The sequence below is a fragment of the Leeuwenhoekiella polynyae genome, assembly GCF_004104075.1.
Taxonomy (GTDB): domain Bacteria; phylum Bacteroidota; class Bacteroidia; order Flavobacteriales; family Flavobacteriaceae; genus Leeuwenhoekiella; species Leeuwenhoekiella polynyae.
In genome coordinates, this window is record NZ_QOVK01000026.1 from 1 (window position 1) to 49,829 (window position 49,829).

A 49,829-nucleotide genomic window follows, 5' to 3' on the forward strand; every position below is an offset into this window, starting at 1 on the left:
AGAGTCTCTAAGAAAAGGAGCTTTAAAGAACGAGTAACATTAATTTTATATATAATTGCAGTATCTTTTAAAGTGGCACTGTTTGACCGAAACAGCTGGCACCATTACTCCGAAATAGCCAATCGAGATTTAAATGCTCCGAGACTTGTCTCATTCTAAAAAGATACTGTTCCGTTTAATGCATCGCAAGCTTACCCCGAAGTAGTCTACGCGCTAAATAAGACTTAAGTTCCTTTCCTTTGAAGGGAGGATCCGGATGCTGTGTTGTCGAATCGCTTTATAAATTATTCCACCGTTAAAGTGCTCTTAATCCAACTCCTGCTTTAGCCCGAGCTTGCTAACTTTAAAGAAATTTAGTTTACAACTATCATGATCAAATCCATAAATCCATACAATCAGCAGGTTGTATTTGAAACCAAGGAACTCACTAAAAAAGAAACCGAGGCTGCTATTGATGCTGCTCACCAGCGTTTTTTATCCTGGCGGAAAACTTCGTATTCAGAACGCAGTAAACTGATGCAGGCAGCAGCAGCTGAACTCAAAAAGAACAAGCAAGAATATGCAGAGACGATGACTTTAGAAATGGGGAAACCCATTGCACAGTCCATCGCAGAGATCGAAAAATGTGCCTGGGTTTGTGAATATTATGCAGCGCATGCTGAAAGTCATCTGGCAGATGAAACTATCAAAACCGATGCGGCAGCAAGTTATGTGAGCTACGAACCCCTAGGTGTTGTACTTGCTGTAATGCCCTGGAATTACCCTTTTTGGCAGGTTTTTCGCTTTGCGGCACCAGCATTGATGGCGGGAAACATCGGTATTTTAAAGCACGCCAGTAATGTGATGCAGAGTGCGATTAATATTCAAAAAGTGTTTGAACGTGCAGGTTTTCCTAAAGCTTGTTTTACCAATTTGCCACTGAGCAGTTCTAAGATCGAAGCGATCATCAAAAACCCTAAAGTAAAGGCTGTTACGCTTACCGGTAGCAAACCAGCAGGTAGTGCTGTGGCTTCAACTGCCGGAAGTGAAATCAAGAAATCAGTTTTAGAATTAGGCGGAAGCAACGCACTTGTGGTATTTGAAGATTGTAATCTGGAAGAGACCCTTAAAACTGCTGTGCAGGCACGTTTTCAGAATACCGGGCAAAGTTGTATTGCAGGTAAGCGTTTGATTTTACATAAAAATATAGCGGAAGCATTTACAGAGAACTATGTAAAAGCTGTTCGGGAACTCAAGAGCGGTGATCCTATGGATGAAAACACGTATATAGGTGTGATGGCGCGTCCTGATCTTGCTGAAGAATTAGAAGAACAATTAAAGAACAGTGTAAAAGCGGGTGCCCAAGTTTTAATAGGAGGAAAGCGGAACAACGCTTATTTTGAGCCAACAGTAGTGACGGGTGTAACTCCGGAAATGTCTTTATTTAAAGAAGAAACGTTTGGTCCTGTAATAGGTATTACCACTTTTGAAACCGAAGAAGAAGCGGTTGATCTGGTTAATAAGTCTGATTTTGGTTTAGGGGTTTCCATTTTTACGGAAGATATGGAACGCGCTAAGAAGTTGGTGCCATTATTTGATGACGGGGCGGTTTTTGTAAATGAATTGGTGAAGAGTGACCCAAGATTGCCTTTTGGAGGGACTAAGATTTCGGGATATGGTCGCGAACTTTCAGCAGACGGTATTCAGGAATTTGTAAACCGAAAAACTGTTTACTTTAATAAATACTAATCGTATCAGGTGTCATCGAGAACTGTAAAATTTGAATTTTGACGCTTGAGTTTTAAATAACTCACTATTTTTAAAAAATAACGAACAATCCATTCTATGCCCGAAATTAATATACGTCGTGTCACTAAGGAAGATACCGACTTTATTTTAAGCTTATTGCCCAGTCTTACCGATCCTGAATTACCCCATTGGAGAGATCCAGATGTAATGCTGGATATTGATCAGCGGATCTTGAAATCTGAAATTCAGGATGGGAGTGAAGACAATGCTATTTTTATAGCAGAAGATAGCGAGACACAAAAACAACTCGGTTTTATTTTTCTTGAAATAGGTACTGACTATTATCATAGAGAGCCTCACGGTCATATCGCAGATATTATTGTTGCTCCAGCTGCTCGCGGCCGCGGAATAGGTAAACTGCTTATGAATAAAGCAGAAGCGTGGACAAAGGAGTGTGGCTATAAACTGCTGACACTAAATGTTTTTGATGACAATAAAAAAGCCCGCAAGCTCTACCAGTCTTTAGGTTTTACGCCAGACTTAACAAAGTATGGTAAAATATTATAGGTCAATTAAAAAATCCCGTCTGCAATACAGGCGGGATTTTTTAATTAAGCTGCTCTTAGCAGTCTTGTGACTATAAAATCACCATTTTTGATGAATCTGAGCTTTTAAATGTTTGTCATAAATCGCATTCATTTTTTCAATTTGATCTTTAGAGAGACTCGGTTTCTCTCCTGCTGATAAATTAGATAATAAATGTTCTTCCTTAGAAGCGCCCGGAATAATTGTACTTACCGTTTTATGAGATAAAATCCATTGCAGAGCGATAGGAGCAAGATTTTCCGCATCTGGAAATAATTGCTTAAGTTCATTCACAGCTTCAAGACCGGTATCATAGTTAACTCCAGAGAAGGTTTCTCCTTTGTCAAAAGCTTCCCCGTCTCGATTGAAGTTGCGGTGGTCTTCTTTATCAAAAGCGGTGTTTTTATCAAATTTTCCGGTAAGCAATCCGCTGGCCAGAGGGACACGAACAATTACTCCGATATCATTTTTTTCCGCTTCGCGAAAGAATAGTTCAGCAGGTCGTTGTCTAAACAGATTGAAGATGATTTGCACGGTGGTTACATTATCGTACTGCATCGCCTTGATGCCTTCTTCCACTTTTTCTACACTTACGCCCAGATTAGCGATTTTACCTTCTTTTTTCAAATCTTCAAAAAGTCCAAAAATCTCGGGTCTGTAATAGGTGTCGGTAGGAGGGCAATGCAGTTGAATAAGATCCAGGCGTTCTAGACCGGTATTCTTTAAACTAGCTTCTACAAATTTACGCAGCGCTTTAGGCGTATAGCCTTCATCCACGTGGGGATTAATTTGTCTACCGCATTTTGTAGCTATATAAACTTCTTCAGATCGGCTACGCAACACACGACCTACAGCAGCTTCGCTCAGGCCGCTTTCATAAACATCAGCAGTGTCAATAAAATTTATGCCTTTATCTATTGCGGTGTTGATGATTTTTTCGGCAGTGGGATCGTCAAAACCAGAGCCCCATTTGCCACCAACTTGCCATGTGCCCAGTGAGATTTCTGATATATTGAGATTGGTTTTACCTAATTTTCGGTAATTCATTATAAATGTGTTTGAGAATTTTCACTAAAAATACAAAACCACTTATTTTCTGCTAACAAAAAGTTTACAAAGCGGTCTTAAAATAGTGTATTTTGAAAAATTGAGGTTTAGTTAAAATTTTCTATAAATGTGTAATGCTGCCCGACATATTATAAATATTTTTACTGTATATGAGAAAGCAACTGATTAGTGTTCGTTCAATTATTGTCATCAAACTGTTTTGATGCGGAACGCTATATATTATAAATAGACCTTCCGTTAAACTGGAAGGTTTTTTTTTGGAGTTGATTTTTCAATTTGAGAAGGTTTTTTTGACGGATTGAACATAGTAGTATTTTGTATTTAAAAAACTGAAAAACAGATGATTGAAATGTTTTTAATATTTTTTGGTATATCTAAAGAATTTTAAGAGAATAATTGATAAAAAGAAGGAATAGCTAATTTCGATATAGATTTATAACAATGGAATTAAATAAATACAGTAAAACTGTAACTCAAGACCCAACATTGCCGGCAGCTCAAGCCATGTTACATGCAATTGGTCTAACAGATGACGACTTAAAAAAACCGCTAATTGGTATTGCGAGTACTGGTTATGAGGGTAATCCGTGTAATATGCACCTTAATGATCTGGCTACTCACGTAAAAAAGGGAGCGGCTAATGCAGATCTGGTTGGACTTATTTTTAACACGATAGGTGTTAGTGATGGTATTTCTAACGGAACACCGGGAATGCGGTTCTCTCTGCCTTCGCGTGATATTATTGCGGACTCTATGGAGACCGTGGTGCAGGCAATGAGTTATGACGGACTCGTAACTGTAGTGGGTTGCGATAAAAATATGCCGGGAGCTTTAATGGCGCAATTGCGCTTAAACAGACCTTCTATTTTAGTTTATGGAGGTACAATTGCTTCAGGATGCCATAACGGTAAAAAATTAGATATTATTTCTGCTTTTGAAGCGTATGGGCAAAAAGTTGCCGGTACGATAGATGAATCAGAATTTAAAGAAGTTGTGCATAAGGCGTGTCCGGGAGCAGGAGCTTGTGGAGGTATGTATACCGCAAATACGATGGCTTCAGCAATTGAAGCTTTAGGGATGTCGTTGCCTTTTAACTCTTCAAACCCGGCGGTTACAGATTCTAATATTAAAGAAGCAGAATGTGTAAAAGCAGGCGAAGCGTTGAGATACTTGTTAGAGCACGATATTAAACCTTCTGATATTGTAACTAAAGAATCCTTAGAAAATGCATTCCGATTAGTAACGGTTTTAGGAGGGTCAACCAATGCGGTATTACACTTTTTGGCGATTGCTAAATCGGCTCAGCTAGAATTTACATTGAAAGATTTTCAAAAAATCAGTGATAATACGCCATTACTAGCCGATTTAAAACCTAGTGGTAAATACTCTATGGAAGATCTACACGGAGTAGGTGGTATTCCAGGAGTATTGAAATATATGCTGGATAACGATATGCTGCATGGAGCTTGCTTAACGGTAACCGGTAAAACGCTGGCTGAAAACTTAAAAGATGTACCGAATCTAATAGACGGTCAGGATATCGTAAGAACCCTTGATAAGCCTATTAAAGACAGTGGTCATATCAGAATCTTATTTGGAAACTTAGCTACGGAAGGTGCTGTGGCAAAAATCACCGGTAAAGAAGGTTTAGAATTTAGAGGTACGGCAAACGTATTTGATAGTGAAGCCGCTGTAAACGAAGGTATCAAAACCGGAAAAGTGAAAAAAGGTGATGTGGTGATCATTCGCTATGAAGGTCCGAAAGGAGGACCGGGAATGCCAGAAATGCTTAAGCCTACTTCTTCGATTATGGGAGCTGGTTTGGGTAAAGATGTGGCATTGATTACCGATGGGCGTTTCTCAGGAGGGTCTCACGGTTTTGTAGTGGGGCACGTTTCGCCAGAGGCTCAAGTAGGTGGTAACATCGCACTTGTAGAGAATGGAGATGTCATCGCAATTGACGCGGTGAAGAATACGATCAATATTGAAATATCTGATGAAGAGTTAGATAAAAGAAGAGAAAAATGGACCGCTCCTGCGCTTAGATTTCAGCGTGGAGCACTTTATAAATATGCTAAAACCGTCTCGTCAGCATCAAAAGGTTGTGTGACAGACGAAATGTAAAAGGCTATGGATACTATTCAAACAATCAAATTGCAAGACACTGCTGTAGAAGCTACGCAGCGTTTAACGGGTAAAGAAGCGATAATCAAATGCTTGCTTGCAGAAGGTGTAGATACACTTTATGGTTATCCGGGAGGGGCTATTATGCCTGTTTATGATGAGTTGTATAAATATCAAGACAAATTGCATCACGTCTTAACCCGTCACGAGCAAGGTGCAACGCACGCTGCTCAGGGGTATGCACGTGTGAGTGGCAGAGTAGGAGTTGCCATTGCAACATCGGGACCTGGAGCAACTAACCTTATAACGGGTATTGCTGATGCGCAAATAGACTCAACTCCTATGGTCTGTATTACCGGTCAGGTAGCATCTCATTTGTTAGGGAGTGACGCCTTTCAAGAAACGGATATCATAGGTATCTCTACTCCGGTAACCAAATGGAATTACCAGATCACTAAAGCTTCAGAGATTCCTGAAGTACTGGCAAAGGCATTTTATATCGCAAAAAGTGGGCGTCCGGGCCCAGTCTTGATTGATATCACAAAAGATGCGCAGTTTGAGGAGTTTGATTTTGTGTATAAAAAATGCAAAGCTGTTCGTAGTTACAAACCTGAGCCTAAATTAAATCCAGATTCAGTTAAGGCTGCAGCAGATTTAATTAATAATGCTAAAAAGCCCATGATTGTTTGGGGGCAAGGCGTTATTCTAGGTAAGGCTGAAGAAGAATTTAAAGCAGTTGTAGAAAAGTCGGGAGTTCCTGCAGCGTGGACCATCCTGGGTGTTTCTGCCATCCCTACAGATCATCCCTTAAATGTGGGAATGGTAGGAATGCATGGTAATTATGGTCCGAATGTATTGACTAATGAATGTGATGTTTTAATCGCAATCGGGATGCGTTTTGATGACCGTGTTACGGGTAATTTAGAGACCTATGCGAAACAGGCTAAAGTGATTCATTTTGAGATTGATCCAGCAGAAGTAAATAAAAATGTAGAAGCAGATATTGCGGTTTTAGGTAACAGTAAAGAAACGCTTGCAGCATTACTTCCGCTTTTAGAAGAAAAGCAACACACCGATTGGCACAATCGTTTTAAAGAATTGTATCAGATTGAATATGATAAAATCATAAAAGACGATATAACTCCGGAGAAAGAAGGCCTGACCATGGGTGAGGTTCTTGAAGGAATCAATAAAGTTTCTAAAGGAGACGCAGTTATTGTATCAGACGTAGGACAGCATCAAATGATTGCATGTCGTTATGCTAAATTCAATAAATCAAAAAGTAATGTAACTTCAGGAGGATTAGGAACGATGGGCTTTGCGCTTCCGGCAGCAATAGGTGCTAAAATGGGAGCTCCAGACAGGCCTGTAGTGGCAATTATTGGTGACGGTGGTTACCAGATGACGATTCAAGAATTAGGAACAATTTTTCAAACGAAAGTTCCCGTGAAAATCGTTGTGTTGAACAATGATTTCTTAGGGATGGTACGCCAATGGCAACAGCTGTTCTTTGACCGTCGTTACGCTTCAACAGAAATGGTGAATCCAGATTTTGTAGCGATTGCAAAAGGATACTTTATAGATGCACAACGTGTTTCAAAACGAGAAGATCTTGCAGGAGCTATAGCAGAAATGCTTACGGCTGAAGGCCCTTATTTCTTAGAAGTGAAAGTAGAGAAAGAAGATAATGTATTCCCCATGATTCCAACAGGAGCCTCTGTTTCAGATATTAGATTAGAATAGTTATGAGCGAGACAAAAACATATACCGTATCCATTTATACCGAAAATAATGTAGGCTTATTGAACCGCATTTCGGCAATATTTCAACGTAGAAAAATAAATATTGAAAGCCTGAACACTTCGATTTCTGAAATAGAAGGGGTTTCAAAATTTACGATCGTGATCAATCTTACTGAAGATCGCGTGAAGAAAGTGATCGGTCAGTTAGAGAAACAGGTTGAGGTGATTAAAGCCTATTACCATACTGACGAAGAGACGATCTTTTTAGAAACCTGTCTGTTTAAAATAAAATCAGATTTGCTTTTTGAAGAGCGTCAGATTCAAAATATTATTAAAGAAAGCAGTGCACGCATTGTGACGGTAAATAAAGAATTCTTTGTTCTTGAAAAAGCCGGGCGTCGTAGTGAGATAGACTTATTATACCGGGAGCTGAGCGCTTTTGGGATTATGCAGTTTACCCGTTCGGGACGTATTTCGGTTTCTAAAGAAGAAATGAAAATCTCATCCATGCTTGCAGAATTTGCAGAATAAAACAAACTAATCAACATCAATAAAAATTAATACAATGTCAAATTACTTTAATACGCTATCTCTAAGAGAACAATTGGCACAATTAGCCAAATGTCGCTTTATGGAATCTGAAGAATTTTCAAACGGGATAGAAGCATTACGCGGAAAAAAAGTAGTCATCGTAGGTTGCGGTGCACAAGGTTTAAATCAAGGTTTAAATATGCGTGACAGCGGCTTAGATATCTCTTATGCTCTGCGTGAAGGCGCGATTAAAGAAAAAAGAGCTTCTTATAAAAATGCTGTAGATAATGGCTTTACTGTAGGTACTTATGAAGAGTTGATACCCACTGCAGACCTCGTGTGTAACCTTACTCCAGATAAGCAGCATACTTCAGTAGTTAACACGGTTATGCCTTTGATGAAAAAAGGTGCAACGTTGGCCTATAGCCATGGATTTAATATCGTAGAAGAAGGCATGCAAATACGTGAAGACCTAACGGTTATTATGTGTGCACCTAAATGTCCGGGTTCTGAAGTACGTGAAGAATACAAGCGTGGTTTTGGTGTTCCTACTTTGATTGCTGTTCACCCTGAGAACGATCCTGAAGGAAAAGGTTTAGATCAGGCAAAAGCGTATGCTGTTGGAACCGGGGGTCACCGAGCAGGTGTGTTAGAATCTTCTTTTGTTGCCGAAGTAAAAAGTGATTTAATGGGTGAGCAAACCATTCTTTGTGGGATGCTTCAAACAGGATCTATTCTTTGCTTTGATAAAATGATCGAAAAAGGAATCGATGCAGGATACGCTTCTAAATTGATTCAATACGGTTGGGAAACCATTACCGAAGCCTTAAAGCACGGTGGTATTACCAATATGATGGATCGTTTGAATAATCCTTCAAAAATAAAAGCCTTTGAACTCGCTGAAGAAATTAAAGACATTACGCGTCCGTTATTCCATAAGCATATGGATGATATCATCTCCGGTCATTTCTCAAAAACAATGATGGAAGACTGGGCTAATGATGATGTTAACTTATTAAAATGGCGTGCTGCAACCGGAGAAACTGCTTTCGAAAAAACTCCGGCAGGAAGTATGGAAATCAGCGAGCAGGAATTTTTTGATCACGGGGTGTTGATGGTTGCTATGGTAAAAGCCGGGGTAGAGCTTGCATTTGAAACGATGACCGAAGCCGGTATCATCGAAGAGTCGGCTTACTACGAGTCGTTACACGAAACGCCACTTATCGCTAACACCATTGCACGTAAGAAATTATTTGAAATGAATCGTGTGATTTCTGACACGGCAGAGTACGGTTGTTATTTATTTGACCATGCGTGTAAGCCTATGCTAACCGATTTTATGAAGAGTATAGATACTGATGTAATCGGTAAAGCGTATGCTACAGATAATGCTGTAGATAACAAGACACTGATTGCTGTAAATGATGCGATACGTGCTCACGAAGTTGAAGCAGTAGGAGCTTGGTTGCGTGAGTCTATGACCGCGATGAAAGAAATTAAAACAGTTGCTTCAGAAGAAGCAGTGACTGCTTAAATTAGTATAAGTTCTCTTGAGGAAACCTCAGAGTATTTTAATCTCATATGTTGAGTTAACTGAATACACTAAATGTGCATCAAAACTTTGATGCACATTTAGTCAATCAAAATATTTAAATTTTGAGCGACTTAAAAACAACATTTTTTCCGGACTTAGAAAATGTAAAAAAGGCTGCAAAAACCTTAGAGGGAGTTGCAGCCTTAACTCCTTTATTGCCAAGTTTGAATTATTCACGCAAGTTTGAAGCTAATATAATGCTGAAGCGTGAAGATCTACAACAGGTGCGGTCTTACAAAATACGCGGAGCCTTTAATAAAATAAATTCGTTAACAGAAGCGGAACGTGCTAAGGGTATTGTTTGCGCCAGTGCAGGAAATCATGCACAGGGCGTGGCATTTGCATGTGCAAAATTGAAAATTAACGGAACTATTTTTATGCCGGCTCCCACACCTAAGCAGAAGATAGAACAGGTTGAGATGTTTGGAGGAGATTTTGTAACTATTCAACTTACAGGGGATACCTTTGATGATGCCTATAAAGCTTCTAAAATAGAATGTGATGCGCTAGGTAAAATCTTTGTACACCCTTTTGATGATGAAAAAATAATTGAAGGTCAGGCGACTGTAGGGCTTGAGATTATAGAGCAATCGACATCGGATATTGACTATGTCTTTGTTCCGGTAGGCGGGGGCGGACTCGCATCAGGCTTGAGCACGGTTTTTCATTTATTATCGCCCAATACCAAGGTTATTGGTGTAGAACCCGAAGGAGCGCCTTCGATGAGCACTTCTATATTTAATAAAGAGAATACGACCTTATCTCTTATTGAAAAGTTTGTAGATGGAGCAGCAGTTCAACGTGTAGGAGAACGCACTTTTGCTATTTGTAAAGAGTATCTTGAGCAAATGGTAACCGTTCCTGAGGGAAAAGTGTGTCAAACCATTTTGGATTTGTATAATAAAGAAGCGATTGTAGTAGAACCTGCCGGTGCTTTGACCTTATCGGTTTTAGATCAGTTTGCAGAGGAGATTAAGGGAAAAAATGTAGTTTGTATCGTGAGCGGCAGCAATAACGATATTACCCGTACTGCAGAAATCAAAGAGCGTGCGTTACTGTATCACGGTTTAAAACACTATTTCATTATAAGATTCCCACAGCGTGCTGGTGCTTTGCGTGAATTTTTAAATGAGATATTAGGACCTGAAGATGACATTACTTTTTTTGAATACAAAAAGAAAACGTCTCGAGAGGATGGTCCTGCAGTGGTAGGAATCGAACTTAAAGATCGTTCTGATCTTAAGCCTTTAATAGCACGTATGAAGAGTCGTAAATTCTTTGGAGAATATCTGAACGATAAGCCAGACTTGTTCGAATTCCTGATTTAATAATCTCTTAATCTGAAATTTGATAAATTAGAGGATATGTTTTTACAAATTCTTAATTAATGTGTAAAGTTAACCAACCAAATGAAACAATTAACTTCAGAAATACCAAACGAGTTTAGCGTAGAACCTATTGAACAGCGTAATTATCTAATTAACGGAAAGCTGTTTAGCTGGAAGGGGGAAACGGCAGATGTTTTTTCAAGCATTCATACCGATGTTGATGGCGAGCGCAAACCCACCCGTTTGGGGTCTATTCCCAGCTTAGGTGAGGAAGAAGCTGTCGCTGCGGTAGATGCTGCGCATCAGGCGTATGACCGCGGTCAAGGACTTTGGCCAACTATGAAAGTAGCGGATCGCATCAAGTGTATGCAGACTTTTGTCGCCAAAATGAAAGAAAAGCGGGAGCTTATTGTAAAACTCCTGATGTGGGAAATAGGAAAGAATCATCCTGATTCTCAGAAAGAATTTGACCGAACAGTAGAGTATATTCTCGATACCATTGAAGACTATAAAGAGATGGATCGGGATAGTGCGAAGTTTCACAAACAAGCCGGAATTCACGCGCACATACGCAGAGGGCCATTAGGTGTTGTTTTATGTTTAGGACCTTACAACTACCCACTAAACGAAACATTCTGTTTATTGATTCCTGCTTTAATTATGGGAAACACAGCCGTTTTTAAACCGGCCAAACATGGTGTTTTATTAATAACGCCTTTGCTCGAAGCATTTCAGGAAAGTTTTCCTGCAGGAGTTGTAAATATTTTATTCGGTCGCGGTAGAGCAGTAGCTACACCTATTATGAAAACCGGTAAAGTAGATGTATTAGCCTTAATCGGTCACAGTTCGTCTGCAAATGCACTGCAGGCGTTGCACCCTAAACAAAATCGTCTGCGCCTCGTTTTAGGGTTGGAAGCCAAAAATCCGGCGATTATTCTTCCGGATGCCGATTTAGATTTAGCAGTAGCTGAATGTATTGCCGGAACACTTTCGTTTAACGGGCAGCGTTGTACTGCGCTTAAAGTGATCTACGTACACGAAAACATTGCCGAAACCTTCAACCGTAAATTTGCTGAAGCAGTTGATGCTCTAAAATTTGGATTACCCTGGGAAGAAGGTGTAACTCTTACTCCATTGCCTGAGCCTTCAAAACCCGAATACATACAGGGATTGATAGATGATGCAAAGGCTAAAGGAGCCGAAATTCTTAATGAAAAGGGTGGAGAGCATTCAGAGAATTTTATCTGGCCGGCAGTCTTGTTTCCGGTAAGTAAGGATATGGAAGTATACAAAGAGGAGCAATTCGGGCCTGTTATTCCAGTGCTTACTTTTAAACATATCGATGAGCCGCTTGATGATATGGCAGCGTCTAATTACGGACAGCAGGTGAGTCTTTTTGGTAAAGATGTAAAAGCTTTGGCTCCGCTTATTGATACCTTAGTGAATCTGGTATGTCGTGTGAATTTAAACAGTTCGTGTCAGCGTGGTCCTGATGTGTATCCGTTCACCGGTCGAAAAGATTCAGCCGTGGGAACATTAAGTGTTCATGATGCCTTGCGTTCCTTTTCAATACGAACGTTTTTAGCTTCTAAAGACAATGCATACAACAATGCAATACTCAATGAGCTGCTAGATACTAAAAAGTCCAACTTTGTAAGCACCGATTACTTATTGTAATCGTTCAGAATTGATATTTTGATTAAATAATAATCAGTGATCACCGTAATTTGGACAGAAATCTAAAGAAATCATAAAAAAGTAGATTTAGGTGACATTTCCCTGTAAAATGGGACGGTCATTTAAATCTACTTTGTATTTTAGCTGCACCAATGAAGGGAATTATAAAACATATCATACAATTGAAAGACGCAGCTGAGGCTGGTATTTCATTTTTGTATCCTGAAACTTCCAGGACTCCAATGATATTAATTCCTGTACGTCGCCATGAGCGCCGCCGCCCCTAGTGGGTGCAGTTTTCTTGGGAACTTAGGTGAGTCCGGTTCCGTCTTCAATTCAAATTATTATTTCACTTTTTTTCTAACTTCCAATTCAACAGAATATGGAAATTGTTATTGCTAACAAATCCCATGCGGGATATGCACAATATATTTGCGACACGATCGCAGAATCAGCTAAAGTACGCGGTACAGGAATCGCCAAGCGTACTCCGGAATACGTCATCACAAAAATGGAAAACGGAAACGCCGTTATTGCTTTAGACGGTGAGAAGTTCGCCGGTTTTTGCTACATCGAGGCCTGGGGCCACGGTAAATTTGTGGCTAACAGCGGACTTATCGTACATCCTGATTATAGAGGTAGCGGACTGGCCAGACAGATCAAGGAAGCCATTTTTAAACATTCTCGTGAGAAATATCCTGATGCTAAAGTTTTTGGTATCACCACAGGTCTTGCCGTAATGAAGATCAATTCAGATCTGGGCTACAGACCGGTAACCTTCTCAGAACTTACCGATGACCCTACCTTCTGGAAAGGCTGTCAAACCTGTCGTAATTATGATATCCTACAGCGTACCGAGCAAAAAATGTGCTTGTGTACCGGGATGTTGTACGATCCTGAAAAGGAGGAAAAGAAAAAACGTGAAGCGGCTAAGTCATCAGGCTCAGAAGCTAAAAAGGAAAAAACTATGAATCCTAAAGCCTTTACCCGTTTGAAGAGTATAAAGGAGCACTTGTTTTTAAAAAAGGATAAAAAAAAAGACGAATAAGAACATTACTTTCAGTTAAAAGAGTATTTCAGAATAAATAAGTATAATGAAAAAATTAGTTCTCGCCTACAGTGGCGGATTAGACACCAGCTATTGCGCAAAATACCTTTCCGTAGAAAAAGGATTTGAAGTTCACGCCGTGAGCATCAATACCGGTGGATTTTCACAGGAAGAAATCAGTGATATTGAATCTAAAGCATTAAAAATTGGTGCTAAAACCTATAAAAATATTCAGGCGGTTGACCGCTTTTACGATAAAGTAGTTAAGTATCTGATTTTTGGTAATGTTTTGAAGAACAATACCTATCCACTTTCAGTAAGTGCAGAGCGTATTATTCAGGCGGTTGAGATCATCAATTATGCGAAATCTATTGGTGCCGAATACGTAGCACACGGAAGCACCGGTGCCGGAAACGATCAGGTGCGTTTTGATATGATTTTTCAAACCCTGGCTCCCGAAATTGAAATTATCACGCCTATTCGCGATTTAAAACTTTCCCGTCAGGAGGAGATCGATTATCTTAAAAGTCATGGTGTAGAGATGTCCTGGGAGAAAGCACAGTATTCGATAAACCGCGGACTCTGGGGTACTTCTGTAGGAGGAAGCGAGACCTTGACTTCGCACAAAGGCTTACCGGAATCTGCTTTTCCTTCTCAGGTAGAAAAAAGCGAAGCAGAACCCGTGACCTTAACTTTTGATAAAGGTGAACTTACGGCGGTTAACGGTAAGTCTGGCACTCCGGTTGAAACTATTGAAATGCTTCAAAAACTAGCTGCTCCATTTGGAATCGGTCGTGATATTCACGTGGGTGATACGATCATTGGAATTAAAGGCCGTGTCGGTTTTGAAGCTGCAGCTCCCGTGATTATTCTAAAAGCACACCATTTGTTAGAAAAGCATACGCTTACCAAATGGCAAATGCAGCATAAAGAGTATTTGTCTAATTTCTACGGAATGCACCTGCACGAAGGGCAGTACTTAGATCCCGCAATGCGTAATATAGAGGCATTTTTAACCGACAGTCAGAAAAATGTTTCGGGTGAGGTTTATGTAACTTTACAACCCTATCGTTTTACATTAGAAGGAATCAAATCTGATCACGATTTGATGAATGCTTCTTTTGGTGCCTACGGCGAAATGAATAAAGGCTGGACGGCAGATGATGCTAAAGGATTCATCAAGATCACGGGGAATCAAAATAAGATTTACAACCACGTAAACGGAAACTCATGATTAAGGCAGGAATTGTTGGCGGAGCGGGTTATACCGCCGGTGAATTGATACGGATTTTACTGAATCATAAGTATGTAGATTTAAGTTTTGTTTTCAGTACCTCTAATGCCGGAAACCTGCTGAGCGATGTACATCAGGATTTGTTGGGCAGTACCGATATTCGATTTGCAGATGCTGTTGATTTTGATGCAGATGTGGTTTTCTTGTGTTTAGGACACGGAAATTCTAAAGCTTTTTTAGAACAGAATGTTTTTAACGAAAGCACTATTATTATTGATTTAAGCAATGATTTTCGTTTAAAACCCGACGCGGAATTTCAGGGGCGTGAATTTATTTACGGCTTACCGGAATTGAATAAAAGTGCGATCAAAGAAGCAGGTTCTATCGCTAATCCGGGGTGTTTTGCCACAGCAATTCAGTTGGCCTTACTTCCGTTAGCCGATGCCGGGAAAATTGAGTCAGACGTGCACATCAATGCGGTAACCGGAGCTACGGGCGCAGGAACTTCGCTTTCAGCGACCACGCATTATACCTGGAGAGATAATAATTTTTCGTATTACAAGCCCTTTACGCATCAGCATATGGGCGAAATCAATCAGACTGTTGGTCAGTTACAAAGCGGTTTTGAGAAGGAGATTTTCTTCCTTCCCAACCGGGGTAATTTTTCAAGAGGAATTTTTGCTACGGCGTATACCCAATTTGATGGAGATTTAGAAGCCATCAAAAAAGTCTACTTGGATTTTTATGCCGATGCTCCATTTACGTTTGTCTCCGCTAAAGACATCCATATGAAACAGGTGGTGAATACCAATAAATGCCTGATTCATTTACACAAACACAACAACCAACTGTTGATAACGAGTTGTATTGATAACCTGCTAAAAGGGGCATCGGGTCAGGCAGTAGAAAATATGAACCTGATTTTTGGCCTTGCGCAACCTGAAGGATTGAATTTAAAAGGAAGTTATTTCTGAGCCTCCAAAACCCCCAAAGGGCGGAAATGAAAATAATATTTAAAAAATAAATCCAACTCCCCTCTCCTTTGGAGAGGGGCTGGGGGTGAGGATTAAGAAATTTCCGTCTTCACGGAAATGATAAAGAAGATAATATAGATGAAAATAGCAATTATAGGTACCGGAAACTTAGGACTTTCTATCGCAAAAGGCTTGATCACCAACAATGCAATCACAACGCTCTATATGACCCGTCGTAATCCGGAAGGTATTGAGTCGTATGGGGAGTATAAGAATGTTTTTGTGACTTCAGATAACGTTGAGGCAGTCAAGAAATCAGACATCATCATTTTTGCGGTACAACCCGCACAGTTGGGAACTATTTTGCACGATATCAAAGAGGAGCTGACTGATAAGCATGTGTTGATTTCAACCATTACCGGTTACCAGATCTCACAAATTGAAGACATCGTAGGTGCAGACCAGTTTATCATCAGAGCGATGCCCAATACAGCCATTGCTGTGGGAGCCTCTATGACCTGTTTGGCGAGTAATGAAAAAGGGATGAAGCGCATCAAAATCGCTGAGGCCATTTTCAACCGTTTGGGAAACAGTCTGGTAATTCCTGAAAGCCAAATGCAGGCAGCAACGGTTGTTTGCGCAAGTGGTATCGCGTTCTGGATGCGCTTGATTCGCGCTTCTACACAAGCGGCAATTCAGCTTGGATTTGATGCTAAAGAGGCTCAGGAACTGGCGATGCATACCTGTAATGGTGCTTCAAAGTTGCTTATCGATTCTGGTAATCATCCCGAAGAAGAGATTGATCGGGTAACCACACCACGAGGTTGTACCATTGAAGGGTTGAACGAAATGGAGCACAAAGGCTTGAGTTCGTCATTGATTCAGGGAATGGTGGCTTCTTTCAATAAAATTAATGTTATAAAAACAGATCAGAAATAATGAGTTTATTTGATGTTTATCCACTTTATGATGTGACTCCCATAAAAGCTCAGGACGTCTGGGTTTATGATGCCACACCTACAAAATATTTAGATTTATACGGAGGTCACGCAGTGATCTCAATAGGTCACGGGCACCCAAAATACATTGAAAATCTAACCAAGCAGTTGCACGACATCGGCTTTTACAGCAATGCGGTTCATAATCCCTTACAGGAAGCTTTGGGCGAAAAATTACCGGTTCAGGCAAATTGTCCCGGTTACCAATTATTTATGTGCAGCAGTGGGGCAGAAGCGAATGAGAATGCGCTAAAAATGGCTTCTTTTGTTACCGGAAGAAAAAAGGTTGTGGCCTTTCATAACAGCTTCCACGGAAGAACTTCTGCAGCAGTTGCCGCGACTGATAATCCTAAAATTGTAGCACCTATCAACGCACAGCAGGAAGTGGAGTTTTTGCCATTGGGGGATCTGGATGCGCTAGCAGCAGTTTTAGCTAAAGGCGATGTATGTGCTGTGATCGTTGAGTTTATTCAGGGTGTAGGTGGTTTAGACATCAGCACTGCTGAATTTTACGAAGGCGTAGATAAGCTCTGTAAAGAGACCGGTACCTGCTTAATCGCAGACGAGGTACAGGCCGGTTTTGGACGTACGGGAAAATTTTTCGCGTTTCAGGAATACAATGTAGAACCCGAGCTGATCTCTATGGCTAAGGGTATGGGGAATGGCTTTCCGGTTGGTGGAATTCTCATTCATCCTTCAATCAAAGCTGAGTACGGGATGCTGGGAACCACTTTTGGTGGAAATCATCTGGCTTGTGCTGCTGCGCTAACGGTTCTTGAAGTTTTAGAAGAAGAAAACCTAATGGAGCACGCGTTACGTGTTTCTGATCATTTTAAAGCAAAAACTACTGAAATTCCGCAGATCAAAAATGTAAAAGGCCGCGGACTTATGTTGGGCATCGAATTTGACTTTGATACCGCGGCTTTGCGTAAAAAGCTCATTTACGATCAGCATATTTTTACAGGAAGTGCCAAAAACAAAAACCTGATCCGTATTCTTCCGCCTTTAACGGTGCAGAATGAGCACATCGATCAGTTCTTTGACGCCCTCAAAATGGAATTGGATAAATTATAAACCCAAGACTCGTTTTTAAAGTACTTATGTTTTTTATGTCAGTCTAAGCCTGTCGAAGACGGTTTCGGTAACGAAGAACTTCGACAAGCTCAGTTTGACAAAAAGGAAGCGTATTTACATTAAACGAATTAATAAAAGAAGTAATACTCAAGCCCCCTTCTCCGTTGGAAGAAGGGCTGGGGATACGGACAAAGCAGAGATTTCGGCTGCTAAATATAAACTTTGACAGGAATCAACTAATGAAAAAATACACCAGTTTAGACGATATTACCGATCTACAGGCACTCATCGCGGAAGCTCGCGAACTCAAAAAAAATCCATACGCTTTTGAAGAATTAGGAAAGCGCAAGCGTTTAATACTGTTGTTTTTCAACTCCAGTTTGCGCACGCGCTTAAGCACCGAAAAAGCAGCCTGTAATCTGGGGATGGACGTCACCGTGATGAACTTTAACAGTGATGCATGGAAACTGGAATTTGAAGACGGCACCGTAATGAATGCCGACACTTCAGAACACATCAAAGAAGCCGCTCAGGTGATTTCCCAATACGGCGATGTGATTGCTGTGCGTGCGTTCCCTACGCTAACGGATAAAGCAAAAGACGAATCTGAATATGTGATTTCCAATTTTGTGAAGTACGCTTCGGTACCTGTTGTCAATATGGAAAGTGCAACCGCGCATCCCTTACAGGCACTGGCAGATGCGATTACCATTACAGAGCTTTCTCAAAAGAAACGGCCCAAAGTCGTGTTGAGTTGGGCGCCACATCCCAAAGCTTTGCCACATGCCGTGGCCAATTCGTTTATCGGGATGATGCAAAAAATGGATGTAGATCTTACGGTGACACATCCTGAAGGCTATGAACTCAGCGATGCGACTATACAAGATACACCGGTGGAATATAATCAAGATGCGGCACTAAAAGATGCTGACTTCGTCTATGTTAAAAACTGGAGCAGTTATAAAGACTACGGAAGGGTTTCGGCTACGCCGGAAACACATTCCAATTGGATGATCACACCTGAGAAACTAGGCAATGCCCAATTTATGCATTGCTTACCGGTACGTCGTAATGTGATTGTTGCAGACGCGGTTTTAGACGGAAGCAATTCTGTAGTGATTGAGCAGGCCAATAACCGTACGTTTTCGGCACAGGTGGTTTTGAAAAAGATTTTAGAGAATCTGAATTAAAAAGTTAGTATGAAAAAGCTTAACGTCGTCAAAGTAGGCGGAAATATCATCGAAAAAGAGGAAGATTTACAGGCTTTTTTAGATGCTTTTGCGGCTTTACCTGAACCCAAAATTTTAGTTCACGGGGGAGGCAAATTGGCGACACAGCTTGCAGAGCGCCTTGATATACCCGTACAGATGACTAATGGTCGCCGCATCACCGATGCCGAAACCGTTGAAGTCATCACGATGGTCTACGGCGGAAAAGTAAATAAGAGCATTGTTGCCGGCCTGCAGGCTCGTGATTGTAATGCCATTGGATTTTCAGGGGCTGATGGGAATACGATTCTATCGGTTAAGCGGCCGGTAAAAGATATTGATTATGGCTTTGTAGGCGATGTTATTGCGGTAGATTCCACAATGATAGCTAACTTGTTGAGCATTGGGATTACACCTGCTTTTTGCGCCATCACGCACGATGGTAAGGGGCAACTGCTCAATACCAATGCAGATACAATTGCCTGCGAATTGGCGATTGGTCTCTCAGAAAAGTACGAGGTGACTTTAAACTACTGCTTTGAGAAGGCCGGAGTTTTGCTGGATGTCAATGACGATAATTCCGTAGTGAAAGACATCAATTCAGAAAAGTATACCCAATTATTAAACGATAAGATTATAGCAGACGGGATGCTGCCCAAGCTTGAAAATTGTTTTTACGCACTTAAAGGCGGCGTACACCAGGTACAACTGGGCAAACCCGAAATGCTAAAGAACACGATTACTAATTTTACAACCTTACGACTGTAATGAGCATAGAAACACTTACGCAAGAGGCGATAGAATTATTAAAAAACCTGATTGCAACGCAGTCTTTTTCTTCAGAGGAAGAAGGAACCGCCGCGTTGATCGAGAATTGGTTTAAAGCGCACGACATCCCTTTTAAGCGACAAGCCAATAACATTTGGGCAACCAACAAACATTTTGAGGAAGGTAAAACCACCTTATTGCTCAACAGTCATCACGATACGGTTCAGCCTAATAATGGCTATACCCGCGATCCGTTTAGTCCGGATATTGAAGAGGGTAAATTATTTGGTTTGGGAAGTAACGATGCCGGTGGATGTTTGGTTTCATTGATTGCTACGTTTACCTATTTCTATGCTCAGGAAAATCCAAAATACAATCTGGTTATTGTAGCCAGCGGGGAAGAAGAGAGCAGCGGTCCGGATGGATTGAATAGTATGTTGAAGGTTATTCCGCATGTAGATGTTGCAATTGTGGGTGAACCGACTTTGATGAATTTAGCTATCGCCGAAAAAGGCCTCGTGGTTTTTGACGCCAAAGTAACAGGAACTCCGTCTCACGCCGCACATCCTAACAATAACAATGCTATCTATAATTGTATTGAGGTATTGCAGTGGTTTAAAGATTTTAAGTTTGAGAAAACTTCGGAAGCTTTAGGCGAAGTAAAAATGACAGTAACCCAGATAAAAGGCGGGAAGCAGCACAATGCGGTTCCTGCAGACGTGGATCTCGTTGTAGATGTACGGGTAAATGATAAATATTCCAATCAGGAAATTGCAGCTATGTTGCAGGCTCAAGCGCCTTGTGATGAAATAATACCGCGTAGTCTGCGCCTGAACTCTTCTTCAATTCCTAAAGAGCACGAATTGGTAAAAGCCGGTATCGCTTTGGGTAGAACTACTTATGGTTCGCCCACGTTGAGCGATCAGGCGGTATTGACGTGTCCGTCACTTAAATTGGGTCCCGGCGACAGTACGCGCTCACACAGCGCAGATGAGTTTATTTATGTAAACGAAATTGAAGAAGGAATACAGATTTATATAGATTTGCTGAAAAGCATTCTGTAATCCCCCTATCCCCCGAAGGGGGAATGACTAGCGGGAATAGAAATAATACTAACAACCTTAAAATCGCTTGCGATTTTAATTTTACTAAATAAAGGTTCCCCTCCTTGGGAGGGGTCAGGGGAGGACAATGAAACTTTGGGATAAAGGAGCAAACATCGATGACAAGATCATCAATTTTACAGTAGGTAATGATCGGGAGATTGATACGCATATAGCTAAATATGATGTGCAGGCAACCCGCGCGCACGTAAAAATGTTGAATAAAATTGGTATTCTGACTGATAAAGAGCTTAAGGATTTATTGCCTCAACTTGATATACTCGAGGCGCATACCCAGAACCCAGATTTCTTTATCGAACCTGAGTATGAAGATATTCATTCTAAGCTGGAAGCCGAATTAACGCTTATTTTGGGCGAAACGGGTAAAAAGGTACATACGGCACGCTCCCGTAACGATCAGGTCTTAGTGGCGCTGCAATTGTATTACAAAGAGCAGCTGCAGCAAATTAAGGCGCGTACGATTTCCCTTTTTGAAACTTTGATGCATCTGGGAGAGACCCATCAAAGTAAATTGTTGCCAGGATATACGCATTTACAGGTAGCTATGCCCAGCAGTTTTGGATTATGGTTTACCGCTTACGCAGAACTGCTCATTGATGATGTGATCCTACTCAATGCAACGCAGGATATTGTAGATCAAAATCCACTAGGTTCGGCTGCAGGGTACGGAAGTTCGTTTCCCATTGACCGCCAGATGACGACTAAAGAATTGGGCTTTGCCACGATGAAATACAATGTGGTTGCTGCGCAGATGGCTCGTGGTAAAAGTGAGCGTACGCTGGCTTCCACTTTAGGAAGTCTGGCCAATACGCTTTCGCGCTTTGCGATGGATGTGTGTTTGTATATGAGTCAGAATTTTGGCTTTGTAAGCTTTCCGGAGCAATTGACTACCGGAAGCAGCATTATGCCGCATAAAAAGAATCCCGATGTTTTTGAACTCATACGCGGGAAGTGTAATAAAATACAGGCCTTGAGCACCGAGATGGTTCTCATTACCAATAATCTCCCTAGTGGTTACCACCGGGATTACCAATTACTGAAAGAAAATACCATCAGCGCTGTAGAGTCTATGAAGGATATTCTGGAGATTTTTGACTATGCGATTGGTCAGGTACAGGTTAAAGAAATTGACCTGAATGATGACAAATACAAATACCTGTTTACGGTAGACAGCATCAATGATCTGGTGGTTGAAGGCAAGTCTTTTCGTGAAGCCTATCAGGAAATAGGAGGGCAGGTACAGGCAGGGACCTATAAGCCTGAAGCGGGTAAAAACCACACCCATATTGGTAGTATTCACAATCCCGGATTTGCAGAAATCAAAGCCAAAATGCGGAAGTATTCAACTGCTCTGGATATTAAATAGCTAAAAACTTAATGTTTTAATTAAAAACCTGCTTAAATGATAATTTGAGCAGGTTTTTTTGCTTTTATAGATTTTATTATGGTCAAATATTGAGAATTAAATTATTCGTAAAAACTTTTCGCTTACAAATTTGGTGCTTTGCTTGTTCTTCTTTTAATTTTGCATCGTCTTGTTTCTAAAAAGACTTTATGAAGCTTATATATTCATTTATTATTTTCTTAGCTGGTTTTGTGCAGCTGTCAGGTGGAGCCACTCTTCCTGCTCATGCAAACACCGCTATAGAGTATAATGCTGAAGCTTCATTATACAGTCAGCAATTTTTTCATTTCGATGCGAATCACAAGCACAGCCCTGAAATTAGAATGGCTGAATTTGAGATCGAAGAAAGCAGTGATTCTGTTTCTAAAGACAAGCAGGCACAAAGCCTAAACACTTCTATTTTAGCTGCTCAGACATCTGCTCCCAGATGTTTTTACTTTAAATACAAGCATTTAAAATCTAAAGCACGATCTTCTATCAGTGCTGCAGTCAAGCCTTACCTTTTGTTTCAGGTATTCAGACTTTGATTTTAACTTCTTTTCACGCTCAATTTAGTTGGGCTAAACGCATTTTTCGCAATTAGTTTACCTCACACTTAGATTATCAAACTAAGCGGAAAATCCTGTGTTTTTTCACTCCGAAAAAACATCAAATCCATTTTAATTTTTAAAGTAAAATTCACATCACATGAAAAAAATTCTCATGATGTTTGGCTTAGGTGCGCTGTTGTTGCACGTGAGCTGTAAGTCAGAACACAAAGAACACGAAGAAGAAACAACCTTTTTGGTTACTAATCCTGTTGTAAAAGACACGGTTATCACAAAAGATTATGTATCCCAAATTCACTCCAGCCGTCATATTGAATTGCGTGCGCAGGAGCGAGGGTATCTTCAGAAAATTTTTGTAGATGAAGGACAATCTGTAAAAAAAGGACAGTTGTTATTTCAGATTATGCCAAAACTTTATGAGGCAGAAATGCAAAAAGCAAAAGCCGAAGCCCGCTTTGCAGAAATTGAATACCAAAACACAAAAAAACTTGCAGACAGTAATGTTGTGGCTCCTAATGAACTGGCGATGGCCAAAGCTAAGCTTGAAAAGGCAAATGCAGAATTGTCTTTATCGCAGGTGCATCTAGAATTCACACAGATCAGAGCACCTTTTGATGGTATTGTAGACCGTTTTCATGTGCGTTTAGGTAGCCTGGTTGATGAAGGTGAGTTGCTTACCAATCTTTCAGATAACAATATTATGTGGGTTTACTACAATGTTCCGGAAGCAGAATATTTAGACTACAAAGCTGCATTGAAAGACTCTACTAAGCCTAAAGTACAATTACTTATGGCTAATAACAAATACTTTGGTCATCCCGGTATTGTAGAAACTATCGAAGCAGATTTTAATAATGAGACCGGTAATATTCCATTTAGAGCGACTTTCCCTAACCCTGACGGATTGTTGAGACACGGGGAAACCGGTAATGTGCACGTAACCATTCCGTTAGATCAAGCACTTTTAATTCCACAAAAAGCAACTTTTGAGGTTTTGGACAAAAAGTATGTTTATGTGATAGACGACGAAGGTACTGTTCACTCTAAGCAAATTGTTATCGCTGAAGAGATGCCGCATTTGTATGCCGTTAAAGAAGGCTTGAGCACTAACGATAAAATTCTTTTAGAAGGTTTACGCCTGGTTAGAGAGAATGATAAAATAGAATATGAAGTAGAAGACCCTAATGAAGCTATGGCTGATTTAGAGCTTTATGCCGAGTAATCACCGCTCTAAAAAAGAAAAAAAATGTTTAGTAGATTTATTCACAGACCCGTATTTGCGATAGTAATTTCTATTATTATCGTATTTATAGGTTCGCTCGCGATCAAGCAGCTGCCTATATCACAGTTCCCGCAAATCGCGCCCACCACGGTCAATATCTTTATTGCTTATCCTGGTGCGAGTGCAGATGTATTAGTAAAATCAACCTTAGTGACTCTTGAGAACTCCATTAATGGAGTGCAGGGGATGCGTTATATGGCCACCGATGCAACCAGTGCCGGTGAAGCAACCCTGAGAATTATTTTTGAACCCGGTACAGATCCCAATCAGGCGGTCGTGCGGGTCAAGACCAGGGTTGACCAGGTTATGCCCCTCTTGCCCGAATTGGTTCAGCGAGAAGGAGTAGTTATTACACCCATACAGCCTAGTATGTTGATGTATGTGAACCTGTATTCTAAGGAAAAAAGTATGGATGAAAAATTTCTGTACAATTATGCTAACGTAAAAATGATACCCGAGATCAACCGTCTTAAGGGGGTTGCGCGTTCTCAGATTTTAGGTAGCCGTAGATATGCGATGCGTGTGTGGTTAAACCCAGACCGTATGCGTGCTTACAACATTTCGGTAGATGAAGTGATGAAAGCGATGCAGGAGCAAAGTATCGTAGGTAGACCGGGGCGTCTGGGACGAAGTTCGGGTATTGAAGCACAGTCCTTAGAATATGTATTGACGTATAAAGGAAGGTATAACGAACCTTCACAATACGAGAATATTATCATCAGAGCCAATTCTGAAGGTGAGAGCATCAGGCTTAAAGATATTGGTAAAGTAGAACTGGGAAGTGAATTCTTTGATATTTACTCCAATTTAGACGGTCATCCTTCTGCGGCTATCGTACTGAAACAAAATTACGGTAGTAATGCCAGTGATGTAATTGATGAGGTAAAAGAAAAGCTTGAAGAAATGAAAGCTGATTTTCCTCCCGGGATGGATTATAAGATCAGTTATGACGTTTCTAAATTCTTAGACTCTTCCATAGAGCAGGTGATAGATACGCTTCGAGATGCTTTTATCTTAGTGGCACTTGTAGTGTTTATTTTCTTAGGAGACTGGCGTTCTACATTGATCCCAATTATTGCAGTACCAGTTTCTTTGATCGGGGCATTTTTTGTCATTCAATTCTTTGGGATATCTATAAATATGGTAACCCTCTTTGCACTCGTACTTGCCATTGGTATTGTGGTAGATGATGCGATTGTCGTCGTCGAGGCGGTGCATGCCAAGTTTGCAGAGCATCCCCATATTTCACCTTATAAAGCAGTACAACAGGTTCTTGGTGAAATAAGCGGTGCGATTATCGCGATCACCGGGGTGATGGTTTCGGTATTCTTACCTATCTCCTTTATGTCTGGACCGGTAGGTACGTTTTACAGACAGTTCTCGATCACTATGGCGAGTTCTATTGTGATTTCAGCATTAATTGCACTTACCCTTACACCAGTATTGTGTGCTATGCTCTTGAAAAACAATCACGGTGAAGATAAAAAACGCAATATTTTAACCCGTTCGCTTGATAAATTCAATAGTGTTTTTGACAAACTTACCGGTAAATATGTGATTCTTCTTAAGAAAATCGTTAGCAGACGCTGGTTGACTTTTGGAATTCTAATCGCATTCTGTATTGGTATTTTTGTGCAGAGTCAATTCCTTCCTTCCGGGTTTATACCTAGTGAAGATCAGGGTACTATTTATGCGATTATTCAGACACCTCCGGGTGCGACCTTAGAGCGTACCAATAAAGTTTCTTTAGAGCTTCAGAAAATTGCTGAGCATGTAGATGGTGTTGAATCTGTTTCTTCACTGGCGGGTTATGAGATTATGACCGAAGGTCGTGGTTCTAATGCGGGTACGTGTTTGATCAATTTAAAACCCTGGTCAGAACGGGAGCACGACGTAACTGAGATCATGGAAGAGCTTGAGGAAAAATCTAAAGGTCTTGGTGCAATAATCGAGTTCTTTGAGCCACCAGCAATCCCTGGTTTTGGTTCTTCTGGTGGATTCTCTATGCGTTTATTGGATGAGAATACCGAGACCGATTATCAGGATTTTGATAAGATCAATCAAGAGTTTATAGAACACTTAAAAGAGCGTAAAGAACTTACGGGTGTATTTACCTTCTTTGCTGCAAACTATCCGCAGTATGAGTTAGAGATCAATAACGATTTGGCTATGCAAAAAGGAGTTTCTGTAGGAGATGCTATGGAAAACCTGAACATCATGATCGGTAGTACCTATGAGCAAGGTTTCATTAAGTTTGGTCGTTTTTTCAAGGTGTATGTACAGTCTGATCCTAAGTTTAGAAGACTTCCTTCTGATGTTTTAAACATGTTTGTGAAGAACGATGAAGGCGAAATGGTGCCGTATTCAGCATTTATGAAGCTGGTTAAAACTCAGGGGCCTAACGAAGTTACACGCTTTAATATGTACAACTCTGCAGCGATCAGAGGGCTCCCGGCTCCCGGTTATACAACGGCAGATGCTATTGAAGCCATCCGTGAGGTTGCCGCAACCACATTGCCCAAAGGCTATGACATTGGTTGGGAAGGTCTTTCTTATGACGAGGCTAACCGTGGTAACGAGTCCATCTATATTTTCTTAATTGTATTGGTCTTTGTGTATTTCGTTCTGGCGGCGCAATATGAGAGTTTTATCATACCGTTAGCTGTGGTGTTATCACTACCGGTCGGGGTGTTTGGCTCGTTTATGGTGCTTAAGATGATGGGACTTCAGAATGACATTTACGCGCAGATAGGTCTGATCATGTTGGTAGGTCTACTGGGTAAAAATGCCGTGCTTATTGTAGAGTTTGCGGTATTGAAGCGTTCGCAGGGTGCGACGATTCTAGATGCTGCGATAGAAGGTGCAAAAGTACGTTTTAGACCTATTTTAATGACTTCGTTTGCTTTTATCGCCGGTTTGATTCCGTTGCTGTTTGCTTCAGGAGCCGGCGCGATAGGTAACCACACCATTGGTGGTTCTGCACTGGGAGGTATGTTGTTTGGTACCATCTTCGGGGTTGTTATTGTTCCCGGATTGTACTTCATATTTGGCTCTCTTGCAGACGGAAGAAAATTAATTAAAGACGAAGAAGATGGTTCTTTAACAGAGGGCTTTGTACACGAAATAGATAGTTTTTCAAATTCAGAAGAAGATGATCAAGAAGATAAATAGAATCCCTTATATATTTAGCGCAGTGGTGTGTGTGTTACTGGCTTTTTCAGCCTGTAAAGCACCCAGCGTACTAGAACGGGAGGTCGATTTAAAAGACCTCCCTCAAAACTTCGCCAGAGGTAATGCAGATACTACAAATACTGCATTGATACAATGGAAAGCGTATTTTACAGATCCTTACCTGACGGGCTTAATAGACTCTGCTTTGGTAAACAATCAGGAGTTGAATATGATGCTTCAGGAGATTGCGGTTTCTAAAGCAGAAATCAGAGCTAAAAAAGGAGAATACCTGCCTTTTGTAGGTTTTGGCGCAGGTGCCGAAACCGAAAAAGTAGGTAGATATACCAGTCAGGGTGCTAATGATGCGAATACAGACATCAGACCCGGACAAGAATTTCCGGAGCCGTTGCCTAATTATGAATTCGGGTTAAAGGCGACCTGGGAATTAGACATCTGGAAGAAGTTGCGCAATGCTAAAAAAGCAGCAGTTTTCAATTACTTATCAAGTGTTGAAGGCCGAAACTTTATGGTTACGCAATTGGTAGGCGAGATCGCTGAAAGTTATTATGAACTTCTGGCTCTTGATAACCAGCTTGAAATCGTAAACCGAAATATTGAGATCCAGAGTAATGCTTATCGCATTGTGCGTTTACAAAAGGAAGCGGCCCGGGCTACAGGTCTTGCGGTAAGTAAGTTTGAAGCCGAAGTTTTACATACCAAAAGTTTGCAATTTGATATTCAGCAGCGCATTGTAGAAGCAGAAAACCGTATCAACTTTTTGGTAGGACGTTTTCCGCAGCACGTAGAACGCAGTTCACAAGAACTGTTGACCATGGTTCCTAAGGCCATTGAAGCAGGTATACCTGCACAATTGCTTGAGAATCGTACCGATGTAAAGCAGGCAGAATTAGCGTTAGAAGCTTCTAAATTGAATGTAAAAGTAGCCAAAGCTCGTTTTTATCCCTCCTTGGGTATTTCTGCGGGAGTTGGTTTTGGTGCATTCAATCCGAAGTATTTATTAGATACGCCAGAATCTTTACTGTATTCTATCGCAGGTGAATTGACCGCGCCTTTAATCAACAGGAATGAGATTAAAGCTTCTTATACAAGTGCAAGTGCAAAACAACTTCAGGCGGTTTATGATTATGAAAAAACTGTATTGAATGCGTATATCGAAGTGGCTAATCAGCTTGCTAAGGTAGATAACCTGAGTAAAAGTTTTGATCTGAAATCTCAGGAAGTTGAAGCGTTGAACCGTTCGGTTAATATATCTGGGCAATTGTTTTCATCGGCACGCGCAGATTATATGGAGGTGTTGATGACGCAACGAGATGCTTTAGAATCCAACTTTGAATTAGTAGAAACCAAAATGGACCAGATGAATGCTTATGTGCATATGTATCAGGCACTAGGTGGTGGCTGGAACTAAGATTTAGTTAGTGTTGAGGTGGTTTGCAGCACTTCTTCTTGATATCGGAAGTGTTTCAAACTAGAAACCGCCCGGAGGTGATGTCCCGGGCGGTTTTTTATTGGCACCTCCAAAAGGGTTTAAGATCTCAAAGTAGTTTTTTTTAGTTCACTTAAGGATCGAGGTAATTTTATACCACATCTAAATTTGTTTCGTTATTTTAGAAATTCAGCAATTGAAGCGATGAAACCGTTTGTAAAAGAAGATTCTATAGTGCGAGAAATTTGGGGTAAAAGCGATACGGTTTTACTCATTTTTGCCGGTGCTGCCGCAGAGTTTGCACTCAATAAAGCTGTAGATTGGTTGTATTTTACCGGGAAACTTCCTGCAGATCCCTTAGGACGTTTATTTTCTACCGTGACTTATGCGCGTAACATTATTTTTGCTGAAGAAGAGCAGGCACATCAAACTATAAATGCTATATATCATATTCATAAAGCAGTAGAGCAGAAGCGAGATACTACGATACCTGACTGGGCCTATCGTGATGTATTATTTATGTTGATTCATTATTCTATAGCTTCTTACGAAGTCTTAGAACGCAAGCTCAGCAATGCTGAGAAACAAGAAATCTATGATGTGTTTTACCGATTTGGAAATCAAATGCAGTTGAAAGATCTAGCGGCAGATTATGAAAGCTGGTTGCCACAGCGCGAAGAACATTTAGATAACGATCTTAAGAAAAGCGCTTATACAGAAGACTTATTCAAACAGTATAAAAAGCATTTGGGAACCTTTCGTTATTTCTTTTTAATCGAAGGACAAAAATTACTCGTACCTGCACAAGTGAGCATACTACTCGGTTTTGGCCGCTTTTCGATGCTTAATCCTGTGATTCCCTTTTATAAATTGAGTAGAAGGTTAAAACTAGATGTACTTGTAAAAGCTGTTTTATTACCGGAAAATTATAAAGAACAGATTAATGAAATAGATGTGGTGGTTTAATATTAAAATGATTTAATCAATGAAAAAGCGACCCAGACCGGGTCGCTTTTTTATCTTTCTTCTATGTTCTAACATCTCACATCTAGATGATTGTACTCTGTCCCATATGGATGTTCTTAAAATTACGGTTGGTATCATCTGGATGAGTGATGTAATCAGCAATAAAATCACCAACCTTAGTCGTAGTAAAGGCTTTTTTAGGATTGATATCTCCGGTTGTGATTCCCAATTCCAGGGATTTTTCAACAGCGTTTTCAATCGCATCTGCTTCTTTGTGTAAATCTAAATGGCGCAACATCATCGCAGCAGAAAGAATAGAGGCAAGCGGATTGGCAATATTCTTTCCGGTAGCTTGTGGAAACGAACCGTGAATAGGTTCAAACATACCTACCGTACTACCAACAGAAGCCGAAGCTAACAATCCGATAGAACCCCCAATTACTGAAGCCTCATCTGAGATGATATCACCAAATAAGTTTTCGGTTAAAATCACGTCAAACTGACTTGGGTTTAAGATCATTTGCATCGCCGCATTGTCGACGAATAAGAAATCGAGTTCTACATCATCGTATTCTTTGGCGATTTCGGTAACCGTTTTGCGCCATAAACGTGACGTTTCTAACACGTTTGCTTTGTCAACAAGGGTTAATTTTTTTCTTCGGTTTTGAGCCTCTTTAAAAGCCAGATGCGCAATACGTGTAATTTCAGCTACAGAATAGGAGCAGCCATCGCTTGCAACTTGTCCGTCTTCACTCAGGTGCTTATCACCAAAGTAAATTCCACCAGTCAATTCGCGATAGATTGAAATATCTGTCCCGCTGATGATTTCCTTTTTTAAAGGTGAATTCTCAATCAAACGCTCGTAAGCCTTTACCGGTCTGATGTTGCAGAATAAACCTAACGACTTACGTAGCTTTAATAAGCCTTGCTCCGGTCTTACTTTTGCAGACGGATCGTTGTCGTATTTAGGGTGGCCAATAGCGCCAAAAAGCACGGCATCACTTGCTTTACACAGTTCGATAGTATCGTCTGGTAACGGATTTCCGGTGGCATCAATCGCACAGGCACCCACCAATGCTTTTGTAAACTTAAAGGTATGGTCGTAGACGTCAGCAATAGCGTCAAGTGCTTTTATTGCTTGCTCGGTAACTTCAGGACCGATACCGTCTCCTGCTAAAAGTGCAATATTGAATTTCATAATTTCATTTTATTTCAAAACCCCACAAGTTCTGGAAACTGGTGAGGTTTGTAGATTGTTACGGGTTAAAGTTTAATAGCTCTGCTCTAGTTCAAAAGCTTCGATTTTATCCTTTTTACTGATTAAAAAGTCAATGTCATCGTAGCCATTAATCATACAAACTTTTTTATACGGATCGATCTCAAATTCTAAATCACCGGCAGGTGAAGTCAATATTTGGTTTTCCAGATCAATCGTAAGTTTAGTATCGGGTTTGTCTTTTATAGTCTGAAGCAATTCCTTTAAATATTCAGGAGTTACTTGTATCGGTAAGATACCGTTATTTAGCGCATTACCTTTGAAAATGTCAGCAAAAAAGCTGCTGATCACCACTTTAAATCCGTAGCCTCCAATTGCCCAGGCAGCGTGTTCTCTACTGGAACCACAGCCAAAGTTATCTCCAGCAACCAGAATTGGTCCGTTATAGGTATCGTCATTCAATACAAAATCTTTGTTTTCATTCCCCTCGTGGTCGTATCTCCAATCGCGAAATACATTATCGCCAAAACCTTGCTTGTCGGTAGATTTTAAGAAGCGTGCAGGTATGATCTGATCGGTATCTATATTTTCAATAGGTAACGGAACAGCAGTATCGGTAAGTTTTATAAACTTTTCCATCTAGTTTAATTGTTTTGTAATGTCTGTAATTTTTCCGGCAACGGCTGTAGCTGCAGCCATAAGCGGACTCGCTAAAATGGTACGCGCACCCTGACCTTGTCTTCCTTCAAAGTTTCGGTTAGAGGTAGAAACACAATACTCACCTTCCGGAATTTTATCGTCGTTCATCGCCAAACATGCCGAGCAACCCGGTTGTCTCAGTGCAAATCCTGCTTCGGTAAAAACCTTGTCCAATCCTTCTGCAACAAGCTGCTTGGCAACCTGCTGTGACCCGGGAACCAACCACGCATTTACATTAGAAGCTTTTTGTTTTCCTTTTACAAAATCTGCCGCAATGCGGAAATCTTCGATACGTGAATTGGTACAACTCCCTATAAACACATAATTGATAGGCTTGTCGATAAGGCTTTCTCCTTTTTTGAAGTTCATATAGGCCAAAGCCTTCTCTAAATTCACATCTTCTTTATCAGGAATCGTACCGGTCACTTTGATCCCCATTCCCGGGTTTGTACCGTAAGTCACCATAGGTTCGATGTCTTCTGCATCAAAAGAATATTCTTTGTCAAACACTGCATCAGCATCAGTAGGAAGGGTTTTCCAGTATTCTAGTTTTTTGTCCCATTCTGCTCCTTCAGGTGCAAACTCGCGCCCTTGTACATAATCAAAAGTAGTCTGATCTGGAGCGATCATTCCGCCACGGGCACCCATTTCGATGCTCATATTACAAACGGTCATACGCCCTTCCATAGACATCTCTTCAAAAACGTTACCGGCGTACTCACAGAAATAACCCGTACCGGCATTGGTACCAATTTTTGAGATTACATAAAGAATAACATCTTTAGGCAATACATTCGGTTTTAGTTTTCCGTTTACATTAACCCGTAAACTTTTAGGCTTGGTCAATAACAAACACTGACTGGCAAAAACCTGTGCCACCTGACTCGTACCTATACCAAAAGCAATGGTACCAAAAGCACCGTGCGTAGAGGTGTGGCTATCTCCACAAACCATAGTCATTCCCGGTTGTGTGATTCCCAATTCTGGAGCCATTACGTGAACGATACCGTTGTATTCATGACCTAAACCATACAGCGTAATACCGTGTTTCTCACAATTCTCGGTGAGTTGTTTAAGTTGATTTCTTGAAAGTACATCACGCACCGGTAAGTGCTGATCTACTGTGGGGGTGTTGTGATCTGCAGTCGCCATAATCTGATCTGGACGTGCTACGGGAATGCCCCGCTCTTCTAATTCTGAAAAGGCCTGTGGGCTGGTTACCTCGTGAATAAGGTGTTTATCAATGTAAAGTACTTGTGGTCCATTAGGCACCGTGTCTACCACGTGTGCATCCCAGACTTTATCAAATAAGGTTTTTCCTGCCATTTTAATGTAATTAGTTCCGTAGAACTTTAATAGTATTTGAAAAAATAAGGATTCTTATGATGAAGAATCCTTATGTTAAATTTTGATTTATAATGAATTAAGCCTCGACTTGCGTCTGAACATTTGCTACTTTCATAATCTCGTGAATGTCTTCATCTAAGATTTCCTTCTGCTTATCTGCAAATTTAAGAAACACATCATAAACCGCGTCTAACTGAACCTTAGTTAATTCATAACCCACTTTCTTAGATCGATACGCTAAAGCAGCACGACCACTACGGGCGGTAAGTACGATCGCACTTTCGGTAACACCTACTTCTTCAGGATCCATGATTTCATAAGTCTCCCGGTTTTTAATCACTCCGTCCTGGTGAATTCCAGAGCTGTGCGCAAAAGCGTTAGAACCTACAACGGCTTTGTTAGGCTGTACAGGCATTCCCATTTTATCACTCACCATTTTACTGGTATCCCACAATAAACGTGAGTTGATATCGGTATCTAAACCTAAAGTAGGATGCTGGCGTAAGATCATTACCACTTCTTCTAAAGCAGTATTTCCTGCACGTTCACCGATACCATTGATAGTACACTCAATTTGACGCGCACCATTTATAACACCAGCAATCGAGTTCGCTGTTGCTAAGCCCAAGTCGTTATGACAATGGCAAGAAAGTATGGCTTTATCAATACCTTTTACATTTTCTCTAAGGTATTTCATTTTTGCACCATATTCTTCCGGAAGGCAATATCCAGTAGTATCCGGTATATTTAAAACAGTTGCACCTGCTTTAATCGCAGCTTCACAAACACGTGCTAAATATTCATTATCTGTACGGCCGGCATCTTCAGCATAAAACTCCACATCTTCAACAAAAGTCTTGGCATAAGCCACAGCATCATAAGCACGCTTGATGATGTCTTCACGATTAGACTTGAATTTATATTTTATATGGGAGTCGCTGGTGCCAATACCCGTATGTATACGCGGCTTTACAGCGTGTTTAAGTGCTTCAGCAGCAACTTCAATATCTTTTTTTACAGCGCGGGTAAGACCACAAACCGTAGCGTTCTTTACCAGACGTGCAATTTGATCAACAGAATTAAAATCACCGGGACTAGAAATAGGGAAACCGGCCTCAATAACATCAACACCCAGTAAATCGAGACGTTCTGCTATAATCAGTTTTTGATTGGTGTCTAATTTGCAGCCCGGGACTTGCTCCCCGTCTCTAAGCGTCGTGTCAAAAATTTGGACTTTGTTATCGGTCATAGTGCTTTTTTTCTCAATTTAAGTGTGAATATATATATTGGTAGTACTTTTGAAGTTCCTAACGGCAAATAACCTACGATGTTTAAGTAAATTTGTCTCTGTCTAAAATATTGATATACAGTTTTTTATGCGTAAAATCATTACAACAGCAAATGATTCAAAAGATTCTCTTTATGTTCTGATAAAGTCGTTATCTAAGTCTGAAAAGCGTCAGTTTAAATTATATGTAGGTCGTTTAGACGGTAATGCGGATTCTAAATATTTGCAGCTTTTTAATCTGCTTGATAAAATGAATTCGTATAATGAAAGCGAGATTTTTAAGAATAACATCGTAAAAAAACAACAGCTTTCTAACCTGAAAGCACACCTCTATAAACAGATTTTAATCTCACTCAGGTTGAGTCCGGCTCATCAAAATATACGGGTTCAAATACGAGAACAGCTTGATTTTGCTACGGTTTTGTATCAAAAAGGCTTGTATCAGCAAAGCCTCAAACTACTCGAGAAAGCCAAACATATGGCTATTGAAAATGAAGAGAAAAATGTAGCTTATGAGATCGTAGAACTTGAGAAGGTTATTGAAACCCAATACATAACGCGCAGTATGAGCACCCGCGCTGAAGAACTTGCGCATGAAGCTAAAGTTCTGAGTCAGCAAAATCTAATGACCAGTAAGCTGTCTAATTTGTCTATTCAGTTGTATGGGTTGATGCTTAAAACCGGTTATGTGCGCAGTGATGAAGAAAAACGCGAAATCACTGCATTTTTCACCCAATCAATGCCAAAATACAAAATGAGCACGTTAGGTTTTCGCGAGAAACTCTGGCTCTATAAGGCATATCTCTGGTATAGTTTTTTGATACAGGATTTTCTATCGTGTTTTAAATATGCCATGCGTTACGTAGAACTCTTTGAGGAAAATCCGGCGATGATTGCCCGCAATCCGGTGTTTTATTTAAAAGGAAATCATTATTTACTGGAATCACTTTTCTACCTAAAACACCACACCAAATTTAAAGAAGTTCTTGAAAGTCTGGAGATGCGACTGCAAACAACAGATTTCCCCACCAGCGATAATCTGGAGATTCTAGAGTTTTTATATGTGTATTCCCATAAGCTGAATCTGAAGTTTATGGTGGGTGATTTCAGTACCAGTGACGGACTTATAGAGAAGATTGAAAAGTATCTGAAACAAAACGGACAACGGATGGATGAGCATCACATTATGGTGTTTTATTATAAGATCGCAAGTCTGTATTTTGGTAATGGACAGAATAAAAAGTGTATTGAGTATTTAGGAAAGATCATCCATAATAAATCGCTCAAAATGCGTGAAGATTTGATGTGTTTTTCTCGTATTCTGAATCTTGTTGCGCATTACGAGGCGGGAATGGATTACCATCTCGAAACCTTACTGAAGAGCACCTATAAGTTTTTGATCAAAATGGACGATCTGCATGAGGTCCAAAAGGAAATGATCAAATTCCTTAGAAATCTGGGAGATATTTTTCCTAGTGAGTTGAAGAACGAATTTAAAAAATTGCGTAAACGGTTGGAGGTTTATGAAGAAGATCCATACGAGCGCAGAGCCTTTTTATATCTTGATATTCTTTCCTGGTTAGATAGCAGAATTGAAAGTCGCCCAGTTGCTGAAATTATTAAGGAAAAAGCAATGGTGTTGAATCGGTAGACAGTGCGTTGCAACGTTCTAATTACAAGCTAAAAACATTAGTTTCCTGTTACATTAGGCAAGAAATTTATATATGAAGTAAAAAGTGAATCATAAACTGAAAACCTACCTTTTGCCAACCCAACCCAATTCTTTTATAAAAAACATACTTCAACTCAATCTGGCGATGCTTTTAGTCAGCACCAGCGGGGTGCTGGGACGTGCGGTCACGTTGCCTCCTGTGGTTACAATAGGATGGCGGGCTTTGCTTGCAGTGGTATTTCTTATGCTTTTTTTAAAGTGGAAAAAGATCAGTTTTAGGATAGCAAAAGAAGACCGAAAGCAGGTTTTTTTAGGCGGAATTTTAATGGGCATACACTGGGTGGCTTATTTTAAAGCTTTACAATTGAGTAATGTTGCGATTGGAATGCTTACGATCTTTACATACCCGGCATTGACAAGTATTTTAGAACCGTTGCTTTTACGCTTGCCCTTTCAGAAAATTCATTTGTTTTTGGGACTACTGGTTCTAGGCGGGATCGCATTACTCATTCCTGATCTGGATTTTGAGAATGAATATACCCAAGCCGTAGCTTATGGTCTAGGATCTGCCTTGGCGTATGCACTGCGTAATATATTGATGAAAAAGCAAGTGGCAAACTATCACGGCAGCTTGCTGATGCTATATCAGGCGTTGATCATCGGTGTTTTATTGATCCCTTTTAGTTTTCAAACCACTATTGAAGCCCTTCAGGAGAATTTGATCTGGATTTTGGCTCTGGCACTTTTTACTACCGCTTTGGGGCATACCTTATTTCTATTGACATTTCGCTATTTTTCCATTACTACGGCGAGTATCATCAGCAGTGTTCAGCCGGTTTATGGTATTTTATTAGGCGTTTTACTCTTGGGAGAAGTCCCAAAGCTATTGACGATTATTGGAGGACTTTTAATTATTAGCGCGGTGGTGATAGAGAGTTTGCGTAGTGCAAAAGAGAAGGGATAAATAGTTTAATTTAATCTTCTTTTTATAAAGTCTAAATATAAAAACATCTATATCAGCTATTTGTATTGTTTCTATGCGTATGTCTGGGTAAATTAATGTCCTATTAATCTCTAAAAACAAAAAACAATGGCTATCAGACTAGGAAATAGTTGTTCAAATTGTGAAAATTTGACAGCATCAAACGACTGTAAATTACACGGAGTTCACGTAACTGCCGGATATACTTGTGACAGTTTTGAAATGAAAGCAGTCCTTAAAAATGACCCTAATTGTGCAAATTGCGCACGCTTTCATGGACCGACATGCGCTAATCCACAAAAAGCAGCCCCGGAAATGCTTTGCTCACACTGGGCTCCTAATAACAATATGGCTTAAATACGAAGTCTATTTGAAAAATAAAAAAGCCCGCTGATCTGTGGGCTTTTTTTATTGGCTCCGTCAAAGAGTTTAATATCCTGAAGCTTGCCTCGAAATAGAAAATTTGTTTTTAACGAATACCTCTTGGGTTAGCCCCGAGGATTTATTAGCTGATACACGCGTTCCAGATCGCATCGTCGGTGGGTGGTTCTGCAATAAAGGTCATTTCTTCCTTTTTTACAGGATGGGTTATAACCAATTTTCTGGAGTGTAAATGAATGCTTCCGTCTTTATTACTTCGGTCTGCACCGTATTTTAGGTCACCTTTAATGGAACAACCAATAGCAGATAACTGCGAGCGTATTTGGTGGTGCCTTCCGGTATGCAGATCTATTTCCAGCAGGTAATAATTATTGAGTTCTTTAATAATCTTATAATCTAAAATTCCTTTTTTACTATCGGGAACCTCATTTGCATGGCTATACGATTTATTCTGCTTAGGGTTTCGTTTTAGATAATGTATAAGCGTATCTGCTTTTTGGGGCGGAGCATCTTTCACCACTGCCCAATATGTTTTTTTAGCTTCTTTCTGAGCAAATAATTTATTGAGACGCGGTAAAGCTTTAGAAGTGCGTGCAAAAATTACAATCCCACTGGTAGGCCTGTCCAGACGGTGTACCACACCCAGATAAACAGCTCCAGGTTTGTCATACTTTTCTGCAATATAGCTTTTAACCACTTCGCTTAACGGCTTGTCACCGGTCTTATCACCTTGTACAATATCACCCGGTCTTTTATTGACGACAATGATGTGATTGTCTTCATAAATTACCAGAAGGTTGTCTTTTGTGCTGTGTGGATTTGTAATCAAGGCTAAATGTTCAAGATTTTGGAGCTGCATTTTTATCTAATCGATGATTTTCAAATACTTCTAAAGCAGTTTTCAAAAATCCGATTAAACCTATTCCAAAAATTAATATTCCAATAGATAATTGTTGTAATTTCTCATTAACAGAAATAAAATATCCAAAAATTCCAATAGCTATAGTAGCGAACGTCATTATACTTAAAATGCCAATTGCAATTTTGCCTTTTTTGGGATTTTCCCAAATTTTTTTAGAGAAATTATTTTGAGTTTTTGTAGTGTCTTGTAATGTAGAAATGCTTATTCCTAAACCCATAAATATGAGTGTGTAATTATAATTCTCAAAGATTATATCTGGATTCTCTTTTAGATAGTCAAATCCCTTTAAGTAAGGAACCAAAGCATAGAAAAGACCCATCAACATTAATGGATATTGAAGGTAGCTTATTAATTGAAAAATCTTTCTATAGTTCATAAATGAAATTATATTCTAAATGAAAGCATTCTATAAGTAGCTATATTTTAGACCTCCCACTTTATAATTTTTAATACTGCTCGTCATCACTGGGGAAATCCACCGCTTTCACGTCAGAAATGTATTGCTCAAAAGCTCCGGTCATTTGCGTATGCAGATCCAGATATCTTCTTAAAAAACGCGGACTGAACTCTTGACTCATCCCCAGCATATCGTGCATCACCAAAACCTGGCCGTCAACACCATTACCGGCACCAATGCCTATTACCGGAATTGTTAAACTTTCGGCTACTTCTTTAGCAAGCTTGCTGGGTACTTTTTCCAGTACAACGGCAAAACAACCTATTTTCTCAAGAAGCAAGGCATCTTCCTTCAGTTTTTGAGCTTCGGCCTCTTCTTTAGCGCGTACCGTATACGTGCCAAATTTATATATAGACTGCGGAGTCAAGCCTAAATGTCCCATTACAGGAATTCCGGCATTTAGAATACGTTTGATAGATTCTTTAATCTCTTTACCTCCTTCTAATTTCAATGCGTGTCCGCCGCTTTCTTTCATAATGCGTATTGCAGAACGAAGTGCTTCTTTAGGATCACTTTGATAACTCCCAAAAGGTAGATCAACTACTACCAGAGAACGTTGAATGGCTCTGATAACCGAAGATGCATGGTAGATCATCTGATCAAGGGTTATGGGTAATGTGGTCTCGTGGCCCGCCATCACATTAGAAGCTGAGTCTCCCACCAAAATTACATCTATACCGGCGCGGTCAACAATCTTTGCCATAGTGTAATCATAAGCGGTAAGCATCGCGATTTTTTCACCGTGACTTTTCATCTCGGTAAGTGACTTAACGGTTATTCTTTTGTATTCTTTTTTTGCTGCAGACATAGCACAATTTTTTAATGCGGGTAAAAGTAGTAAATTACTCGATAATCGAGATGCAATGGGCTTAGAGCTTCACTCGAATTAAAAATACTACAGTATAAATCCCGTAGCGACTTGCGCTGAAGCGGTTGATAACTATCACTTTATGAAAAGAATTATTGTTCTACTCATTTTTATATCTTTTAATTATCTGCAGGCACAAGAAGATATGCATCCTGAAGAAACAGTAGTCGCTTTTTTTAATGCCTTTCATCAGCAGGATACACTAGCGCTAAAAGAATTGATTTACGATACCGTAAAAATGCAATCGGTGCAGGCCAGACCAGATGGAACAGTAAAGATTTCTAACAGTGGTTTTGATGCTTTTTTAAAGTCGATAGCCTCTATACCTCAAGAAGTGACTTTTGAAGAGCGTATTAAAGATTATCAGGTTCGCTCAGATGGCTTGATGGCTCATGTGTGGACACCTTATGAATTTTATATTAACGGTGAAATGAGCCATTGTGGGGTGAATAGTTTTCAGTTAATCTGGGTTGGTAAACAATGGAAGATATTTTATATCGTAGATACCCGAAAACCAGAAACTTGCGAATAATATTTTTGCAGGTTTAAAGTAATTGGCTATCTTTCATAACCTTAATGTTTCCCCTGATCTTGAGCTAATTACTTTTATATTTATTAGAAGTTGGGGAAAAAATTATATACTTTATTTCTGCTTTTTGTATTGATGTATGGCGTTAATTATGCCCAGCAACAAGAATCCTATTTAGAAACTTTACGTCCCGGTTTTACAGTAGATATTCGGTTTTTTGATCCTTTAGATCAAGAAGCAAACTCCGTGATTTCTGGTAATGCTCAAGCTGTTTTTAATACTGAAACTAAACTTCCTAAATTAAAATCTGAAGTTGCTACCGGGCTTAGCTATATGTTAATCTACAATGCATTAGATTTTGAACGGGAGCTTCTCCTAAGCGATACGATTGCCAACACCTTTTCCGCACGATTTTCTGAAGCTTACAATACGTTCAGTAAAGAAAATGGGAAAGAAGAGGCGTTTTTTGTTTATACGCTAAATAGAAAGCCGCTCTATGATCTGCGTTTGAATGAGCTAAATTTTACAGAAGAATTTAAAGATGCTGTAAAGCGTTTGGGACGAGATCTAACTCCTAAAGGCTTTATTTCCCGATTTGGAACCCATTATGCCGAGCAGCTTACTTATGGCGGATTGTACATTTTACGAAATAAAATAAGGAGCCGGGATTATGTGAATTCGCCCTATGATGAAGACGCATTTCAAAAAAATCTGCTTCTCAAGATTGCTCAGCAGCAGCGTGGTGATTCGTTGACCGAACCTTATATCAATATCGGTCAGCCACAGGTTTTTACAAAGGGTGGGGACCCTGCTGAACTATGGACTGAGCGCTGGGAAAATACGGTTACTGAAGATAACGCAGTTGTCATTAATACCCAGCTGGTGGAACTTACCAATTTACTTTCAACAAATAACTTCCCGGAAACTGAAGAGCTTAATTACAAACGTGATTTGCTTCACGCGGCTATTATTTCGGCACAGCAGAAATCGATCTCCTGGCAGGAAAAAGATTCTACAGCTAATTTTTATAAGAAGTATTCGCTGCAGTTTCGTCAAAAAATCACTTCAGTGATAAAGACCGAAACAGGAGCTGAAGAGAAGCCAAATGCCTATGTGGGTGACTTATTTTACGGTGCATTTAGTAAAAACCGAGAACCGCTCAAAACAGCCCCGATAATTGAAAATAACGGGATAGATCTCAATTCGTTATTGACCGATGAGGAAGTTAAACTCAACCGAATCCTTGATTTTACGATTTCTCCCGAAGAATTGAAAGAAAGTTACGTGAGTGTCTGGGATGACGCAAAAAAGTTGGTAAAAGGTGAGAAGCGCACAGCACTTTTTGTTTCAGGTCCTCAAGATGCGCATATACCTTTTAGAGATGCATTGGTCCGCCCGATTTATAAAGAAGTTGCAATTACCACGATTGATGGAGATGTGTACACCATTAAATACAGTCTGGAGCAGCTACGCAACACTACTGCTATTTTAAGTGCAAACAACAACTATACTTATTCTATGGAGTCTGAACTTGTTGCTGCTGCCGCACGTGGTGACATTGAGACACTAGAAGATTTATATGCCAGAGGTGCCTCCCGAACAACAAGCGGGGTTTTAGAAGCTGCTATCCAGAATTTTGACAATGCTGAAGTTTTAAATGTGATCTGTGACTTTGGTGTGCGTCCTACCACAGCAGATCTTGACATCGTTTTTGACCCGGATTATTTTAGTAAGGCCGATGCTTTAACATTGCTAGAACGTGGTGCATCTCCTAAAAACAATATGATATATAAAGCCGTTGCTTTTAAGCAACCAGAGGTAATTCATGCGTTATTGCGTGAAGGAGCAATACCGGTTAATAACGATGTGGCATTTGCTGTTAAAATGGGAGATTATGAAGTGGTAAAAGCTTTGATGAGTATGCGTTTTGAAACCTTTGAGGCCGATCAACAGATGCTTGCGCTTGCGGTTGCTCATGGAGATGTAGAACTTACCAATACCTTTATAAATTATGGGGCTGAGGCAGATGCCAAAACCTTACAGATGGCCACTAAAACAGGAGATAAAAACATTATAGATCAGGTAAAAGTAATCACTCCAGGCAGTACACAGGTGCTTGAAGTAGCTGCAGAAGCAAACGATACAGCGTTGTTTGATTACTTTTTTAAAAAAGAAACTGTTACCATCTCTCCTCAAATCATATCTACAGCTATTCAGCATACTAACATGGTTATTCTTGAAAAAGCACTTGAAGGTTCAGAATTACAGAATTTTGCTTTAAAAGAGGCAATTGCTTTTAAGAACCCGGCTGCGGTTAGGTTGAGTTTGAAAAAAGGAGCAGAACCGGATTCGGTTTTTGAATATGCAATTTTAGAAGAGGATTTTGCATTGTTTAAAGAGGTTTTAACTCAGTATGAGGGCGATCCTCAATTGGCTTTTGAGCAAGCTGTTTTCTTTGATAAACTCGATTATGTAATATATGTATTCGAGCATAACGGAACGGAACTAGAAGCTGAAAGTCAATTGCTACGTGCTGTAGGGAACCAGAATTTTGATCTGGTTAAATTTTTAGTAGCTCAAGATGCCAATCCTGAACTAGGAATAGACGCTGCGGTTGCTTCCGGAAATTTTGAAATCACCCAATTTTTAATCGAAAATGGCGCTTCAGTATCTAACCCGCAGTTGATTCAGAATGCTATCAAAACTGAAAATACAGCGTTGGTGAAATTGCTATTAGATACCGCTAGCATTGATCCTGATGCAATTATGTTAGATTTGATCAAAACAAACAATGTAGCGTTGGTTCAAAAGAATATAGCGTTGGGAGCTCAGCTTAATTCAGAATTCATGAATGCGGCTTTAGATAGCGGTAATGAAGAACTTGTATTGTTGTTATTGGCTTCAAGTTCGAAAGAAGAATTTTCAGAAAAGCTTTTGTTTACTGCAGTTCAAAAAGGAATGCCTCAAGTTGCTGAGGTGCTTATGGATTCCTTACAAAACCCTGACTATGCTCTAGAAGCGGCTTTTCAATTTAAGAATATTGAAGTTTTAAATCTTGCACTTGTAAAAGGAGCAAAACTGGTAAATACCGATTTGATCAGAGTTGTTAAAGATGGTTTTAGTAAAGCTGTACCGGTGTTGCTAGAAAAGAATCTCAACCCACGCATTACAGATAACGAAGACAACGGTCTTTTGCATTTTGTGGTTTATAAATATGACGACGGCGATACCGAAACTCTTGATGTGTTGATCAAAAATGGAGTCCATATCAATGCGAAAAACAAAATAGGGGAGACGCCATTACACTGGGCAGTAAAAGCCGGAATCACCAATAAATCTATTATTATAAAGTTATTGAATTCTGGCGCTTTACCCGAAGCTCAAACAGTAAAGCGACAAAGCGTTGCAGATTATACTGATGATAAAAAACTACGAAAGTTACTCAAAGCGCCTCTCGCAAACTAGCAGTCACTCAACGCCACATTTACTGCAAGACCACCTTCGCTGGTTTCTTTGTATTTAGAATTCATATCTTTTGCGGTTTGCCACATCGTTTCAATTACCTTATCTAGAGGCACTTTTGCATTCTTTGAATCTGTGTCGAGCGCCATCTCGCAAGCATTGATTGCTTTAATAGCACCCATCGCATTGCGTTCTATACACGGAATTTGCACCAGACCTCCAATAGGGTCACAGGTAAGTCCCAAGTGATGCTCCATCGCAATTTCACTTGCCATCAAAACCTGCTCAGGAGTTCCACCCATCAGTTCGGTAAGTGCGCCTGCAGCCATTGCGCTAGAGACGCCTATTTCTGCCTGGCAACCGCCCATAGCTGCAGAAATGGTAGCTCCTTTTTTAAACAGACTTCCTATTTCACCCGCCACCAGCATAAACTGCTTGACATCTTCAAAGTTTGCATCGTGATTTTCAATAACCATATAATACATCATCACAGCAGGTATAACTCCGGCGCTTCCGTTTGTGGGAGCAGTTACCACACGTCCCAGCGAAGCATTTACCTCGTTAACGGCAAGTGCAAAACACGACACCCATTTAAGGATTTGTCTGAATTTTACTTCGGTGCTGCGTATGGCGGCGATCCACTCATCTGGAGAGGTATACTGGCAATCACCAATAAGCGTTTTGTGCGTGTCAAATGCCCTGCGACGTACGTTGAGTCCACCCGGTAAAGTACCTTCTGTATGGCAGCCGGTATACATCGAGTCAAGCATAACTTCCCAGATTTGTTTCAGCTTAACATCTATTTCTTCTTCAGTAGCCAGTGAACGTTCATTGGCCATCACAAGTTCAGAAATTTTAAGATCTTCAGCATTGCAAAAAGCCAGTAGTTCTTTACCAGACTGTACCGGAAACGGAAATTCTTTCAGTTTTTCCTGCTTGGCTTTAGAGCGCAGACGTTCTTCCTGAACCACAAAACCTCCACCTATAGAATAATAGATTTCTGAAGTGCGTTTGCCGGTATTCAATTTTGCTCTGAATGTGATTCCGTTAGGATGAAATTCTTTGAATTTTTTATTGAAAACAATAGCACTTTCAGTATTAAAATCAACTGGCATTTCGCTATTTAACTGGATCTTCTTGGTTGATTTTATACGCTCTATAACCTTTGGGATATCTTCTATAGGATAGCGTTGCGGGTCTAGGCCTTCTAAGCCTAAAAGTACAGCGATATCAGTCGCGTGGCCTTTACCTGTAAGGGATAAGGAACCGTAGAGTTCTACTGTAATTTCAGTGATGCTGTCAAATTTCTTTTTTTCTTTTAGCTTATCGATCCATCTTAAGGCTGCTCGCCATGGACCCAACGTGTGTGAACTAGACGGTCCCACACCAATCTTAAGCATATCAAAAACGCTGATACTTTCTATTTTACGCATACTGAGAATTTGGCTTCAAATATAGCATAATTCACAGAGCTTAAATTTAAATAGAGCATCTGTTAATTTTTAGGAAATTTTCCGTTTAAAGGGAAATAATCCATACTTTTGGACAATGGAATTTGAAGAATTGTATAAGATCAAAATGCCTGATGAGGTGCATCAAGCGGGTACTTCTAAGCAGACCGGTTTTCCGAGTCCGGCTACTCATTATTTAGAAAGTACCATCGATCTCAATTCGATCTTAACCACAAACCGGGATGCCACTTTTTTTATTCGTATCAGCGGTAACGGATGGAAAGCACATAATATTTTAGATCAAGACGTACTCATCATAAACCGGGCAGCTCCTGTAAAACATGGGAAGTTAGCACTTGTGGTTACAGATGGCAGCTTTAAGATAGAACGTATACCTACTACTTCGGTAGATGATTTAGAATTTACCGTTTGGGGCGTAATAACCTACATCATTCACGCAGTATTATGATCGCACTGGTAGATTGCAATAGCTTTTATGCCTCATGTGAACAGGTTTTTAGGCCTGACCTGTGGGGTAAACCTGTTGTTGTTTTAAGCAATAATGACGGATGTGTGATCGCAGCTAATAAAGAGGCTAAAGCCCTTACCGATATCCCGATGTTTGAGCCGGTTTTTAAGATCAAAAAATTACTGATTGAAAATCAGGTTAATTTCTTTTCTTCAAATTATACCTTATACGGGGAGATGTCACAGCGTGTCATGAATACCTTGAAGCTTTTTTCGCCTCAGGTAGAAATTTACAGTATTGATGAGTCGTTTATTGACCTGGCTAATATGAGGTTTGTAAATCTTAATGCTCACGGGCATCAGATTAAGAATACTGTTTTACAACATACGGGTTTGCCTGTGGGCGTAGGGATTGCACCGACTAAAGTTTTAGCAAAGCTTGCCAACAGCATGTCTAAAAAAATAACGGGATATAATCACGTTTGTGTTTTAGATACGACTGATAAATGTATCAAAGCTTTAAAGAAAGCCGAATTGAAAAATGTCTGGGGTATTGGCAAACAACATCGGAAGCGGTTGAATAATCAAGGGATTTTTAGTGCTTATGAATTTGCTTATGAGGTTTCGCTAGAATGGGTGCGAAAGAATATGACCGTAGTAGGCGAGCGAATTTGGCGGGAGTTGCGCGGTGAATCCTGTCTTAGCTTGGCCATGCTTCCTAAAGCCAAAAAAGCGATAGGAACTGCAAAATCTTTTGGTAAAAAACTTACCGACTTAGGGATGATAGAGGAGGCTTGTGCGTATTATATTTCTGAAGTGAGCGAGGTGTTGCGCAATCAGAATTCGTGTGCTCAGTATATTCAGGTTTTTTTGCAAACCAATTACCACAGTGACAGAGATGCTCAATATTCAAAAAGTGTGACGGTGACGTTGAGCACGGCAACAAATAATACCTATATGCTAACACGTGAAGCCAAAAAAGCGTTACAGACGATTTACAAACCGGGTTATCGTTATAAAAAGGTAGGTGTAAACTTAAGTGGTCTAATTCCGCAGGAATATGTGCAGACCAATATTTTTGAACAGGAAATCTCTAAAGATCGCTCACAATTGATGCGTACGGTAGATAAACTGAATCAGAAATATGGTAAGTCTACCGTTTGCTCAGCCTTAGTAGGAAACCGCATCAGCCAGTGGGAACTGGTAAAAAACGACCGAAGCCCCAGATACACCACACAGTGGAAGGAGTTGCTTACGATTGACTCGGAGTGCTTGTAGGTTGATGCGTTAAAGTCATCTCAATGCTGGGAAATATAACAGCTCAGGATAAAAGATTCAACGGTTTTTAACTTGCAGACCGAAACAAGATCACCAGCAAGGGAATCAAATTATTAATAATGTGTAGCGCGATGGACCATTCTAATTTTTGGTTTTTAATTTTAAGATACCCAAAGGCAAACCCTGCAAACACACGTGGCATAATGAGTATAAGCAGCGGAATATTAAAAATAAAGTCAGTCACATAATTAGTAATGTGAAACAATCCAAAAAGGAGTGAACTGATGCACCAGATTACGATCACGTATTTTGACAACCAGGCGCGAATGCGCCTTGCTTTTAAAGGAGGAATCAACTGCGAAACTATATAAATCATGCTTGCCAGTAAAATGACCAGAAATATGGTTTTTACAAATGAGTTTATTTGTTCTGGGATGTATTGCGAAATAATAAACACTGGCCAGCTGCTTATAAAATAGGCGAGGTCGTAATGCGAAGGTTTTAGTAAAGATCTAAACAGCATTTCTTCTAACACAGGCCCTACAACCAGAATCATTAAAAAAGCTTGTAGAGGGCTTTCTTTTATAAATGACTTAAGACTGCTTTGCTCGTAAGATGCGAGCTCAATTTCCGGGTAAATAGTATTGATGATGAGTATGCCCAGTGCATAAACGGCATAGAGTAGGAGCAAAAGGCTTAGACTCTTAGTAAAATGGTGTTGCTTATATTTTGAAGTCAAAGGGGGACGTATGAATTTATAAACTTACGTTTTTAAAGTTGCAAAAGGGATAGTAAGAGAAATCCTCCTGCCTTTTTGCAGGAGCTTGTAGCGGATAGCCCGCCACTACGACCGCGATAGCGGCGTAGGGGTTTGCCCGAAAGACAAGATTAAAAGGATTTGTGACAGCTTGTCAGTATTATTTCTACTGGCATAAAGATTGACTTTAACAGACCGAACAAAATTTAATAACACTTAAAATTATATATAACATGAGTAAGATCATAGGAATTGACTTAGGTACAACGAACTCCTGTGTTGCCGTGATGGAAGGTAACGAACCAGTAGTTATACCTAATGCAGAGGGGAAAAGAACAACCCCGTCTGTTATAGCATTTGTAGAAGGAGGAGAAATTAAAGTAGGTGACCCTGCAAAAAGACAAGCTGTTACTAACCCAACCAAAACGATATCCTCTATCAAGCGTTTTATGGGTAACAAGTATAGCGAGTCTTCTAAAGAGTTAGAAAACGTTGCTTACAACGTACAAAAAGGAGATAACGATACGCCACGTGTAGATATTGACGGGCGTTTATATACACCACAAGAATTGTCTGCTATGATTCTTCAGAAAATGAAGAAGACTGCAGAAGATTATTTAGGTCAGGAAGTAACAGGAGCAGTAATTACTGTACCAGCTTACTTTAATGACTCTCAGCGTCAGGCTACAAAAGAAGCTGGTGAGATCGCAGGTTTAAAAGTAGAGCGTATTATTAACGAGCCTACTTCTGCAGCATTAGCTTATGGTCTTGATAAAAAAGACAGTGATCAGAAAATTGTAGTATTTGACTTTGGTGGGGGTACGCATGACGTTTCTATCTTAGAATTAGGAGACGGTGTATTTGAAGTACTTTCTACTGATGGTGATACACATTTAGGTGGTGATGACGTAGATAGTAAAATCATCAACTGGTTGGCAGAAGAATTTAAAGCTGAAGAAGATATGGACCTTCGTAAAGATCCTATGGCGCTTCAACGTTTAAAAGAAGCTGCTGAGAAAGCAAAAATAGAGCTTTCTTCTTCTAACCAAACTGAAATTAACTTGCCCTATGTTACGGCTACTGCTAGTGGACCAAAACACTTAGTACGTACGTTAACTCGTTCTAAATTTGAGCAATTAATAGACGATCTAGTAAAAAGAACAATCGCTCCTTGTGAGACTGCACTTAAAGCTGCAGGTCTTTCTAAGAGTGATATAGATGAGATCATCTTAGTAGGTGGTTCTACACGTATCCCTGCTGTACAGGAAGCTGTAGAGAAATTCTTCGGTAAAAAACCAAGTAAAGGAGTAAATCCTGATGAGGTTGTAGCTGTAGGTGCTGCTATACAAGGTGGTGTATTAACCGGTGATGTAAAAGACGTATTGCTACTTGACGTAACACCGTTATCATTAGGTATTGAAACTATGGGGGGTGTAATGACTAAATTAATTGAGTCTAACACAACGATTCCAACTAAAAAGTCTCAGGTATTCTCTACTGCAGCAGATAATCAACCAAGTGTTGAGATTCACGTATTGCAAGGTGAACGCCCAATGGCAAATGATAACAAAACTATAGGTCGTTTCCACTTAGATGGTATTCCACCAGCACAGCGAGGAACTCCTCAGATCGAAGTTATCTTTGATATTGATGCTAACGGTATCATCAAGGTAAGTGCAGAGGATAAAGCTACCGGTAAGAAACAAGACATTCGTATTGAAGCTTCTTCAGGATTAACAGAAGAAGAAATTCAAAAAATGAAGTCGGAAGCTGAAGCAAATGCTGAGTCTGATAAAGCTGCTAAAGAGAAAGTAGACAAATTGAATGAGGCGGACCAGATGGTTTTCCAAACTGAAAAACTGTTGAAAGAATCTGGAGATAAGTTATCTGCAGACAATAAAACAAAGATCGAAGGAGCTCTAGAAGAGTTAAAGACTGCTTATGCTACTCAAGAAGTAGAGAAAGTACAACCAGCTCTAGATAATTTGAATGAGATCTGGAAATCTGCTTCTGAAGAGATTTACAAAGCTCAGGCAGAAGGCGCACAAGGTGGAGCACAACCCGGTCCAGACGCAGGTCAGGCATCAGGTGGTGAAGCTGAAGGAGCTTCTGGAAGCGATGTAGAGGATGTAGATTTTGAAGAAGTGAAGTAAGCAGAGAAGTCAATCTCCTTAACAGATTGATGTGAATCGCTTATCTCGGACGCGTTCCGGGATCTTTAAAAGTTGATTAACCAAAGGGTATCTTTGGTACTTAATACTAAGAAAAACCCCGATGCGAAAGCATCGGGGTTTTTTGATTTAACAAAATGTCCCGTCCTGAAATAGCGATACACTAAAACCTTAGTGTAATGAAAACACCCTCAAAGAGTGGTTATGCAAAAAGAACCCAAAAAGACTACTCGCTTTCTTTTAAGCTTCAGGTTGTC

General features: G+C 40.1%; 40 protein-coding genes. 30 read left to right on the top strand and 10 right to left on the bottom strand.

Going from position 1 to position 49,829, the window contains the following annotated elements; genetic code table 11:
- Positions 1-369 precede the first annotated feature (369 nt).
- Positions 370-1,728, top strand: a complete 1,359-nt coding sequence (locus DSM02_RS18190; protein WP_128766918.1) for an NAD-dependent succinate-semialdehyde dehydrogenase — start codon at positions 370-372, stop codon at positions 1,726-1,728.
- Positions 1,729-1,824: 96 nt separating this feature from the next.
- Entirely contained in the window at positions 1,825-2,295 is a 471-nt protein-coding gene (locus DSM02_RS18195; RefSeq protein ID WP_128766919.1) for a GNAT family N-acetyltransferase, read from the top strand.
- Positions 2,296-2,373: 78 nt separating this feature from the next.
- On the opposite strand, the gene DSM02_RS18200 is transcribed toward DSM02_RS18195, so the two are convergent.
- The gene (locus DSM02_RS18200) at positions 2,374-3,360 is read right to left on the bottom strand and encodes an aldo/keto reductase (protein WP_128766920.1); all 987 of its coding nucleotides are present in this window, start codon (positions 3,358-3,360) and stop codon (positions 2,374-2,376) included.
- Between the two features lie 462 nt (positions 3,361-3,822).
- On the opposite strand from DSM02_RS18200, the gene ilvD reads away from it, so the two are divergent.
- The 20 genes from ilvD (at position 3,823) to DSM02_RS18300 (ending at position 29,624) form a co-directional block, all read left to right on the top strand.
- Positions 3,823-5,505: a dihydroxy-acid dehydratase gene (gene ilvD / locus DSM02_RS18205; RefSeq protein WP_128766921.1), complete on the top strand. Its 1,683-nt coding sequence runs from the start codon at positions 3,823-3,825 to the stop codon at positions 5,503-5,505.
- Positions 5,506-5,511: 6 nt separating this feature from the next.
- Complete coding sequence (gene ilvB, locus DSM02_RS18210) at positions 5,512-7,248, top strand: biosynthetic-type acetolactate synthase large subunit (protein WP_128766922.1); 1,737 nt, start codon at positions 5,512-5,514, stop codon at positions 7,246-7,248.
- Positions 7,249-7,250: 2 nt separating this feature from the next.
- The gene (gene ilvN, locus DSM02_RS18215; RefSeq protein WP_128760557.1) at positions 7,251-7,778 is read left to right on the top strand and encodes an acetolactate synthase small subunit; all 528 of its coding nucleotides are present in this window, start codon (positions 7,251-7,253) and stop codon (positions 7,776-7,778) included.
- Positions 7,779-7,812: 34 nt separating this feature from the next.
- Positions 7,813-9,312, top strand: coding sequence for a ketol-acid reductoisomerase (ilvC, locus tag DSM02_RS18220; protein WP_128766923.1), 1,500 nt, complete (start codon positions 7,813-7,815; stop codon positions 9,310-9,312).
- Between the two features lie 122 nt (positions 9,313-9,434).
- A complete protein-coding gene (ilvA, locus tag DSM02_RS18225) occupies positions 9,435-10,700 on the top strand; it encodes a threonine ammonia-lyase IlvA (RefSeq protein ID WP_128766924.1) in 1,266 nt (421 codons plus the stop codon).
- An 81-nt stretch (positions 10,701-10,781) separates the two neighbouring features.
- Positions 10,782-12,377, top strand: coding sequence for an NADP-dependent glyceraldehyde-3-phosphate dehydrogenase (locus DSM02_RS18230; RefSeq protein WP_128766925.1), 1,596 nt, complete (start codon positions 10,782-10,784; stop codon positions 12,375-12,377).
- A gap of 382 nt (positions 12,378-12,759) precedes the next feature.
- Positions 12,760-13,425, top strand: coding sequence for a GNAT family N-acetyltransferase (locus DSM02_RS18235; RefSeq protein WP_128766926.1), 666 nt, complete (start codon positions 12,760-12,762; stop codon positions 13,423-13,425).
- Positions 13,426-13,471: 46 nt separating this feature from the next.
- Complete coding sequence (locus DSM02_RS18240) at positions 13,472-14,659, top strand: argininosuccinate synthase (RefSeq protein WP_128766927.1); 1,188 nt, start codon at positions 13,472-13,474, stop codon at positions 14,657-14,659.
- On the top strand, positions 14,656-15,633 hold the full coding sequence (argC, locus tag DSM02_RS18245) for an N-acetyl-gamma-glutamyl-phosphate reductase (RefSeq protein ID WP_128766928.1): 978 nt from the start codon (positions 14,656-14,658) through the stop codon (positions 15,631-15,633). Before DSM02_RS18240 ends, argC begins: the two co-directional genes overlap by 4 nt.
- Before the next feature lie 138 nt (positions 15,634-15,771).
- Complete coding sequence (gene proC / locus DSM02_RS18250; RefSeq protein WP_128766929.1) at positions 15,772-16,572, top strand: pyrroline-5-carboxylate reductase; 801 nt, start codon at positions 15,772-15,774, stop codon at positions 16,570-16,572.
- On the top strand, positions 16,572-17,705 hold the full coding sequence (locus DSM02_RS18255) for an aspartate aminotransferase family protein (RefSeq protein ID WP_128766930.1): 1,134 nt from the start codon (positions 16,572-16,574) through the stop codon (positions 17,703-17,705). The genes proC and DSM02_RS18255 overlap by 1 nt, the downstream gene beginning before the upstream one ends.
- Before the next feature lie 239 nt (positions 17,706-17,944).
- Positions 17,945-18,895, top strand: a complete 951-nt coding sequence (locus DSM02_RS18260; RefSeq protein WP_128766931.1) for an N-acetylornithine carbamoyltransferase — start codon at positions 17,945-17,947, stop codon at positions 18,893-18,895.
- Between the two features lie 9 nt (positions 18,896-18,904).
- Positions 18,905-19,681 (top strand): acetylglutamate kinase, encoded by a 777-nt coding sequence (gene argB, locus DSM02_RS18265; RefSeq protein WP_128766932.1) that lies wholly within the window; start codon positions 18,905-18,907, stop codon positions 19,679-19,681.
- Positions 19,681-20,745 carry a M20 family metallo-hydrolase gene (locus tag DSM02_RS18270; RefSeq protein WP_128766933.1) on the top strand — a complete coding sequence of 355 codons (1,065 nt, stop codon included), beginning with the start codon at positions 19,681-19,683 and terminating at the stop codon, positions 20,743-20,745. The genes argB and DSM02_RS18270 overlap by 1 nt, the downstream gene beginning before the upstream one ends.
- Before the next feature lie 127 nt (positions 20,746-20,872).
- Positions 20,873-22,171: an argininosuccinate lyase gene (gene argH / locus DSM02_RS18275; protein WP_128766934.1), complete on the top strand. Its 1,299-nt coding sequence runs from the start codon at positions 20,873-20,875 to the stop codon at positions 22,169-22,171.
- Positions 22,172-22,359: 188 nt separating this feature from the next.
- The gene (locus DSM02_RS18280; RefSeq protein WP_128766935.1) at positions 22,360-22,737 is read left to right on the top strand and encodes a hypothetical protein; all 378 of its coding nucleotides are present in this window, start codon (positions 22,360-22,362) and stop codon (positions 22,735-22,737) included.
- A gap of 160 nt (positions 22,738-22,897) precedes the next feature.
- Positions 22,898-23,980, top strand: coding sequence for an efflux RND transporter periplasmic adaptor subunit (locus DSM02_RS18285; protein WP_128766936.1), 1,083 nt, complete (start codon positions 22,898-22,900; stop codon positions 23,978-23,980).
- A 24-nt stretch (positions 23,981-24,004) separates the two neighbouring features.
- Positions 24,005-27,211 (top strand): efflux RND transporter permease subunit, encoded by a 3,207-nt coding sequence (locus DSM02_RS18290; protein ID WP_128766937.1) that lies wholly within the window; start codon positions 24,005-24,007, stop codon positions 27,209-27,211.
- Entirely contained in the window at positions 27,192-28,640 is a 1,449-nt protein-coding gene (locus DSM02_RS18295; RefSeq protein WP_128766938.1) for a TolC family protein, read from the top strand. The genes DSM02_RS18290 and DSM02_RS18295 overlap by 20 nt, the downstream gene beginning before the upstream one ends.
- Positions 28,641-28,862: 222 nt before the next feature.
- Positions 28,863-29,624 (top strand): oxygenase MpaB family protein, encoded by a 762-nt coding sequence (locus tag DSM02_RS18300; RefSeq protein WP_128766939.1) that lies wholly within the window; start codon positions 28,863-28,865, stop codon positions 29,622-29,624.
- Between the two features lie 82 nt (positions 29,625-29,706).
- On the opposite strand, the gene leuB is transcribed toward DSM02_RS18300, so the two are convergent.
- From leuB to DSM02_RS18320, 4 genes are all read right to left on the bottom strand, one after another.
- Positions 29,707-30,822, bottom strand: a complete 1,116-nt coding sequence (gene leuB / locus DSM02_RS18305; protein WP_128766940.1) for a 3-isopropylmalate dehydrogenase — start codon at positions 30,820-30,822, stop codon at positions 29,707-29,709.
- Positions 30,823-30,894: 72 nt separating this feature from the next.
- Complete coding sequence (gene leuD, locus DSM02_RS18310) at positions 30,895-31,479, bottom strand: 3-isopropylmalate dehydratase small subunit (RefSeq protein ID WP_128766941.1); 585 nt, start codon at positions 31,477-31,479, stop codon at positions 30,895-30,897.
- Complete coding sequence (gene leuC, locus DSM02_RS18315; RefSeq protein WP_128766942.1) at positions 31,480-32,865, bottom strand: 3-isopropylmalate dehydratase large subunit; 1,386 nt, start codon at positions 32,863-32,865, stop codon at positions 31,480-31,482.
- Positions 32,866-32,962: 97 nt separating this feature from the next.
- The gene (locus DSM02_RS18320) at positions 32,963-34,135 is read right to left on the bottom strand and encodes a 2-isopropylmalate synthase (protein WP_128766943.1); all 1,173 of its coding nucleotides are present in this window, start codon (positions 34,133-34,135) and stop codon (positions 32,963-32,965) included.
- A gap of 127 nt (positions 34,136-34,262) precedes the next feature.
- Here DSM02_RS18320 and DSM02_RS18325 point away from each other — a divergent pair, with 127 nt between their 5' ends.
- From DSM02_RS18325 to DSM02_RS18335, 3 genes are all read left to right on the top strand, one after another.
- On the top strand, positions 34,263-35,825 hold the full coding sequence (locus DSM02_RS18325) for a hypothetical protein (protein WP_128766944.1): 1,563 nt from the start codon (positions 34,263-34,265) through the stop codon (positions 35,823-35,825).
- Between the two features lie 85 nt (positions 35,826-35,910).
- Positions 35,911-36,810, top strand: a complete 900-nt coding sequence (locus DSM02_RS18330) for a DMT family transporter (RefSeq protein WP_317128264.1) — start codon at positions 35,911-35,913, stop codon at positions 36,808-36,810.
- 126 nt (positions 36,811-36,936) lie between these two features.
- Positions 36,937-37,185, top strand: a complete 249-nt coding sequence (locus DSM02_RS18335) for a hypothetical protein (protein ID WP_128766945.1) — start codon at positions 36,937-36,939, stop codon at positions 37,183-37,185.
- A gap of 148 nt (positions 37,186-37,333) precedes the next feature.
- Here the strand turns inward: DSM02_RS18335 and DSM02_RS18340 are convergent, their stop codons facing one another.
- The 3 genes from DSM02_RS18340 to panB all read right to left on the bottom strand — a co-directional run bounded on the left by DSM02_RS18340 (position 37,334) and on the right by panB (position 39,396).
- A complete protein-coding gene (locus DSM02_RS18340) occupies positions 37,334-38,068 on the bottom strand; it encodes an RluA family pseudouridine synthase (RefSeq protein WP_128766946.1) in 735 nt (244 codons plus the stop codon).
- Positions 38,049-38,507, bottom strand: coding sequence for a hypothetical protein (locus DSM02_RS18345; protein WP_128766947.1), 459 nt, complete (start codon positions 38,505-38,507; stop codon positions 38,049-38,051). Before DSM02_RS18345 ends, DSM02_RS18340 begins: the two co-directional genes overlap by 20 nt.
- A gap of 70 nt (positions 38,508-38,577) precedes the next feature.
- Entirely contained in the window at positions 38,578-39,396 is an 819-nt protein-coding gene (panB, locus tag DSM02_RS18350) for a 3-methyl-2-oxobutanoate hydroxymethyltransferase (RefSeq protein ID WP_128766948.1), read from the bottom strand.
- A 142-nt stretch (positions 39,397-39,538) separates the two neighbouring features.
- Between panB and DSM02_RS18355 the strand changes: the two genes are divergently transcribed.
- Positions 39,539-39,988: a nuclear transport factor 2 family protein gene (locus DSM02_RS18355; RefSeq protein WP_128766949.1), complete on the top strand. Its 450-nt coding sequence runs from the start codon at positions 39,539-39,541 to the stop codon at positions 39,986-39,988.
- A 90-nt stretch (positions 39,989-40,078) separates the two neighbouring features.
- Positions 40,079-43,450 carry an ankyrin repeat domain-containing protein gene (locus DSM02_RS18360; protein ID WP_128766950.1) on the top strand — a complete coding sequence of 1,124 codons (3,372 nt, stop codon included), beginning with the start codon at positions 40,079-40,081 and terminating at the stop codon, positions 43,448-43,450.
- Here the strand turns inward: DSM02_RS18360 and DSM02_RS18365 are convergent.
- Positions 43,447-44,880 carry an L-serine ammonia-lyase gene (locus DSM02_RS18365; RefSeq protein ID WP_128766951.1) on the bottom strand — a complete coding sequence of 478 codons (1,434 nt, stop codon included), beginning with the start codon at positions 44,878-44,880 and terminating at the stop codon, positions 43,447-43,449. The two genes, DSM02_RS18360 and DSM02_RS18365, sit on opposite strands and share 4 nt — an antisense overlap.
- Before the next feature lie 115 nt (positions 44,881-44,995).
- Between DSM02_RS18365 and DSM02_RS18370 the strand changes: the two genes are divergently transcribed.
- Both DSM02_RS18370 and DSM02_RS18375 read left to right on the top strand, forming a co-directional pair.
- Entirely contained in the window at positions 44,996-45,367 is a 372-nt protein-coding gene (locus tag DSM02_RS18370) for a S24 family peptidase (protein WP_128766952.1), read from the top strand.
- Positions 45,328-46,644 (top strand): Y-family DNA polymerase, encoded by a 1,317-nt coding sequence (locus DSM02_RS18375; protein ID WP_240674099.1) that lies wholly within the window; start codon positions 45,328-45,330, stop codon positions 46,642-46,644. Before DSM02_RS18370 ends, DSM02_RS18375 begins: the two co-directional genes overlap by 40 nt.
- Before the next feature lie 67 nt (positions 46,645-46,711).
- On the opposite strand, the gene DSM02_RS18380 is transcribed toward DSM02_RS18375, so the two are convergent.
- Positions 46,712-47,335, bottom strand: coding sequence for a CPBP family intramembrane glutamic endopeptidase (locus DSM02_RS18380; RefSeq protein ID WP_128766953.1), 624 nt, complete (start codon positions 47,333-47,335; stop codon positions 46,712-46,714).
- A gap of 299 nt (positions 47,336-47,634) precedes the next feature.
- Between DSM02_RS18380 and dnaK the strand changes: the two genes are divergently transcribed.
- Positions 47,635-49,554, top strand: a complete 1,920-nt coding sequence (gene dnaK / locus DSM02_RS18385) for a molecular chaperone DnaK (RefSeq protein ID WP_128766954.1) — start codon at positions 47,635-47,637, stop codon at positions 49,552-49,554.
- Positions 49,555-49,829 lie beyond the last annotated feature (275 nt).

What these genes read in the sequence shown, in the direction of transcription:
- DSM02_RS18190 (WP_128766918.1), top strand. Translation starts at nt 370, where the DNA reads ATGATCAAATCCATAAATCCATACAATCAGCAGGTTGTATTTGAAACC.
- DSM02_RS18195 (WP_128766919.1), top strand. Translation starts at nt 1,825, where the DNA reads ATGCCCGAAATTAATATACGTCGTGTCACTAAGGAAGATACCGACTTT.
- DSM02_RS18200 (WP_128766920.1), bottom strand. Translation starts at nt 3,360, where the DNA reads ATGAATTACCGAAAATTAGGTAAAACCAATCTCAATATATCAGAAATC.
- ilvD (WP_128766921.1), top strand. Translation starts at nt 3,823, where the DNA reads ATGGAATTAAATAAATACAGTAAAACTGTAACTCAAGACCCAACATTG.
- ilvB (WP_128766922.1), top strand. Translation starts at nt 5,512, where the DNA reads ATGGATACTATTCAAACAATCAAATTGCAAGACACTGCTGTAGAAGCT.
- ilvN (WP_128760557.1), top strand. Translation starts at nt 7,251, where the DNA reads ATGAGCGAGACAAAAACATATACCGTATCCATTTATACCGAAAATAAT.
- ilvC (WP_128766923.1), top strand. Translation starts at nt 7,813, where the DNA reads ATGTCAAATTACTTTAATACGCTATCTCTAAGAGAACAATTGGCACAA.
- DSM02_RS18230 (WP_128766925.1), top strand. Translation starts at nt 10,782, where the DNA reads ATGAAACAATTAACTTCAGAAATACCAAACGAGTTTAGCGTAGAACCT.
- DSM02_RS18235 (WP_128766926.1), top strand. Translation starts at nt 12,760, where the DNA reads ATGGAAATTGTTATTGCTAACAAATCCCATGCGGGATATGCACAATAT.
- DSM02_RS18240 (WP_128766927.1), top strand. Translation starts at nt 13,472, where the DNA reads ATGAAAAAATTAGTTCTCGCCTACAGTGGCGGATTAGACACCAGCTAT.
- argC (WP_128766928.1), top strand. Translation starts at nt 14,656, where the DNA reads ATGATTAAGGCAGGAATTGTTGGCGGAGCGGGTTATACCGCCGGTGAA.
- proC (WP_128766929.1), top strand. Translation starts at nt 15,772, where the DNA reads ATGAAAATAGCAATTATAGGTACCGGAAACTTAGGACTTTCTATCGCA.
- DSM02_RS18255 (WP_128766930.1), top strand. Translation starts at nt 16,572, where the DNA reads ATGAGTTTATTTGATGTTTATCCACTTTATGATGTGACTCCCATAAAA.
- DSM02_RS18260 (WP_128766931.1), top strand. Translation starts at nt 17,945, where the DNA reads ATGAAAAAATACACCAGTTTAGACGATATTACCGATCTACAGGCACTC.
- argB (WP_128766932.1), top strand. Translation starts at nt 18,905, where the DNA reads ATGAAAAAGCTTAACGTCGTCAAAGTAGGCGGAAATATCATCGAAAAA.
- DSM02_RS18270 (WP_128766933.1), top strand. Translation starts at nt 19,681, where the DNA reads ATGAGCATAGAAACACTTACGCAAGAGGCGATAGAATTATTAAAAAAC.
- argH (WP_128766934.1), top strand. Translation starts at nt 20,873, where the DNA reads ATGAAACTTTGGGATAAAGGAGCAAACATCGATGACAAGATCATCAAT.
- DSM02_RS18280 (WP_128766935.1), top strand. Translation starts at nt 22,360, where the DNA reads ATGAAGCTTATATATTCATTTATTATTTTCTTAGCTGGTTTTGTGCAG.
- DSM02_RS18285 (WP_128766936.1), top strand. Translation starts at nt 22,898, where the DNA reads ATGAAAAAAATTCTCATGATGTTTGGCTTAGGTGCGCTGTTGTTGCAC.
- DSM02_RS18290 (WP_128766937.1), top strand. Translation starts at nt 24,005, where the DNA reads ATGTTTAGTAGATTTATTCACAGACCCGTATTTGCGATAGTAATTTCT.
- DSM02_RS18295 (WP_128766938.1), top strand. Translation starts at nt 27,192, where the DNA reads ATGATCAAGAAGATAAATAGAATCCCTTATATATTTAGCGCAGTGGTG.
- DSM02_RS18300 (WP_128766939.1), top strand. Translation starts at nt 28,863, where the DNA reads ATGAAACCGTTTGTAAAAGAAGATTCTATAGTGCGAGAAATTTGGGGT.
- leuB (WP_128766940.1), bottom strand. Translation starts at nt 30,822, where the DNA reads ATGAAATTCAATATTGCACTTTTAGCAGGAGACGGTATCGGTCCTGAA.
- leuD (WP_128766941.1), bottom strand. Translation starts at nt 31,479, where the DNA reads ATGGAAAAGTTTATAAAACTTACCGATACTGCTGTTCCGTTACCTATT.
- leuC (WP_128766942.1), bottom strand. Translation starts at nt 32,865, where the DNA reads ATGGCAGGAAAAACCTTATTTGATAAAGTCTGGGATGCACACGTGGTA.
- DSM02_RS18320 (WP_128766943.1), bottom strand. Translation starts at nt 34,135, where the DNA reads ATGACCGATAACAAAGTCCAAATTTTTGACACGACGCTTAGAGACGGG.
- DSM02_RS18325 (WP_128766944.1), top strand. Translation starts at nt 34,263, where the DNA reads ATGCGTAAAATCATTACAACAGCAAATGATTCAAAAGATTCTCTTTAT.
- DSM02_RS18335 (WP_128766945.1), top strand. Translation starts at nt 36,937, where the DNA reads ATGGCTATCAGACTAGGAAATAGTTGTTCAAATTGTGAAAATTTGACA.
- DSM02_RS18340 (WP_128766946.1), bottom strand. Translation starts at nt 38,068, where the DNA reads ATGCAGCTCCAAAATCTTGAACATTTAGCCTTGATTACAAATCCACAC.
- DSM02_RS18345 (WP_128766947.1), bottom strand. Translation starts at nt 38,507, where the DNA reads ATGAACTATAGAAAGATTTTTCAATTAATAAGCTACCTTCAATATCCA.
- panB (WP_128766948.1), bottom strand. Translation starts at nt 39,396, where the DNA reads ATGTCTGCAGCAAAAAAAGAATACAAAAGAATAACCGTTAAGTCACTT.
- DSM02_RS18355 (WP_128766949.1), top strand. Translation starts at nt 39,539, where the DNA reads ATGAAAAGAATTATTGTTCTACTCATTTTTATATCTTTTAATTATCTG.
- DSM02_RS18365 (WP_128766951.1), bottom strand. Translation starts at nt 44,880, where the DNA reads ATGCGTAAAATAGAAAGTATCAGCGTTTTTGATATGCTTAAGATTGGT.
- DSM02_RS18370 (WP_128766952.1), top strand. Translation starts at nt 44,996, where the DNA reads ATGGAATTTGAAGAATTGTATAAGATCAAAATGCCTGATGAGGTGCAT.
- dnaK (WP_128766954.1), top strand. Translation starts at nt 47,635, where the DNA reads ATGAGTAAGATCATAGGAATTGACTTAGGTACAACGAACTCCTGTGTT.